Annotated in this window: 48 protein-coding genes and 1 pseudogene (2 of these 49 cut by a window edge); 25 read left to right on the top strand and 24 right to left on the bottom strand. The window is 68.5% G+C overall.

The genetic code is table 11. The features are described 5' to 3' along the window. A protein-coding gene (locus tag L8H00_RS10235) for a TonB-dependent receptor (protein ID WP_242097203.1) crosses the window boundary here: on the top strand, window positions 1-1,715 show its 3' portion. It extends 670 nt beyond the left edge of the window; 1,715 of the gene's 2,385 nt are visible here — the last part of the coding sequence; its start codon lies beyond the left edge, outside the window; the stop codon is at window positions 1,713-1,715. A 4-nt stretch (window positions 1,716-1,719) separates the two neighbouring features. Here the strand turns inward: L8H00_RS10235 and L8H00_RS10230 are convergent, their stop codons facing one another. The 7 genes from L8H00_RS10230 to L8H00_RS10200 form a co-directional block, all read right to left on the bottom strand. Continuing rightward, window positions 1,720-2,277 (bottom strand): DUF4337 family protein, encoded by a 558-nt coding sequence (locus tag L8H00_RS10230; RefSeq protein ID WP_242097202.1) that lies wholly within the window; start codon window positions 2,275-2,277, stop codon window positions 1,720-1,722. Window positions 2,278-2,347: 70 nt separating this feature from the next. Beyond that, window positions 2,348-4,678, bottom strand: a complete 2,331-nt coding sequence (locus L8H00_RS10225) for a xanthine dehydrogenase family protein molybdopterin-binding subunit (RefSeq protein WP_242097201.1) — start codon at window positions 4,676-4,678, stop codon at window positions 2,348-2,350. After that, the gene (locus tag L8H00_RS10220) at window positions 4,675-5,661 is read right to left on the bottom strand and encodes a xanthine dehydrogenase family protein subunit M (protein ID WP_242097200.1); all 987 of its coding nucleotides are present in this window, start codon (window positions 5,659-5,661) and stop codon (window positions 4,675-4,677) included. The genes L8H00_RS10225 and L8H00_RS10220 overlap by 4 nt, the downstream gene beginning before the upstream one ends. Next, window positions 5,658-6,164, bottom strand: a complete 507-nt coding sequence (locus L8H00_RS10215; RefSeq protein WP_242097199.1) for a 2Fe-2S iron-sulfur cluster-binding protein — start codon at window positions 6,162-6,164, stop codon at window positions 5,658-5,660. Before L8H00_RS10215 ends, L8H00_RS10220 begins: the two co-directional genes overlap by 4 nt. Before the next feature lie 86 nt (window positions 6,165-6,250). Further along, window positions 6,251-7,438, bottom strand: a complete 1,188-nt coding sequence (locus tag L8H00_RS10210) for a cation:proton antiporter (protein WP_242097272.1) — start codon at window positions 7,436-7,438, stop codon at window positions 6,251-6,253. 66 nt (window positions 7,439-7,504) lie between these two features. Beyond that, a complete protein-coding gene (locus tag L8H00_RS10205) occupies window positions 7,505-8,848 on the bottom strand; it encodes an ATP-binding protein (RefSeq protein WP_242097198.1) in 1,344 nt (447 codons plus the stop codon). Next, entirely contained in the window at window positions 8,845-9,522 is a 678-nt protein-coding gene (locus L8H00_RS10200) for a response regulator transcription factor (protein WP_242097197.1), read from the bottom strand. Before L8H00_RS10200 ends, L8H00_RS10205 begins: the two co-directional genes overlap by 4 nt. Window positions 9,523-9,616: 94 nt before the next feature. Between L8H00_RS10200 and L8H00_RS10195 the strand changes: the two genes are divergently transcribed. The 5 genes from L8H00_RS10195 (at window position 9,617) to L8H00_RS10180 (ending at window position 16,002) form a co-directional block, all read left to right on the top strand. Continuing rightward, a complete protein-coding gene (locus L8H00_RS10195; protein WP_242097196.1) occupies window positions 9,617-10,855 on the top strand; it encodes an efflux RND transporter periplasmic adaptor subunit in 1,239 nt (412 codons plus the stop codon). Then, entirely contained in the window at window positions 10,852-14,043 is a 3,192-nt protein-coding gene (locus tag L8H00_RS10190) for a CusA/CzcA family heavy metal efflux RND transporter (RefSeq protein ID WP_242097195.1), read from the top strand. The genes L8H00_RS10195 and L8H00_RS10190 overlap by 4 nt, the downstream gene beginning before the upstream one ends. Then, complete coding sequence (locus L8H00_RS10185) at window positions 14,040-15,488, top strand: efflux transporter outer membrane subunit (protein WP_242097194.1); 1,449 nt, start codon at window positions 14,040-14,042, stop codon at window positions 15,486-15,488. The genes L8H00_RS10190 and L8H00_RS10185 overlap by 4 nt, the downstream gene beginning before the upstream one ends. A gap of 79 nt (window positions 15,489-15,567) precedes the next feature. After that, on the top strand, window positions 15,568-15,702 hold the full coding sequence (locus L8H00_RS18845; RefSeq protein ID WP_277924367.1) for a hypothetical protein: 135 nt from the start codon (window positions 15,568-15,570) through the stop codon (window positions 15,700-15,702). A 96-nt stretch (window positions 15,703-15,798) separates the two neighbouring features. After that, the gene (locus L8H00_RS10180; protein WP_242097193.1) at window positions 15,799-16,002 is read left to right on the top strand and encodes a helix-hairpin-helix domain-containing protein; all 204 of its coding nucleotides are present in this window, start codon (window positions 15,799-15,801) and stop codon (window positions 16,000-16,002) included. A gap of 3 nt (window positions 16,003-16,005) precedes the next feature. On the opposite strand, the gene L8H00_RS10175 is transcribed toward L8H00_RS10180, so the two are convergent. The 3 genes from L8H00_RS10175 to L8H00_RS10165 all read right to left on the bottom strand — a co-directional run bounded on the left by L8H00_RS10175 (window position 16,006) and on the right by L8H00_RS10165 (window position 17,334). After that, window positions 16,006-16,146: a hypothetical protein gene (locus L8H00_RS10175; RefSeq protein WP_242097192.1), complete on the bottom strand. Its 141-nt coding sequence runs from the start codon at window positions 16,144-16,146 to the stop codon at window positions 16,006-16,008. Window positions 16,147-16,183: 37 nt separating this feature from the next. Beyond that, the gene (locus L8H00_RS10170) at window positions 16,184-16,570 is read right to left on the bottom strand and encodes a hypothetical protein (RefSeq protein WP_242097191.1); all 387 of its coding nucleotides are present in this window, start codon (window positions 16,568-16,570) and stop codon (window positions 16,184-16,186) included. A gap of 149 nt (window positions 16,571-16,719) precedes the next feature. Then, on the bottom strand, window positions 16,720-17,334 hold the full coding sequence (locus L8H00_RS10165; protein WP_242097271.1) for a TetR/AcrR family transcriptional regulator: 615 nt from the start codon (window positions 17,332-17,334) through the stop codon (window positions 16,720-16,722). Between the two features lie 91 nt (window positions 17,335-17,425). Here L8H00_RS10165 and L8H00_RS10160 point away from each other — a divergent pair, with 91 nt between their 5' ends. The 5 genes from L8H00_RS10160 to L8H00_RS10140 are packed head-to-tail and all read left to right on the top strand — an operon-like array spanning window position 17,426 to window position 21,431. Beyond that, a complete protein-coding gene (locus tag L8H00_RS10160) occupies window positions 17,426-17,656 on the top strand; it encodes a twin transmembrane helix small protein (RefSeq protein ID WP_242097190.1) in 231 nt (76 codons plus the stop codon). A 2-nt stretch (window positions 17,657-17,658) separates the two neighbouring features. After that, window positions 17,659-18,237 (top strand): cob(I)yrinic acid a,c-diamide adenosyltransferase, encoded by a 579-nt coding sequence (locus L8H00_RS10155; RefSeq protein WP_242097189.1) that lies wholly within the window; start codon window positions 17,659-17,661, stop codon window positions 18,235-18,237. Between the two features lie 37 nt (window positions 18,238-18,274). Beyond that, window positions 18,275-19,528: an ergothioneine biosynthesis protein EgtB gene (gene egtB, locus L8H00_RS10150; protein ID WP_242097188.1), complete on the top strand. Its 1,254-nt coding sequence runs from the start codon at window positions 18,275-18,277 to the stop codon at window positions 19,526-19,528. Beyond that, entirely contained in the window at window positions 19,528-20,505 is a 978-nt protein-coding gene (gene egtD / locus L8H00_RS10145) for an L-histidine N(alpha)-methyltransferase (protein ID WP_242097187.1), read from the top strand. The genes egtB and egtD overlap by 1 nt, the downstream gene beginning before the upstream one ends. 56 nt (window positions 20,506-20,561) lie before the next feature. Continuing rightward, complete coding sequence (locus L8H00_RS10140; RefSeq protein ID WP_242097186.1) at window positions 20,562-21,431, top strand: 3-hydroxyacyl-CoA dehydrogenase NAD-binding domain-containing protein; 870 nt, start codon at window positions 20,562-20,564, stop codon at window positions 21,429-21,431. On the opposite strand, the gene L8H00_RS10135 is transcribed toward L8H00_RS10140, so the two are convergent. Continuing rightward, window positions 21,398-22,000, bottom strand: coding sequence for a DedA family protein (locus L8H00_RS10135; protein WP_242097185.1), 603 nt, complete (start codon window positions 21,998-22,000; stop codon window positions 21,398-21,400). The genes L8H00_RS10140 and L8H00_RS10135 overlap by 34 nt on opposite strands. Before the next feature lie 115 nt (window positions 22,001-22,115). On the opposite strand from L8H00_RS10135, the gene L8H00_RS10130 reads away from it, so the two are divergent. The 7 genes from L8H00_RS10130 (at window position 22,116) to phoU (ending at window position 30,610) form a co-directional block, all read left to right on the top strand. Then, a complete protein-coding gene (locus L8H00_RS10130; RefSeq protein WP_242097184.1) occupies window positions 22,116-24,209 on the top strand; it encodes a M3 family metallopeptidase in 2,094 nt (697 codons plus the stop codon). A gap of 80 nt (window positions 24,210-24,289) precedes the next feature. After that, on the top strand, window positions 24,290-25,987 hold the full coding sequence (locus L8H00_RS10125; RefSeq protein ID WP_242097183.1) for a hypothetical protein: 1,698 nt from the start codon (window positions 24,290-24,292) through the stop codon (window positions 25,985-25,987). 145 nt (window positions 25,988-26,132) lie between these two features. After that, entirely contained in the window at window positions 26,133-27,167 is a 1,035-nt protein-coding gene (pstS, locus tag L8H00_RS10120) for a phosphate ABC transporter substrate-binding protein PstS (protein WP_242097182.1), read from the top strand. A 63-nt stretch (window positions 27,168-27,230) separates the two neighbouring features. Beyond that, window positions 27,231-28,187, top strand: coding sequence for a phosphate ABC transporter permease subunit PstC (pstC, locus tag L8H00_RS10115; RefSeq protein WP_242097181.1), 957 nt, complete (start codon window positions 27,231-27,233; stop codon window positions 28,185-28,187). Window positions 28,188-28,192: 5 nt separating this feature from the next. Further along, window positions 28,193-29,035, top strand: coding sequence for a phosphate ABC transporter permease PstA (pstA, locus tag L8H00_RS10110; protein WP_242097180.1), 843 nt, complete (start codon window positions 28,193-28,195; stop codon window positions 29,033-29,035). Beyond that, the gene (locus tag L8H00_RS10105) at window positions 29,032-29,904 is read left to right on the top strand and encodes a phosphate ABC transporter ATP-binding protein (RefSeq protein WP_242097179.1); all 873 of its coding nucleotides are present in this window, start codon (window positions 29,032-29,034) and stop codon (window positions 29,902-29,904) included. The genes pstA and L8H00_RS10105 overlap by 4 nt, the downstream gene beginning before the upstream one ends. Window positions 29,905-29,920: 16 nt before the next feature. Then, window positions 29,921-30,610: a phosphate signaling complex protein PhoU gene (gene phoU / locus L8H00_RS10100; RefSeq protein WP_242097178.1), complete on the top strand. Its 690-nt coding sequence runs from the start codon at window positions 29,921-29,923 to the stop codon at window positions 30,608-30,610. Between the two features lie 20 nt (window positions 30,611-30,630). Here the strand turns inward: phoU and L8H00_RS10095 are convergent, their stop codons facing one another. Both L8H00_RS10095 and L8H00_RS10090 read right to left on the bottom strand, forming a co-directional pair. Further along, window positions 30,631-31,623 (bottom strand): inorganic phosphate transporter, encoded by a 993-nt coding sequence (locus L8H00_RS10095; protein ID WP_242097177.1) that lies wholly within the window; start codon window positions 31,621-31,623, stop codon window positions 30,631-30,633. 6 nt (window positions 31,624-31,629) lie between these two features. Continuing rightward, a complete protein-coding gene (locus L8H00_RS10090) occupies window positions 31,630-32,745 on the bottom strand; it encodes a DUF47 family protein (RefSeq protein WP_242097270.1) in 1,116 nt (371 codons plus the stop codon). A 146-nt stretch (window positions 32,746-32,891) separates the two neighbouring features. Between L8H00_RS10090 and L8H00_RS10085 the strand changes: the two genes are divergently transcribed. After that, window positions 32,892-33,281, top strand: coding sequence for a four-helix bundle copper-binding protein (locus L8H00_RS10085; protein ID WP_242097176.1), 390 nt, complete (start codon window positions 32,892-32,894; stop codon window positions 33,279-33,281). A 28-nt stretch (window positions 33,282-33,309) separates the two neighbouring features. Here the strand turns inward: L8H00_RS10085 and L8H00_RS10080 are convergent, their stop codons facing one another. The 7 genes from L8H00_RS10080 to hppD all read right to left on the bottom strand — a co-directional run bounded on the left by L8H00_RS10080 (window position 33,310) and on the right by hppD (window position 41,450). Further along, entirely contained in the window at window positions 33,310-34,743 is a 1,434-nt protein-coding gene (locus L8H00_RS10080; RefSeq protein WP_242097175.1) for an efflux transporter outer membrane subunit, read from the bottom strand. After that, complete coding sequence (locus L8H00_RS10075; protein WP_242097174.1) at window positions 34,740-35,912, bottom strand: HlyD family secretion protein; 1,173 nt, start codon at window positions 35,910-35,912, stop codon at window positions 34,740-34,742. Before L8H00_RS10075 ends, L8H00_RS10080 begins: the two co-directional genes overlap by 4 nt. 12 nt (window positions 35,913-35,924) lie before the next feature. After that, a complete protein-coding gene (locus tag L8H00_RS10070; RefSeq protein ID WP_242097173.1) occupies window positions 35,925-37,454 on the bottom strand; it encodes an MFS transporter in 1,530 nt (509 codons plus the stop codon). A 96-nt stretch (window positions 37,455-37,550) separates the two neighbouring features. Next, window positions 37,551-38,426: an MBL fold metallo-hydrolase gene (locus L8H00_RS10065; protein WP_242097172.1), complete on the bottom strand. Its 876-nt coding sequence runs from the start codon at window positions 38,424-38,426 to the stop codon at window positions 37,551-37,553. A gap of 73 nt (window positions 38,427-38,499) precedes the next feature. Then, window positions 38,500-38,877 (bottom strand): Rieske (2Fe-2S) protein, encoded by a 378-nt coding sequence (locus L8H00_RS10060; RefSeq protein WP_242097171.1) that lies wholly within the window; start codon window positions 38,875-38,877, stop codon window positions 38,500-38,502. Further along, entirely contained in the window at window positions 38,874-40,199 is a 1,326-nt protein-coding gene (hmgA, locus tag L8H00_RS10055; RefSeq protein WP_242097170.1) for a homogentisate 1,2-dioxygenase, read from the bottom strand. Before hmgA ends, L8H00_RS10060 begins: the two co-directional genes overlap by 4 nt. A 186-nt stretch (window positions 40,200-40,385) precedes the next feature. Then, window positions 40,386-41,450, bottom strand: coding sequence for a 4-hydroxyphenylpyruvate dioxygenase (gene hppD, locus L8H00_RS10050; protein WP_242097169.1), 1,065 nt, complete (start codon window positions 41,448-41,450; stop codon window positions 40,386-40,388). An 82-nt stretch (window positions 41,451-41,532) separates the two neighbouring features. Between hppD and L8H00_RS10045 the strand changes: the two genes are divergently transcribed. Both L8H00_RS10045 and L8H00_RS10040 read left to right on the top strand, forming a co-directional pair. Next, window positions 41,533-41,991 carry a MarR family transcriptional regulator gene (locus L8H00_RS10045; RefSeq protein ID WP_242097168.1) on the top strand — a complete coding sequence of 153 codons (459 nt, stop codon included), beginning with the start codon at window positions 41,533-41,535 and terminating at the stop codon, window positions 41,989-41,991. Window positions 41,992-42,007: 16 nt separating this feature from the next. Beyond that, window positions 42,008-42,478, top strand: a pseudogene (locus tag L8H00_RS10040) (MaoC family dehydratase); the annotation flags it as partial. Here the strand turns inward: L8H00_RS10040 and L8H00_RS10035 are convergent. Continuing rightward, complete coding sequence (locus L8H00_RS10035; RefSeq protein ID WP_242097269.1) at window positions 42,463-43,161, bottom strand: alpha/beta fold hydrolase; 699 nt, start codon at window positions 43,159-43,161, stop codon at window positions 42,463-42,465. The pseudogene L8H00_RS10040 and the gene L8H00_RS10035 overlap by 16 nt on opposite strands. A 203-nt stretch (window positions 43,162-43,364) precedes the next feature. Continuing rightward, window positions 43,365-45,572: a TonB-dependent receptor gene (locus L8H00_RS10030; protein ID WP_242097166.1), complete on the bottom strand. Its 2,208-nt coding sequence runs from the start codon at window positions 45,570-45,572 to the stop codon at window positions 43,365-43,367. 300 nt (window positions 45,573-45,872) lie between these two features. On the opposite strand from L8H00_RS10030, the gene L8H00_RS10025 reads away from it, so the two are divergent. From L8H00_RS10025 to L8H00_RS10010, 4 genes are all read left to right on the top strand, one after another. Further along, a complete protein-coding gene (locus L8H00_RS10025) occupies window positions 45,873-48,350 on the top strand; it encodes a TonB-dependent receptor (protein ID WP_242097165.1) in 2,478 nt (825 codons plus the stop codon). A gap of 166 nt (window positions 48,351-48,516) precedes the next feature. Beyond that, window positions 48,517-51,489: a TonB-dependent receptor gene (locus tag L8H00_RS10020; protein WP_242097164.1), complete on the top strand. Its 2,973-nt coding sequence runs from the start codon at window positions 48,517-48,519 to the stop codon at window positions 51,487-51,489. Next, window positions 51,489-53,954, top strand: a complete 2,466-nt coding sequence (galA, locus tag L8H00_RS10015) for a beta-galactosidase GalA (protein ID WP_242097163.1) — start codon at window positions 51,489-51,491, stop codon at window positions 53,952-53,954. The genes L8H00_RS10020 and galA overlap by 1 nt, the downstream gene beginning before the upstream one ends. A gap of 24 nt (window positions 53,955-53,978) precedes the next feature. After that, window positions 53,979-55,745, top strand: a complete 1,767-nt coding sequence (locus tag L8H00_RS10010) for a DUF885 family protein (RefSeq protein ID WP_242097162.1) — start codon at window positions 53,979-53,981, stop codon at window positions 55,743-55,745. A 57-nt stretch (window positions 55,746-55,802) separates the two neighbouring features. Here the strand turns inward: L8H00_RS10010 and L8H00_RS10005 are convergent, their stop codons facing one another. Both L8H00_RS10005 and L8H00_RS10000 read right to left on the bottom strand, forming a co-directional pair. Further along, window positions 55,803-56,996, bottom strand: coding sequence for a Xaa-Pro peptidase family protein (locus L8H00_RS10005; protein ID WP_242097161.1), 1,194 nt, complete (start codon window positions 56,994-56,996; stop codon window positions 55,803-55,805). Next, window positions 56,993-57,671 carry the 3' portion of an FAD-dependent oxidoreductase gene (locus L8H00_RS10000; protein WP_242097160.1) on the bottom strand. The gene runs 566 nt beyond the window's last position, so the window shows 679 of its 1,245 coding nt (coding positions 567-1,245); its start codon lies off the right edge, out of view; it ends in the stop codon at window positions 56,993-56,995. Before L8H00_RS10000 ends, L8H00_RS10005 begins: the two co-directional genes overlap by 4 nt.

Below are 57,671 nucleotides of genomic sequence, written 5' to 3'. Positions count from 1 at the left end.
GCCTGAAGCTCTACGACATGCAGGACGTCGAGGTGATGGAGGGTCCGCAGGGCACGCTCTACGGATCGGGATCGATCGGCGGCATCGTCCGCCTCACGCCCAATCCGGTCGATCTCACGGGGATCCACGGCGCGGTGTCGGCGGGGGTGTCCGCCACGACGCAGGGCGAGCCCGGCTATGACGCCAGCGCGGTGCTGAACCTGCCGATCGTCGACGACCGGCTGGGGCTGCGGGTGGTCGGCTATCACGATAGCGACGGCGGCTTCATCGACGATCCCCACCGTGGGCTTCGCAATATCGACGGCGTGGACACCAGCGGCGGCCGTGCCGCGCTTCGCGCCGAGCCGGGGGATGGCTGGCGCGTCGATCTGGGCGGCGTCTACCAGCGCATTTCCGCCGATGACGCCCAATATGCCGACGGCGCGGACGGCGGCCTCATGCGGCGCAGCACGTTCGCCCAGCCCTTCGCCAACACGGTCGTGCTTGGCAGCGTGGTGGTCACCAAGGATTGGTCGAGCGGGCTGCAACTGCTTTCGGCGACGAGCGTGGCGGGCTATCACGCGGTCGACGCGTTCGACGCCACGCCGCCGCCCATCTTCGGGCGGTTGCAACCGACGATCTACACCACCGACGAAGCCAAGCTGCTGATCGCGACCGAGGCGCGGCTGTCGCGTTCGCTGCCGAGCGGCAACAGCTGGGTGGTCGGCTTCACGCTGCTGCGCGACCGCGATGCCCAGTCGCGTGCGCTGGGCCCGGTCAACAACCCGCCCGACATCATCGGTGTCACCAACGTGACGCGCAGCGCGTCGGTCTTCGCCGAAGCGACCGCCGCGGCGACGCGCAATCTGGCTTTGACGGTGGGCGCGCGTTTCACGCTGGCGCGCACCGATGGCGAGCCCTCGTTTCGCCCGCGCATTCCCGATTTCGTTGAGGGCCGCTCTACCCGCCGGATCGATCCGACCGCGGCGCTGTCATGGAAGCTCGCGCCGGGGCTCGCGCTGTTTGGCCGGGCGCAGTCGGGTTACCGCACGGGCGGCCTCGCCGTCGCGCGCGGCGTGGGCCGGGTGGCCGATTTCCAGTCCGATTCGATCCGTGTCGCCGAGGCGGGCCTGCGCAAGATCCGCACCGGGCCGACCGGGCTGGCGCTGTCGGCCGCCTATTCGATCGCGCGCTGGCAGGACATCCAGGCCGATCTCGTCAACCGTCGCGGCCTGCCCTACACCGCGAACATCGGCAACGCGCGCATCCAGGCGATCGAGGCGACCGCCGACTGGATCCCGTTCGCCGGCCTCAGCGCGACGGCCGCGGTGCTCTACACCTATAACCGCGTGACGGGGCCACTCGCCGACCTGGCGACCCCGGCGCACCGGCGCCTTCCCGAAACGCCGCCGTTCGCGGCAAAGGCGGACCTCGCCTATCGCTGGCGGATCGGCGCCGTGAGCATGCTGAACATCGGCGGATCGGCGGTCTACATCGGGCGCTCGGTGCTGGGCACGGGCGATCTGCTCGACATCAGCCAGGGCCGCTACGCCGTGCTGGGCGCCCGCGCCGGATGGGCGCACAAGCGCGTGGCGCTGACGCTGATCGCCGACAACCTGACCGACAGGCGCGCCAACCGTTTCGCGCTTGGCAACCCCTTTGCGCTGGCGGCGCGCGATCAATCGACGCCGCTGCGCCCGTTCAACGCCCGGCTCGGCGGCTCCTTCGCCTGGTGACCGCTCAGGTCCAGGCCAGCGCGACCGTCGCGATGCCGATCGCGGCGAAGGCGACGCCGCCCCAGAGCAGCCAGCTGCGATGCGTCAGCGCCGCGATCGAGGCGAGCGCGATCGCCACCTGAATCGCGGTCATCGCCATGGCGAGCTTGGTGTGCGGGGCGAGCGCATGGACCGATTCGGCGTTCGCCTCCTCGGACTGGACATCCAGCCGCTCGGCGTCGCGGCGCAGGTCCTGTGCACGGGTGCGATACCGCGCGATATCGGCGCGGTCGGCATCGGTCGGGCCGCTGCGCGTCGTCGCCTCGACCAGATGCGCCTTGATGTCCTCGGCCTGGTAATAGGCCCAATCGTCCGACGCGCGAGCCTTCAGCAGCACCGCCTCGTTCTTGTAATAAAGCGCCTCGTTCTGCGTGTGGCCGCCGAGAAAGCTGACCACCGCGCCCAGGGTCGCCAGCACGGCCGAGAACAGCGCGATGCGCTGCGCCATGGGCCGCGCCTCTTCGATCTCGCGTTCCAGCACGTCCTCGTGCGCGCCGCGAATCTCGAATTCCTCTTCCGCCATCACGCCCTCGCCGAACCACCCGGAGGCCCGTGCCTACACGCCGTTCACCCCTCGCGCGAGCGCGATCCGCTCACAACAGCTTGTCGAGCGTGATCGGCAGATCCCGGATGCGCTTGCCCGTGGCGTTGTAGACCGCGTTGGCCACCGCCGCCGCCACGCCGGTGATGCCGATCTCGCCGATGCCGTGTGCGCCCATCGGGGTGTGGGGATCGGCGATATCGGTCCACATCACGTCGATCTCGGGCACGTCCATGTGCACCGGCACATGATATTCGGCGAGGCTGGGATTCATGATCCGGCCGCTGCGCTCGTCGAACTGGGTTTCCTCCATCAGCGCCATGCCCAGCCCCATGATGATGCCGCCGCGGAACTGGCTCCGCGCGGTCTTGGCGTTCAGGATCCGCCCGCAATCGAACGATCCGAGCACGCGGCCGACGCGCGTCTCGCCGGTGATGGCGTTCACGCGCACCTCGCAGAAGATCGCGCTGTGCGAGTGCATCGACCAGTGCATCAGTTCGAGCGACGGGCTCGCCTCCTCCGCCACCGTCACGCTGTCGCGGTGCGCGCGCTCGAGGATCGAGACATAGGTTTCGCGGCGGGCGGGATCGTCGCGCATGACCAGACCGCCGTCCTCGCTGCCCACCTGATCGGCGGAGAGGCCGGCGAGCGGGGAATCGTTACCCGCCAGCTTCAGCAGTTCGGCGACCAGCGCGTTGTGCGCCGCGATCACCGCCGCGCCGATCGCGGCGGTCTGCTGCGATCCGCCGGCCATGATCGCGCCGGGGATGATCGTGTCGGCATAGCGCACCGCGACCGCGTCGATCGGCAGCCCCAGCCGTTCGGCGGCGACCAACGCGGTGGTGGTCGACGTGCCCATGCCCATCTCGTGCGCCGCCACCTCGACCAGCGCCTTGCCCGCGCGATCGATCGTGAGCCGCGCGGCGGCGCCGGGCATCCGATAATAGGGATAGGTGCCGGTCGCGCAGCCCATTCCGATCAGCCACTCGCCCTCGCGCCGCGTGCCCGGCGCCGCGCGATCGGCCCAGCCGAACCGCTCCGCCCCCGCGCGCCACGCCTCGACGATGTGGCGCGACGAGAAGGGCAACCCCGATGTCGGATCGACCTCGGGCTCGTTGCGGATGCGCAGCTCGACGGGATCCATGTCCAGCGCCACCGCCAGTTCGTCGATCGCGGATTCGAGCGCGAAGGTGCCGACCGATTCGCCGGGCGCGCGCATGAAGGTGTTCGCCAGCATGTTGAGCGTGACCGCCTCGACCGACAGCCGGATGTTCTGCGCGGCATAGGCCGCCCGCGTGCCCAGGATGAACGGTTCGGGCATGTTGTTGTGCGGCGACATCGCGACGGTGCCGCTGTGGATCAGCGCGTCGAAACGGCCGTCCGCCTGCGCGCCGATCGCGACGCGCTGTTCGGTCAGCGTGCGGCCGCCCACCACGCGGTAGACGCCTTCGCGCGTCAAGGCGATCCGCACCGGGCGCCCGGCGAGACGCGCCGCCCCCGCGGCGAGGATCTGGTGATCCCACAGGCCCTTGGCGCCGAAACCGCCGCCGACATAGGGCGACGTGATACGCACGTGATCGGCCGGCACGCCGAAGACGTCGGCGATGGTCGCCGCGGTCGCGGTCACCATCTGGCTGGCGTCGTGGATCGTCAGCCGGTCGCCCTCCCACATCAGCGTCGCGGCATGCGGCTCGATCGCATTGTGGTTGTGGCGCGGCGTGCGATAGACCTGGTCGACACGGACGGGCGCCGCCGCCAGCGCGGCATCGGCATCGCCGATCTCGTTCAGCAGCGCCTGGCCCATGAACAGACCGGGCTTCGCGCCCTCCGCCTTGGCGTCCGCGAACGACGAGGTCGCCGGCTCGGCGTCATAGGTCGCGACGATCAGCGCGGCGGCATGGTCCGCCTGTTCCTGCGTGTCGGCGAGGACGAGTGCGATCGGCTGGCCGTTCCAGTGGATGCGATCGTCCTGCATGATCGGCAGGTCGCTGGGGCCGACCGCGGTGGGCGACGAGCCGAACACGGCGGGCGCCTTCATCCGCGGCGCGTTGCGGTGAGTCATCACCAGCGCGACGCCCGGCGCCTGTTCGGCGGCGGCGGTGTCGAGCGTGGCGATCCGCCCGCGCGCGATCCGGCCATAGACCAGCGCGGCATAGGCCATGGTGTCGAACCGGAACTCGGCCGCGAACCGCGCCGCGCCCTGCACCTTGTCCGGCCCGTCGCGGCGCGAGACCTGCGTGCCGATCAGCCCGTGCTTGTGCGCGATCAGCGGATCGGGCACGCCGCCCGGGATCCAGCTGTCGGGCGCGAGCGGCACCAGCTTTTCCATCGCGCCCTTGGCGACGCCCTGCGCCGCATTCTTGACCGTTTCGACGATGTTCATGCGCCCGCCTCCATCACGTCGCCCAGCGTCGCGACGATCGTCCGCTTCGCCAGCTCGATCTTGAACCCGTTGTCGCGAAGCGCGGCGGCATCCGCCAGCTCCGCCTCGGCCGCCGCGCGAAAGCTCGCCTCGGTCGCGGGCCGGCCGCGCAGCGCGGCCTCCGCCTTGGCCGCACGCCAGGGCCGATGCGCCACGCCGCCCAGCGCCAGCCGCACGTCGCGGATCGTGCCGCCGTCGACATCGAGCGCCGCCGCCACCGACACCAGCGCGAAGGCATAGCTCGCGCGGTCGCGCACCTTGCGATAGGCCGAACGCGCGGCAAACGGCAGCGCCGGCAGCTCGACCGCCGCGATCAGCTCGTTCGGGCGCAGCACCGTGTCGATCTCGGGCGTGTCGCCCGGCAGCCGGTGGAGATCGGCGAGCGGAATGCTGCGCGCGCCCATCGGGCCGTCGAGATGGACGATCGCGTCCAGCGCCAGCATCGCCACGCACATGTCCGATGGATGAGTCGCCACGCAGGCGGGCGACGCGCCGAGGATCGCGTGGATACGGTTGAAGCCGCCGATCGCGTCGCAGCCGGTGCCGGGCGCGCGCTTGTTGCAGCGCGCGGCGTCGTCGTAGAAATAGGTGCAGCGCGTACGCTGGAGGATGTTGCCGCCGACGGTCGCCATGTTGCGGATCTGGCCGCTCGCCCCCGCCAGGATGGCGCGCGACAAGGCCGGATAGCGCGTGCGGATCGTGCGATCGGCGGCCAGCGTGGTGTTCTTCACCGCCGCGCCGATCCACACGCCGCCATCGTCGCGCGGCTCGATGCCGCTCGGCAGGCCGGTCACGTCGATCAGCGCCGCAGGGGCCTCGATCCCCTCGCGCATCAGGTCGATCAGGTTGGTGCCGCCGCCCAGATAGCGCGAATCGGCGTGCGCCCCGGTGAGCGCGATCGCGCCGGCCGCGTCCTCGGCACGGGCATAGGTGAAGGGCGTCATGCGTGCGCCTCCGCAAAGGTTTCGGCGATCGCTTCGACGATGCCGTTATACGCGCCGCAGCGGCACAGATTGCCGCTCATCCGTTCGCGCAGTTCGTCATGCGTCAGCATCATCGTCTCGGCGGACAGGTCGGCGGTCACCACGCTCGGCACGCCGCGCGCGACCTCGCCCGCCATGGCGATCGCCGAGCAGAGCTGGCCGGGCGTGCAATAGCCACACTGGAACCCGTCATGCTCGACGAACGCGCGCTGGAGCGGATGCAGCCCCCCGGCGTCCGCCAATCCCTCGACCGTGGTGATCGCCCGCCCCTCATATTGCACCGCGAGCGCGAGGCAGGAATTGATCCGCTCGCCGTCCGCCAGCACGGTGCAGGCGCCGCACGCGCCCTGGTTGCAGCCCTTCTTCGTGCCCGGCAGCCCCAGATGCTCGCGCAGGAGATCGAGCAGCGACGTGCGCACATCGGCCTCCACCTCGATCGGGCGGTCGTTGATCGTGAATCGCATGACGGTCTCCTGCTCGCAACCTTCTGCAAAGATTGTCGATCGCTGCCGCCGGAATCGGCGCTTCCGCCGCTGCCGTCAATGGAGCTTCAGCGCAATCCCGCCCGTTTCAGGCGCGGCGCGACGATCGGGGTCGTCAGCATCGTGCTGGCCACCGCCATCAGCAGCAAGGCGGTGAAGGTCGCGCTGCTGACGATATGCTTGTCGAGCAGGATGCCGACGAAGATAATCATGATGAGCGCCTTGGTCTGGAGCAGCCAGCCGATCGTCGTGGCCTCGCCCCGGCCCCAGCGCAGCAGGCGCCCGGCGAGATGGACGCCGGCGAGCTTGCCGCCGACCGAGGCGACCAGCAGCAGCGCGGCCGCGCCGAACACCGCCGCGCCGCCGACGCTCCAGCTGGTGCGCAGCCCCGTGCTGAGGAAGAACACCGGCATGACCGCGAGCAGCAGCATGTCGCGAAACCGGTCGAGCGCGGTGCGATCGAACCAGCCGGTGTCGAGCACCGCACCGGCGAGGAACGCGCCGACCATGAAGTGCAGCCCCGTCCAGTCCGCCGCGAATCCGCAGGCGGCGAGCCAGATCAGCGACACCGGCCAGCGATCCGCCGCCGACAGCCGCGCCATCAGCCAGCGCATGCCGGCGGCGGCGACCGCGAAGACGAGAACGAAGCCGATCTGCAACCCCACGCGGTGCCAATCGAGCAGGATCAGCGCGAGCACGCCCCAGATCGCCACGTCGTCGATGCTGGCATAGCCCAGGATGCGCTGTCCGAAGGGCTGGTGCAGGATACCCAGCCGCTCCATCAGCAGCACGAGGATGGGCAGCGCCGTCACCGCGCACGCCATGCCGATCCCCAGCACCACCTGCCACGGCGCCCCCGCCGGACCCATCCAGCCGCCACTCGTGCGCAGCAGGACGAGCGCCGCGAGGCTGCCGAACGCGAGCGGCACGAGCAGCGCGCAGGCCGCGGTGATCCCGGTATCGCGGCGACGCGCCCAGGCGCCGCCCAGATCGAGCTCGATCCCCGCCACCCACACGAACAGCATCACGCCCCACCAGGAGAGGCCGTTGAGCGCGGTGACCACGTCGGGCTTGAAGATCGTCGCGTAATAGACGGGAAACACCGCGCCGAGCACGCCGGGGCCGAGCAGGACGCCGACGACGATCTGCACCACGACGAGCGGCGCGTGATGATCGGCGTGCAACAGGCGCCAGACGAGATAGGGCACGCTGAAGATCACCAGCATCGCGACGAGGAACGTCTCCGACAGGTTCATCGCATGCACGCCCGTCTCCCCCGTCCGATCTTCAGCGGCGCACACAGACGGCGCGCCGCGCCGCTGTCAAGCATCCGCCGGCGGAAAGACGAGCCGCGCGTGCGTGCCGCCATGGGGCCCGCTGCCGATCTCCAGACGGCCGCGATGCACCGCCATCACGCGCCCGACGATGGCGAGGCCCAGCCCCGCGCTGTCCGTCCGGCTGTGATCGGCGCGCCAGAAGCGGCGGGTCGGCTCGCCGCCGGCGACGATCCCCGGGCCGTCGTCCTCAACCGCGATCCGCGCGTCGCCCCCCCCCTGCACGACGACGCGGATCGCGGTGCCCGCGGGCGTATGGCGCACCGCATTGGCGATCAGGTTCGACAGCGCGAGGCGGACGAGCACGACATTGGCGACGATCGCCACCTCCCTGTCGCCGCCGGTCAGTGCGATCCGGTGATCCGCGGCGAACACCGATGGTGCCATTTCGGCGACGGTCTCGGCCGCCAGCGCGGCAAGGTCGACCCGTTCGGTGGCGAGCGTCGCCGCATCCTCCAGCGCGGCGAGATCGCGCAGTTGCGAGACGACATGCGACAGCCGTTCGACCTGTCGCTCCAGCGGCGCGCGCGCGGCGGGATCGCCGACGCCTTCGAGGCTGACCATCAGCGTGGACAGCGGCGTGCGCAGCTCGTGCACCACGTTCGCGACGAATTCGGCCTGCTGGTTGAACCCCTGTTCGAGCCGGGCGACCAGCCGGTTGGTCGCGGCGACCAGCGGCATGATCTCGGCGGGCAGCCCCTCGTCCTCCAGTCGGATGGCGAGCGTCATCGGCCCGATCTCGGCGGCGCGCGCCGAGGTCCGCCGGACCGCGAGCACGATCCGCCGGATCAGCAGCGCGTTCACCAACGGCAGCAGCAACAGCACGGGAAGCAGGATCAGCAGATAGCGCGCGAGAAAGGCGCGCATCACGTCGTCCAGGATCACGCCCGGCCGCGTTTCGTCCTGCGACACCAGGATGCGCAGCGGCAGCCCGGCGGCGATGACGGGCACGCTGGCCAGGCGGAACGGCGCGATCCGCACGAAATCGGGCGCGGTGGTGCGCGGCACGCGCGTCCATGGCACCGCGCCGGCATGCGAACTCGCCGCGCGCACGGCGCCGCCGGGATCGGTCACGACGAAGGCGCGGCCGTCATAGGTGTCGCCGTACCGCAGCACCGTCGCACGGTCGGCGATCACGCGGCCATGCTCCACGCGCAGCCCGGCGGCAATCGCCTGCGCCTGACCGAGCAGCGCCACGTTCTCGGAAGCCGCCGCCGTCCCGTGCAGCACCGACACCAGCAGCAGCGGCAGCAGGATCGCGACCACCAGGATCGCCGCCACCTCCGCCAGCATGATGCGCAGCGTCAAGGTGCGCGGCCGGCGCAGCCTCATGGGGCCGCGACGCGCATCATATAGCCGACGCCGCGGATCGTCTCGATCTTCACGCCCGCGCCGGCTTGTTCGATCTTGCGCCGCAGCCGGTGGATATAGACCTCCACCGCGTTCGATCCGAGCGAGTCCGTCAGGCCGAAGAGCTGGTCCTCCACCAGACGCTTGCCGACGACATGCCCCGCGCGGCGCACCAGCAGCTCGGCCAATTCGGTCTCGCGCGCGGAGAGCGGCACCAGCGCATCGCCGACGCGCAGCTCGCGCGAGGCGGCGTCGTAGCGCAGATCGCCGAGCGCCAGCGTCGCGCCCTGAAACGGCACCCGCCGCCGCAGCACCGCGCGCAGCCGCGCAAGCAGCTCGTCCACCGCGAACGGCTTGACCAGATAATCGTCGGCGCCCGCATCCAGCCCCGAGATCCGGTCGCCCACCCCGCTGCGCGCGGTCGTCACGATCACCGGCACCGGGTTCGCACCCTGACGTAGCGCGCGCAGCACCGCGAACCCGTCTTCGCCCGGCAGGCCAAGATCGAGCAGGACGGCGGCATAATGCACCGCGTTCAGCATCAGCAGCGCATCTTCGGCGGTGCGGGCATGATCGCTCGAATGGCCGTGCCGGCCGAGCGCGGCGCCAAGGGCTGCGGCAAGCTCGGGATCGTCCTCCACCAGCAAGAGCCGCACCGCATCGTCCCCGGCTGTAAGTTGCCTGTAATTCTTCCCGGCTAATGCCCCGCCCTAATCTATGCTGCAAGTGCGCAAAGGGCCGGATCCGGGCATGTCAGAATTCCACCACCCACGGCCCCTGCCGGCCGCGGCACCCCTGGACCGCTCGCGCCAGTTGCGCTGGATCGGCATCGCGGCGGTCGCGCTGCTGGCGCTGTGGGCGATCGTCGCGGGCATCCGCCACCTGACCACGCCCGTCGAACAGACGCCGGTGGCACCGCCGCCGGGCACGTTCCGCGCGACGCCCGCCCAGCTCGCGCAAATGAAGATCGAGGCGGTGCGCGACGGATCGGCGGCCGGCACCATCCAGGCGACGGGCACGATCTCGGTGGACGAGGATCACAGCACGCCCGTGGTGCTGCCCTTCTCGGGCCAGATCGCCGACGTGATGGTGCAGGCGGGGCAGACGGTCCATCGCGGCCAGCCGCTGCTGCGCGTCGCGTCCAACGATTTCGTCGACGCGCGCGCCGCGCTCGTCACCGCGACCGCGCAGGCGGCCACCGCGCAGGCGCAGCTTCGCACCGCGCAGGACAATGCCCGGCGTCAGGAGGCGATCTACCAGACCGCAGGCGGTGCGCTGAAGGACTACCGCCAAGCGCAAAGCGACCTGCTCGCCGCGCAGGCGAGCGCCGCCAGCGCCAGCGGCGCGGTGGCCGCCGCGCGCGGGCGGCTCGGCACGCTGAGCGGCGCGGCGCGGCAGACCGGATCGGGCGCGCAGGCGGTCTATGCCGCGCCGGTTTCGGGCGTGATCGTCTCGCGCGACGTGGCGCCGGGCCAATATATCGGCGCGGGCGGCGACAAGCCGCTGATGACAATCGCGAGTCTCGCCGACGTGTGGCTGGTGGCGCAGCTCGCCGAAAGCGACGCCGCGAGCGTCAAGGTGGGCGATGCGGTGAGCGTCACCACCCCGGCCTATCCCGGCCGCACGTTCCGCGCCGTCGTCAACAACGTCGCCGCCGCGCTCGATCCCGCGACCCACCGGCTGCCGGTGCGCGCGTCGGTCGCCAATCCCGACGGCGCCTTGAAGCCGCAGATGTTCGCCAGCTTCGCGATCCAGCGTGCCGGCCACGCGCTGAACGGCGTGCAGGTGCCGTCGCAGGCGGTGATCCACGAAGGGGACGGCACGCGGGTGTGGATCGTCGCCGGCCCCGGCGGCCTGCTCCGCGCGCAGACGGTGACGGTCGGCGACAGCGCGGGCGGGTTCGACACGATCACCGCCGGCCTCAAACCCGGCGACCGGGTGGTGACGGCGGGCGCGCTGTTCGTGAACGAGGCGGGCATCGGCGGATGAACCGGCTCGTCGAATTCGCGCTGCGCCAGCGCATGCTCATGCTCGTGCTGCTGGTCGGCATGATTATGGCGGGCGCGGTCGCCTTCGCCAATCTCAACATCGAGGCCTATCCCGATCCGGTGCCGCCGATGGTCGAGGTGCTGACCCAGTCCAACGGCATTTCGGCCGAGGAGATGGAACGCGGCGTCACCATCCCGATCGAGCAGGCAGTGGCGGGCATCCCCAACATCACCGCGGTGCGAACGATCTCGCTCTTCGGCCTCAGCGACGTGAAGATCCAGTTCACCTATGACGTGGGCTTCCGCGAGGCGGAACAGCGCGTGCTCGGCCGGCTGTCGCAGCTCGGCAACCTGCCGGGCGGTGCGCAGCCGCAGATCTCGCCCACCAGCCCGATCGGCGAGATCTTCCGCTACCAGATCGTCGCGCCCGCCGGCTATTCGGTCATGGACCTGAAGACGCTGCAGGACTGGGTGCTGCAACGCCGCTTCAAGGGCATTCCGGGCGTCGCGGACGTCACCGGCTGGGGCGGCAAGCTGCGCACCTATGAGGTGGTGGTCGACAACGACCGGCTCGTCGCGCACGGGGTGACGATCGCGCAGGTGCTGGGCGCGATCGGCAAGAGCGACGGCAATGTCGGCGCGCAGACGGTGAATTTCGGCACACAGGCGGCGATCGTGCGCGGCGTGGGCCTCATCAATTCGGCCGACGCGATCCGCGGCGTGATGGTCGCGAACAACGCGGGCGTGCCGGTGCTGCTGTCCGACGTGGCAACGCTGCGCATCGGCAACGCGCCGCGCCTCGGCATCGCGGGCGTCGGGCCCGACGACGACATCGTAATGGGCATCGTGCTGATGCAGCGCGGCGCGCAGTCGATGCCGACGATCGCGCGGGTGAAGGCCGAGGTCGACACGATCAACGCCGGCGGCGTGCTGCCGCCGGGCGTGCAGCTCAAGCCGATCTACGACCGTTCGACGCTGATCGACCTGACGACGCACACCGTGCTGCACAACCTGATCGAGGGCGTCGTCCTGATCTTCGTGCTGCAATGGCTGTTCCTCGGCAATCTGCGCTCGGCGATCATCGTCGCGCTGACCATCCCGTTCGCACTCGCCTTTGCGGTGCTGATCCTGACCATCCAGGGCGAATCCGCGAACCTGCTCTCGGTCGGTGCGCTCGATTTCGGGCTGGTGGTGGATGCCAGCGTCATCATGGTGGAGAATATCTTCCGCCACATGGTCGAACGCTCGCGGACGATCGAGGCCGGCCATGGCCATGCCACGCGCGCATCGCGATTCTCCGCGATCCTGCACGGCAGCCACGAGGTAAGCCGCGGCATCTTCTTCGCCGCGGCGATCATCATCGCCAGCTTCCTGCCGCTCTTCACGCTGTCGGGCGTGGAGGGGCATATCTTCGGGCCGATGGCCAAGACCTATGCCTATGCGATCGCAGGCGGGCTGATCGCCACCTTCACCGTCTCGCCGGTGCTCGCCGCGATGCTGCTGCCCGATCGGCTGGACGAGGTGGAGACGTGGATCGTGCGCAAGCTGCGCCGCGCCTATGAACCCGCCGCCGCCTTCGCGCTCGCCAACCGCGTGCTGACGCTCGGCATGGCGGCGCTTCTCGTGCTCGTGTCGTTCGTCGCGGTGCGCCAGCTCGGCGTCGAGTTCCTGCCGCATCTGGAGGAGGGCAACCTCTATATCCGCGCGACGCTGCCTGCCTCGATCTCGCTGGAGGGCGGTCAGCCCGCGGTCAACGGCATCCGCAAGATCATCGCCGAATATCCCGAGGTGGAGCGCGTGATCTCCACCCATGGCCGCCCCGATGACGGCACCGACGCCACCGGCTTCTTCAACGCCGAATATTACACGCCGCTCAAACCGGCCGACCAGTGGCCCGCGGGCGTGACCAAGGACAGCCTGACCGCCGAGATCCAGGGTCGGCTGAAGGCGCGTTATCCCGGCGTCGATTTCGAATTCTCGCAATATATCGAGGACAATGTCGAGGAGGCGTCGTCGGGCGTGAAGGGCGCCAATTCGGTGAAGGTCTTCGGCCCCGATCTCGCCACGCTCCAGCAGATCGCGAGCAGGATCCAGGACGAGATGGGCAAGGTGCGCGGCATCGCCGATCTGGGCATCGCCAATTCGCTCGGCCAGCCGACCGTGCGGATCGACGTGAACCGCGCCGCCGCCGCGCGCTACGGCCTGACGCCCGACGACATCAACACCACCGTCTCGGCGGCGATCGGCGGTCAGAGCCCCGGCGACCTGTACGAGGCGGGCACCGATCGCCACTTCCCGATCGTCGTGCGGCTGCGGCCGGGCGAACGCGGCAGCCTGGACGCGATCCGCCGGATCACGGTCGGCGCGCCCGCGCCGAACGGCGGCAGCGGCATGATCCAGGTGCCGCTCTCCGAAGTCGCGACCGTCCGCCTCACCTCGGGCGCATCGTTCATCTACCGCGAGCATCAGGAGCGTTACGTGCCGATCAAGTTCGGCGTGCGCGACCGCGATCTGGGCGGCGCGGTGAACGAGGCGCAGGCGCGGATCGCGAAGAACGTGCCCCTGCCCGCCGGCTATCATCTGGAATGGGCGGGCGAGCTCGGCAATCTGACGAGCGCGGTGAACCGGCTGGAGGTGGTGGTGCCGATCAGCCTCGGGCTGATCCTGATCCTGCTCTACGCCAATTTCTCGTCGCTCACCGATTCGCTGCTGGCGTTCAGCGTGATCCCGATGGCGGTCGTGGGCGGCGTGCTGGCACTGGCGCTGACCGGCACCGCGTTCAGCATCTCGGCGGCGATCGGCTTCGTCGCGCTGTTCGGCATCGCGGTGATGGACGGGATCCTGATGGTGACGGCCTTCAACCAGGCGATCGACGAGGGGCTGCCGCGTCCCGATGCGCTCGCGACCGTCGTGCAGACGTCGCTGCGGCCCGTCGTGATGACGTGCCTGGCCGCCGCGATCGGCCTCTTGCCCGCCGCGCTGTCGGGCGGAATCGGCAGCCAGGTGCAAAAGCCGCTCGCGCTCGTCGTGGTCGGCGGCATGACGCTGGCGCCGCTGCTGATCCTGCTGGTGCTGCCGACGCTGATCGATCGCTTCTCGCGGCACGTCGATCCCGAGGATCGCGGCGCCCATGGCCGCGATGTGGGGCATCATCCGCACGGCCCCGCCGCCGGGGAGCAGCCCGCATGAAGCGCCTGTCTTTCCTGTCGCTGGTGGCGCTGACGGGCTGCACGCTTGGCCCCCGCGACGTCACGACGACGCTGTCGCAATCGCCCGCGGTCGCGCCGCAGACGATCGCGTCCGCCGCAGGCCCGGCGCAGACAATCGTGCCCGGCGCGCCCGTGCCGCCGGCCTGGTGGACCGAATTCCGCAGCGCATCGCTCGACGCGCTGGTGGCGCAGGCGCTGTCGGCCAACACCGATATCGCGAGCGCCGAGGCGACGCTGCGGCAGGTGCGCGCGCAGACCCGCATCGCACAGGCGGCGGGGTTGCCGCAGGCGGACGCGTCCTACCAATATGACCGCGCGCATGTTTCCAACGCGCTGTCGTCGCCGCTCGCCGATACCAACGACACGCTCTATTCGCTGCACACCGCGCAGCTGTCGGTCACCTACCCGCTCGACCTGTTCGGCGCGCAGCGTGCGCGGGTCCGTTCGGCGCGCGCCGCGGCCGAAGTCGCGCAGGACCGGCTGTTGGCGGCGCGCACCACGGTGGTCGCCAATCTGGTGCTGGCGGTGATCCAGCACGCCGCGCTGGTCGACGAAGTGGCGGCGACGCAGTCGAGCATCGACAGCAACCGCCGGATCGTCGGGCTGCTCCAGCGGCGCCAGCAACTGGGCGATATCGGGCTGGTGGATGTCGGCGCGCAACAGACCGTGCTCGCCAATGCCGAGGCCGCGCTGCCGCCGCTGCAGCGCCAGCTCGCGCATCAGGCGGGGCTGATCGCGACGCTGACGGGCCATGCGCCGGGCAGCGTCGCGCCCGACCTGCCGACGCTCGCCGCGCTGCGCCTGCCCGACCAACTGCCCGTCGCGCTTCCCGCGCAGATCGTGGCGGGCCGCCCCGACGTGCGCGCGGCAGAGGCAGTGATGCGCGGTGCCGGCGCGGACGTGAACGCCGCGATCGCCGCCCGGCTGCCGAGCATCACGCTCAGCGGCAATGCGGGCGGATCGTCCACGCGCTTCACCGACATGTTCGCCAGCGGCAATCCCTTCTACACGCTGATCGGCGGCATCACCCAGCCGCTCTTTCGTGCCGGCGCGCTGAAGGGCGCGCAGCGCGTGGCGGAGGCCGCGCTCGAAGGCGCCAAGGCCGTCTATCGCGGCGCCGCGCTGCAAGCGTTTCTCGACGTGGACGACGCGCTGTCGGGGTTGCGCAGCGATGCCGTGGCGCTCGACGCCGCGGCGCGCGCCGAGCAGGCGGCATCGCAGACGCTCATGTTCACGCGGCGCCAGCTCGAATTGGGCGGCGTCGGCACGCTGCAGTTGCTCAACGCGAGCGCGGCCAGCGCGCAGGCGTCGTCGGCGCTGGTGCAGGCGCGCGCCGCCCGCCTGACGGATACGGTCGCGCTGTATCAGGCCACCGGCGGCGGCGTCACGATCCCGCCATCGCCGGGCGAGACGCCCCGCCCTTGAACACGTCGTTGAAAAGACCGGACTTGATCCGGCGCCGGGGCGCCATATCTCCGCCATCGCAACTGGAAGGAACATGACCATGCCACGTATTGCCACGCTGCTCGCCGCCACCGCGCTTCTCGCCTCGGGGACGCCCGTGCTGGCCAAGGGCTGCCTGAAGGGCGCCGCGGTCGGCGGCGTCGCCGGCCATTATGTCGCCATGGCCATGCCGTGATGGGCGCCGCCGCGGGCTGCTGGTACGGCCATCACCGCGCCGCCAAGGCCGCGCGCGAGCAGCGCGCACAGGCCCACGCCCAGGGCCGCTGATCCGGTGGGCGATCGCATCGACGTCAATCGGGCGACCGCCGCCGAACTCGACGCCGTGCCGGGGCTGACCGGGCACGGTTTCGAGATCGCGCGCTACCGCGAGGAGCGTGGGCGGTTCACCGATCTGCGCCAGCTCGACGAGGTGCCCGGCCTGTCGGGCAAGGTGGACGACGTTACCCGCGCCCGGTTGGATGCGGGTGCCCCCTGACCGTTACTCCCCGCCCTGGACCGTCAAGTCCTCGGCGGGGGTATCGTCGGTGCCTTCGTCATCGTCTTTCGTTACCGGCGGCTGCATCGCCTCGGCGTGCGGGATATCGGTGAAGGCGTCGGCGATTTCCTGATGCTCGGGCATGGCTCGGTCCTTTTTTCGTGTCCGAGCCCAACGCCCGTCAGCGCGCGGCGATCCGCCCGCCGACGTGAAGGCCGGTCACGCTTTCGACCAGCGTCTCCATCTGCGCCTCGTTGAAGCCCGCCGAGAGGAAGCGGTCGATCTCGGTGAGCGGCACGGCGAAGCCGCGACGCCATGCGAGCACCGCCATGCGGCGCAGCGCCTCCAGCCGGGGATCCGCGAGAGCGGAGCGCGTGCCGAGACCGAACAGGCTGCCCATCGCACGCGACACGCGGCTGGGCTTGCCCAGACTGCGCAGCGGATCACGGCGGGCGAGCGCGATGACGCTCCATTCGAGCGGCGAGAAACCGGCCTGAACCGGGATCGCCGCCGCGGAACGGCTGCCCGAGGGACTCGCGAACAGATTGTCGAGATCGAGATAGGCCATGAGCGAGTCCTCCTTCCGTCGGTCGGCAGGAAAGCCGGCTGGCGCGGTGATGGAAAGAGCGGGTCGCCATCGCGTCCGCCGCTTCCTTACCGATCGGTATATTAACCGCTCATGATTCCGTCAACGGCTTTTTGTACCGCGCGGAATATTTATCGCGTCGGCCACATCGCCATGGCCGTGTCGACAAGCGTGTCGAGCTGCGAACAGCTCGCCCCCGCCCCCGCCTGGATCGTCAGGCCGGCAAGCAGCGCGAAGAGATATTGCGCCAGCGCATCGGGCGTCATGCCCTCGGGCAGTTCCCCGGCCGCTTCCGCCTCGGCGAACCGGCGCAGCAACGCCGCCTGCGACGAGGCGCGCCGGGCGATCACCTCGGCCTTGATCGATTCGGCCTCCGCGCCGCACGACACCGTGGCGATCACACCCAGGCAACCCTTGGGATTGCCCGCGCAGGTCTGGAGTTCGAGCGCGCCGCGCAACAGCCGCTCGGCGACGCCGCGCGCGGTGGGCGCTTCCAGCGCGGTGGAGATATAGGCCAGCTTCTCGCGCTCGTAGAGGTCCATCGCCTTGTGGAACAAGGCTTCCTTGTTGCCGAACGCCGCATAGAGGCTGGGTTTGGTGATCCCCATCGCCGCGGTCAGCTCGGCCATCGACGCGCTTTCATAGCCATGCTGCCAGAACACGCGCAGCGCCGCGGCCAGCGCATCATCCAGATCGAACGCGCGTGGGCGGCCCTTGAGGGCGGCCGAAGGACAAAGGCTTACCATACCGAACGGTACATAGGGTGGCACGGCGGCGGCGTCCAGTGGCGTGGCGTATGGATTGCGGGGACGGTCGCCAGCGCCTACATCCGGTGTCATGAACACCTTTCTCGTGATCCTGCTCGTGGCCGCGATGATCGCGACCGTCGTCGCGCTGGTGCGCGGCATCGTGTCGTTCCTTCAGGAATCGACCGCGCAAGTGAAGGGTGGCGAAGGGCCAAGTCAGGCGGCGCTGAAATCCAACCGGATGATGCAGCAGCGCATCTTCTTCCAGGCGCTGGCGATCCTGATCGTCGTCGTCATCCTGTTCGCCGCCGGGCGCACCTGAGCTTGGTCAAGCTCAATCGGATCTACACGCGCACGGGCGATACCGGCACCACCGGGCTGGTCGACGGATCGCGCCGCTCCAAGGCGGATGCGCTGTTCACGGCGATCGGCGATGTGGACGAGGCGAACAGCGCGATCGGCGTCGCGATCCTCGCGGTGGAGGATCCCGATCTGCGCGCGGGGCTGGCGCGGATCCAGAACGACCTGTTCGATCTGGGTGCCGATCTGGCGACGCCGGGCGAGGATTTCACCGCCGACGCCAGCGCGCTGCACATCGTTGCCGCACAGCCCGAGCGGCTGGAGGCGGAGATCGACGCGATCAACGCGCATCTGGCGCCGCTGCGCAGCTTCGTCCTGCCGGGCGGCAGCGCCGCCGCCGCGCATTTGCACGTCGCACGCGCGATCGTGCGCCGTGCCGAACGCGCCGCGGTCGCGTTGTCGGGCCCGGTGAACCCGCTGGCGATAACCTATTTGAATCGATTGTCCGATTTGCTGTTCGTCGCGGCCCGCGCGGTGAACCAAAACGGGGTTGGCGACGTTCTGTGGGTTCCGGGAGCGCAACGCGCGCCCGACAAGGCTTAGCCGTTCCGCGCGTTCGGCCTCGCGACGAGGGGTGAACATGCTCAAACCGGCCGAACTGTCCCGCTCCACGCTGGAAGCACGCTACGCCGCGGTACGCGCCCTGTCGCTTGCGCTCGTTGCGCCCTTGTCGGATGCGGACGCCACGGTTCAGTCGATGCCCGACGCATCGCCGACCAAATGGCATCTCGCCCATACCACTTGGTTCTTCGAGACGTTCGTGCTGCGCGATCACGTGCCCGGCTACACGCTGCACGACGCGCGCTTCCCGTTCCTGTTCAACAGCTATTACGAGGCCGAGGGGCGCCGCCATGCGCGCGACCGGCGCGGCATGGTCACGCGGCCAACGCTGGACGAGGTGCGCGCCTATCGCGCCGCGGTCGACGGCGCGCTGATGGCCGCGCTGCCGACGCTCCCCGAGGCGGCGCGCGCGCTGGTGGAACTGGGTTGCCATCACGAGGAGCAGCATCAGGAACTGCTCGTCACCGACATCCTCCATCTGTTTTCCGAAAACCCGCTCGAGCCGGCGGTGTGGCCTGCGGCGCGCAAGGTGCCGGTCGCCATGCCCGGGCCGATCCGCTGGATCGCGCGCGACGCCGGGATCGTGCGCATCGGCCATGACGGCGACGGCTTCGCCTTCGACAGCGAAGGCCCCGCGCACGACGCGCTGCTCGCACCACACGCCATCGCCGACCGCACCGTGACCAATGGCGAATGGGCCGCGTTCATCGCCGATGGCGGCTATGCCGAACCGCGCCACTGGCTGGCGGACGGCTGGGCATGGGTGAAGGCGCAGGATGTCGCGGCACCGATGTATTGGGAACGGCAGGATGGCGGCTGGACGCGCTTCGGCCTCGACGGCCGCCGCCCGATCGATCCCGCCGCGCCGGTCACGCATGTCAGCCTGTTCGAGGCGGATGCCTATGCGAGCTGGGCGGGCGCCCGCCTGCCGACCGAGTTCGAGTGGGAGGCCGCCGCCTGTGCCTTCGATCCCGCCGGCGGCAACCAGATGGACGATGCCGGCCCGGTGGAGCCCCGTCCCGCGCAGCAGGCGCCGGGCTTTTTCGGCGACGTGTGGGAATGGACCGGCAGCGCCTATCGCCCCTTTCCGGGTTTCCGCGCGGTCGAGGGTGCGGTCGGCGAATATAATGGCAAGTTCATGAGCGGCCAGTTCGTCCTGCGCGGCGGCTCCTGCGCCACGCCCCGCGGCCATGTGCGCGCGAGCTACCGCAATTTCTTCTATCCCCATCAGCGCTGGCAGTTCACCGGCGTTCGGCTCGCCAAGGATCTTTGATGCTCAAGCAGGAAATCGAAGACGGTACGGTGAGCTTCGCCGATCCCGCGTTCCGCGCCGATGTGCTGGCCGGCTTCGAACGCCGTCCGCGCGCCATCCCGGCGCGCTGGTTCTACGACCGGCGCGGTTCCGAACTGTTCGAGGCGATCACCGGGCTTCCCGAATATTATCCCACGCGAACCGAAACCGCGATCCTGTCGGCGATCGGCGCCGACCTGGCCGCGCGGGTGGGCGAGGGTCGCGCGGTGGTCGAGTTCGGATCGGGTTCCTCGACCAAGACGCCGCTGCTGCTCGAGGCGATCGCGCCCTCCGCCTATGTGCCGATCGACATCTCGGGCGATTTCCTGCGCGAATCCTCGCGGGTGCTGTCGGCGCGCTTTCCGGATCTGCTGGTGCTGCCGTTCGAGGCCGATTTCATGCGGCTGATGACGCTGCCGCGCACGATCGCGGACGCGCCCAAGCTCGGCTTCTTCCCCGGTTCGACGATCGGCAACATGACGCCGCTCGCCGCCGTCGACCTGCTGCGCGCGATGCGGGCGTCGCTGGGCGAAGGTGCGATGCTGGTCATCGGGATGGATCGGATCAAGGCGCCCGACATTCTGGTGCCCGCCTATGACGATGCGGCGGGCGTGACCGCGGCGTTCAACCTCAACCTGCTCGAGCGAATCGATCGCGAGCTGGACGGGACGATTCCGGTCGACGCGTTCCGCCACCGCGCGATCTGGAACGACGATCGCGCGCGGATCGAGATGCATCTGGAGGCCACCCGCGACGCCGAGTTCACGATCGACGGCCGGCCGTTCGCCATGGCGGCAGGCGAGACGATCCACACCGAGAACAGCCACAAATATGGCGCGCGCGACGCCCGCATCCTGCTGCGTTCCGGCGGCTGGACGCCGATTGCGGAATGGACCGATCCCGAGGATCGCTTCGCCATCTATCTTGCCGAAGCCCAGGCCGAACGCCCGGCACCCTGACCACTGGCGGATCGCCGCCCGGCGCCATACAGCGCATCCAGATCAGGAGAGATGCGATGCAATCAGTGGGTGTGATCGGCGCGGGGCAGATGGGCGCGGGGATCGCGCAGGTGTCGGCGGCAGCGGGCTACCATGTGCTGCTGTCCGACGTGTCGCGCGAGCGGGCGGAGGTGGGGAAAGCGGGAATCGCCAAGGCGCTGGCCCGGCTGGTCGAAAAGGAAAAGATCGACACCGCCGCACGCGATGCGACGCTCGCCAACATCGAACCCGTCGAGAGCGTCGCGGCGATGGGCGAATGCCATCTGGTGATCGAGGCGGCGACCGAACGCGAGAGCGTGAAGCGCGCGATCTTCGCCGATGTGGGCGCGGTGATAGGCGCCGATGCGATCCTCGCCTCCAACACCTCGTCGATCCCGATCACGCGGCTGGCGCAGGCGGCGCCCGATCCGGCGCGGTTCATGGGGGTGCATTTCTTCAACCCCGTGCCCGTGATGGGGCTGATCGAACTGATCCGCGGGCTGGCCACCGCCGATTCCACCGTGGCGGCGGTCGAGCATTATGCCACCAATCTGGGCAAGCAGGTGGTGCGCGCGAACGATGCGCCGGGCTTCATCGTCAACCGCGTGCTGATGCCGATGCTGAACGAGGCGTGCTTCGCGCTCGGCGAGGGCGTGTCGACGATGCAGGACATCGATCTCGCCTGCCAATTGGGGCTCAACCATCCGATGGGGCCGCTGACGCTCGCCGATTTCATCGGGCTGGACACCTGCCTCGAGATCACGCGCGTGCTGTTCGAGGGCACCGGCGATCCCAAGTTCCGCCCCGCGCCGCTGCTGGTGAAATATGTCGAGGCCGGCTGGTATGGCCGCAAGACCAAGCGCGGCTTCTACGATTATTCGGGCGCGGTGCCCGTGCCGACGCGGTAGCCTTTGTCGCGGCGGTGGCGCAGCAGACGGCTGACCGCGAACGCCACCGCCGCGATGACGATAATCGCGCCGCCGAGCAGCACGAAGCGGTGATGCGGCAGGATCCGCCCGAGCAGTCGCTCGAACCCGTTGCCGAACACATAGCCGATCGCGGTGAACGCCGCGCCCCAGACGATCGCCGAGATCGCGTTCAGCGGCACGAAGGTGGCGGTCGGCACCTTGGACGTGCCGATCGCGATCGGGCTGATCGTGCGCAGCCCGTAGATGAAGCGGAAGCCGAGAATGAAGGCGATTGGATGGCGTTCGAGCGCCTCCAGCGCGCGGCCGAACGCCGGCCGTTCGCGCGCGCGCCGCACGCGCGCGCTGTTCCGGAAGCGGCGGCCGATGAGGAAGAAGAGCTGGTCGGCGGTGAACGAACCCGTGATCGCGGCCAGCCCTGCGCCGATGGGCGACACCAGCCCGTGATGCGCGATCAGCCCGCCGGTGACGACCGCCGTCTCGCCCTCGAGCCCCGCGCCCAGGAAGATGGCGGCCAGGCCGTATCGGGCGATCAGCGCTGCGATGGTCATGCGCGCGCCTTGCCGTACGCGATCGCGAATGGCCAGCCGCTTCACCCCACCCCTTGATCCGGCGCGCCCGATCCGTCACGCTCGATCCATAGCTCCTTTAGCGAACTGGACCTTCATGCGCTCGATCCTGCTCGGCACCGTCGCCCTTCTCGCCTGTGCGCCCGCTGCCGCGCAGACACCGCGCGCCAATCCGCTGATGGTGCAAAGCGATCTTCCGTTCCACGCGCCGCGCTTCGACGCGATCCGCGACACCGATTACCAGCCCGCGATCGAGGCGGGCATGGCCGCGCAGATCGCCGAGATGCAGCGCATCGCGAACGATCCCGCCGCACCCAGCTTCACCAACACGATCGAGGCGATGGAGCGTTCGGGCCGGCTGCTCGATCGCGCCTCGACGATCTTCTTCGGCGTGGTGCAGGCCAACACCAACGACACGCTCGACAGGGTGCAGGCGGCCGAGGCGCCGCGCCTCGCGCAGCATCAGGACGCCATCTTTCTCGATCCCAAACTCTTCGCGCGCGTGAAGGCGGTGTATGACGCGCGCGCCACCGCGGGGCTCAGCGCCGAACAGCTTCAGGTGCTGACGCTCTATTACGGCAATTTCGTCCATGCCGGCGCGAACCTGTCCGATCCCGACAAGGCTAAGCTGCGCGCGCTCAACACCGAGTTGTCGACGCTGGAGACGGGATTCCAGCAGAAGCTGCTCGCCGCCGCCAAGGCGGGGGCGCTGGTGGTGGACGACAAGGCCAAGCTCGCCGGGCTCGACGCGGGGCAGATCGCCGCCGCGGCCAAGGACGGCAAATATGTGATCCCGCTCCAGAACACCACGCAGCAGCCTGCGCTCCAGCCGCTGGAGGATCGCGCGACGCGCGAGCGGCTGTTCGACCAGAGCTGGACGCGCGCGGAAAAGGGCGACGCCAACGACACGCGCGCGACGATCGCGCAGATCGCGGTGCTGCGCGCGCAAAAGGCGCAGTTGCTCGGCTATCCCAACTATGCCGCCTATACGCTCTACGACCAGATGGCGAAGACGCCCGAGGCCGCGTCCGACTTCATGAAGCAGCTCGTCCCCGCCACCGCGGCCGAACAGAAGCGCGAGGCCGCCGAGATCCAGAAGGTGATCGCGGCGAGCGGCCAGTCGTTCCAGCTCAAGCCTTGGGACTGGGAGCATTATGCCGAGATGGTGCGCAAGGCGAAATACGATCTCGACCAGAACCAGGTGAAGCCCTATTTCGAGCTGAACCGCGTGCTGACCGACGGCGTCTTCTATGCCGCCAACCAGCTCTATGGCCTGACGTTCAAGCAGCGCACCGACATCCCCGTCTATCAGAGCGACGTTAAGGTCTACCAGGTCTATGACAAGGATGGTTCCGAACTGGCACTGATGTATTTCGACTATTTCAAGCGCGACAACAAGAATGGCGGCGCGTGGATGTCGAACTGGGTCGGCCAGTCGAAGCTGCTCGGCACCAAGCCGGTCATCTACAACATCGCCAATTTCACCAAGCCTGCCGCCGGCCAGCCCGCGCTCATCAGCTTCGACGACGTGACGACCATGTTCCACGAATTCGGCCATGCGCTGCACGGCATGTTCGCCAACCAGACCTATCCGATCGTTTCGGGCACCAACACCGCGCGCGACTTCGTAGAGTTCCCGTCGCAGTTCAACGAACATTGGGCGCTCGACCCGAAGGTCTTCGCCAACTACGCGAAAAACTACAAGACGGGCGCGTCGATGCCGCAACCACTGGTCGCCAAGATCAAGAATTCGGCGAAGTTCAACCAGGGTTATGCGCTGGGCGAGATCGTCGCCGCCGCCACGCTCGATCTCGACTGGCACTCGCTGCCCGCGAGCGCACCCAAGCAGGATGTGGATGCGTTCGAGGCGAAGGCGCTCGCGTCGATGGGGCTCGACACCGCCGACGTGCCGCCGCGCTACCGCTCCAGCTATTTTCTCCATATCTGGGCCAATGGCTATGCGGCGGGCTATTACGCCTATCTGTGGACCGAGATGCTCGACGATGATTCGTTCGCCTGGTTTCGCGCGCATGGCGGCCTGACGCGCGCGAACGGCCAGCGCTTCCGCGACCTGATCCTGTCGCAGGGCCATACCCAGGATTACGCCACGATGTTCCGCGCCTTCTACGGCAAGGACCCCGAGATCGGCCCGATGCTCGTCCATCGCGGCCTTGCTGCAGGCGCGGAATAAGGCCCGGATCGACCGTCACAAACCTGTCATCGAACTGTCCTAGGCCGAGTCGGCCGGGAGCCAGTAACTGGGGCAATGACATGACGATTCGATCCATTCTGCTGGCGACGGCTGCCGTCGCCGGTTCCGCCGTGCCGGCCTTCGCCGCGCCGCAGCATCACCGTGCGCATCCGCACGCCGCACCCTCCGCCACCAAGGCGGAGATCGACGAACTGCGTTCCGAAATCGCGGACCTGCGCCAGCGCTTGTCCGAACAGACCGCGACCCAGAGCCAGGTCCAGGCGCAGGTCGCCACCGCCCAGGCACAGGCCGCGACCACCGAGACCGAGGTGGCCGCCATCTCCGCCAAGCAGGGCAGCGACACCGGAACCTCGCAGCTCGCCGCTGCGCAGGACGAGCTTCGCCGCCGCGTCGAGAAGGACGAGCATCCCGACCATATCGGCTACAAGGGCATCCAGCTGACGCCCGGCGGCTTCGTGGAACTGGCCGGCGTCTACCGCGACCACAACCAGGAAAGCGACATCGCCACCGGCTTCAACGCGATCCCGTTCGCGAACAGCCGCCTCGGCCATACCAGCGAAACGCGCTTCACCGCGCGCCAGAGCCGCGTGTCACTGCTCGCCGAGGGCAATGCGTCCAAGACCGTCCGCCTGTCGATGTACGGCGAGTTCGATTTCCAGGGCGCGGCACAGACCGCGAACTCGAACGAGAGCAACTCGTACAATCCGCGCATCCGCAACCTGTACGGCACGATCGACTGGGCGCTCGCGGGCGGCAGCGATCTGCACCTGCTCGCCGGTCAGAACTGGTCGCTGGTGACGATGAACGCAAAGGGCATCAGCCCGCGCAACGAAGTGCTGCCGCTGGGTATCGACGCGCAGTACGTGCCCGGCTTCGCCTGGACGCGCACGCCGCAGGTCCGCGTGACCGGCGACTTCATGGACAAGCATCTGTGGCTGGCGCTGTCGGCCGAAAACCCGCAGACCACCTTCTACACCACCGGCACGCCGGCCGGCACGACCGCGGGCTCCGTGGGCACTGCGGCCTCCCTGCCGGGCACCTTGGTGTACAACGGCACCGGGGCGTCGGGCTTCAACTCGGCCAACTCGCTGTCGATCAACCACATCCCGGACATCGTCGCCAAGGCGGCCTATGAGACCAAGATCGGCAAGCGCACGCTGCACGTCGAGGGCTTCGGCCTCTATCGCGAGTTCAGCGACCGGGTCACCGGCGGCAACTACAACACGTCCGGCTTCTCGGGCGGCGGCAGCATCGCGATGCAGATCGTGCCCGGCGCGATCGACGCGCAATTCTCGGGCATGGCCGGCAAGGGCATCGGCCGCTACGGCAGCTCGCAGCTGCCCGACGTGACGTTCCGTCCCGACGGTTCGATCGCGCCGCTCGACGAATATATGCTGCTCGCCGGCATCATCACCCATCCGACCAAGAAGCTCGACGTGTTCGGCTTCGCGGGCGAAGAGGTCACGAGCCAGCGTTCGTACACGACGGCGGCCGGTCTGGCTTACGGCTATGGCAACCCGCTCTACACCAACACGGGCTGCCTGACCGAAGGTTCGAGCGTCTGCAACGGCAACACCCGCTCGATCCGCCAGGTCGAGGTCGGCTTCTGGCAGCGTCTCTATCAGGGTTCGTGGGGCCGTGCGCAGGTCGGCGCGCAGTATAGCCACACTTCGCGCCACACCTTCGCCGGCGTCGGCGGAGCGCCCGAGGCGGAGCAGGATATCGGCTTCCTCAGCTTCCGCTATTACCCGTTCTGATCGCATCGGGGCCGCTCTTCAGAGCGGCCCCTTTTTTTCAGGCTTCGGACGGCTGCCGCAAAAATCCGCTGTCTTAAAAGCGTAATCAAAGTGTCGCATTGCAGACCATCGCGCGATGTAGAGGTCGCCTCAAGGAGATAAAACAATGTTCAAGACCATCACCCTCGCGGTCGGCGGCCTCGCGCTGGCCGGCACCGCAATCGCCGCCGACCTGTCGGGCGCCGGCGCCACCTTCCCCGCGCCGCTCTATGCGCGCTGGGCGGAAATGTACGGCAAGATGGGCGGCGGTCGCCTCAACTATCAGGCGATCGGCTCGGGCGGCGGCATCAAGCAGATCAAGGCCAAGACGGTCGATTTCGGCGCTTCGGACAAGCCGCTGAAGCCCGCCGAACTCCAGTCGGCCGGCCTCTACCAGTTTCCGACGGTGGTCGGCGGCGTCGTGCCGATCATCAACCTGCCCGGCCTGCGCGCCGGCCGCCTGCGCCTGACCGGCGAGATCCTGGGCGACATGTATCTGGGCAAGGTGACGCGCTGGAACGATCCGCGCATCGTCAAGCTCAACCCGCAGCTCGGCATGCCTAACGTGCCCGTCACCGTCGTCCACCGTTCGGACGGGTCAGGCACCTCGTTCCTCTTCACCAGCTATCTGTCGATGAAGAACGGCGAGTTCGCCAGCAAGGTGGGCGCGAGCGACTCCGTGCAGTGGCCGACCGGCCTCGGCGGCAAGGGCAATGACGGCGTCTCGGCGTTCGTGAAGCAGACGGTCGGTTCGATCGGCTATGTCGAATATGCCTATGCCAAGCAGAACAACGCCTCCTACGCGCTGGTCGCGAACAAGGCGAACCGCTTCCCCGCCCCCGTCGCCGCCAGCTTCGGCGCGGCCGCCGCGGGCGCCAAATGGGCGCAGGCGCCGGGCAATTATCTGCTGCTGCTCGATCAGCCGGGTGCGAACGCCTGGCCGATCACCGGCGCGACGTTCATCCTGCTCTATCGCAACCAGACCGATCCGGCGAAGGGCGCCGCGGTGCTGAAGTTCTTCGACTGGGCCTATAAGTCGGGCGACCAGGCCGCGGCCTCGCTCGATTACGTGCCGCTGCCTGCCGCCGTGAAGGCGCAGATGCGCAAACAGTGGGTGACCTCGGTCACCGCGGACGGCAAGCCGGTCTACACCGCCAACTAAGGCGACCGGCATCGGGCGGGAACGCGTCGTTCCCGCCCGGGCCTCTTGAAGGATGATTTGAACGTGACGTCGACGATGGCCACCCGCCGCGCCTCCAGCGCTGCGACCAGCGAAAGTGCGGATGCCCTGTTCCGCTGGCTGTGCGCGGCGGCCGCCACGCTGCTGCTGTGCACGCTGACCGGCGTCGTCATCAGCCTTGCGATCGGCGGCTGGCCCGCGCTCAAGACGTTCGGCTTCGGCTTTCTCACGCACAGCGAATGGAACCCGGTCGACGAGATCTATGGCGCCGCCGGCCCGATCGTCGGCACGCTCGTGACGGCGATGCTCAGCCTCGCCATGGCGCTGCCGCTGGCGCTCGGCGTCGCGATCTTCCTCGTCGAATTTTGCCCGCCGCGGCTCGCACGGCCGATCGCGATCGCGGTCGAGCTGCTCGCGGGCATCCCCTCGATCGTCTATGGCATGTGGGGGCTGTTCGTCTTCGCACCCTGGTTCGCCGCGCATGTGCAGACGCCGCTGATGATGTCCGCCGCGCCCGGATCCTGGATCGAAAAGCTGGTGCAGGGCGTGCCCAACGGCGCCAACATCTTCACCGCCTCGGCGATCCTGGCGATCATGATCCTGCCCTATATGGCAGCGGTGTTCCGCGAGCTGATGCTCACCGTGCCGCCGGGCGTGCGCGAGGCGGGCTATGGCCTTGGCAGCACCTCGTTCGAGGTGATGAAGTCGATCACCGTGCCCTATGTCGGCCAGGGCATGATCGGCGTCATCATGCTGGGTCTCGGCCGCGCGCTGGGCGAGACGATGGCGGTGACGTTCATCATCGGCAATTCGCACGGCTTCCCGCATTCGCTCTTCGACAGCGGATCGACGATCGCTTCCACCATCGCCAACGAATTCGCCGAAGCGACCAGCGACATGCACACCTCCGCGCTGATCGCGATGGGACTGGTGCTGTTCTTTATCACCTTCGCGGTGCTCGCCACCGCCCGGGCGCTCCTCGCCCGCGCGCAGAGGATCTGACCGCCATGTCGCGCTTCTTCTGGCGTCGGTTCGTCAACGGCCTGTTCGTCGTGCTGTGCGGCGCGGCGACGCTCGTCGCGCTCACCGGCCTCGCGCTCATTCTGTGGTCGCTCACCACGCAGGGCATCGGCGGGATCAGCCTCCACCTCTTCACCATGGACCAGCCGTCGCCGGGGATGCCCGGCGGCCTGCGCAACGCGATCACCGGATCGATCGTCATGTGCCTGATGGCGATGGTGATCGCGGTGATCGTCGGCGTGATGGCGGGCACCTGGCTCGCCGAATATGGCGGCAAGACGCGCTATGGCTATGTCGTGCGCTTCATGAACGACGTGCTGCTGTCGGCGCCGTCGATCCTCGTCGGCCTGTTCGTCTACGAACTGCTCGTGCGCAACACACTGCACCATTTCTCCGGCATCGCCGGCGCCGTCGCCCTCGCGATCCTCGCCGTGCCCGTGGTCACGCGCACCACCGAAGACATCCTGCTGCTCCAGCCGAGCGCATTGCGCGAGGCGGGGATGGCGCTCGGCGCCACCCGCGCGTTCGTCACCCGGCGGATCGTGTGGCGCGCCGCGCGCGCCGGCCTGCTGACCGCGGCGCTGCTCGGCTTCGCGCGCATCTCGGGCGAGACCGCGCCGCTGCTCTTCACGTCGCTCGGCAACAATTTCTTCTCGCTCGACGTGACGCAGCCCATGGGCAGCCTGCCGACCACGATCTTCCAGTTCGCGCTGTCCGCCTATGACGACTGGCGCCAGCTCGGTTGGGCCGGCGCGCTGCTGATCGCAGCCGCCGTCCTCCTCATCAACATCGTCGGGCGTGTCCTCGCCCGGGAGAAGACCCGCGCATGACCGATACGCTCGCACCCTCGTCCGAAGAGGCGAGCATCACGCAGCCGCCCGCCGACCGGCTGGTGCTGGAAACGCGCAACCTCGATTTCTTCTACGGCAAGACGCAGTCGCTGTTCGGGATCAACCTGGCGGTCGAGAAGAACCGGATCACCGCGCTGATCGGCCCCTCGGGCTGCGGCAAGTCGACGCTGCTGCGCTCGCTCAACCGCGTGTACGAACTCTATCCGAACCAGCACGCGGTCGGGCGGATCCTGCTTGCCGGCCAAGACGTGCTCGCCGACCGGGCGTCGATCGCACGGCTGAAGACGCGCGACGGCGACGAGGCCGGCATCGCCAGCGCCGCGATCGATCTCGCGCAATTGCGCGCGCGCGTCGGCATGGTGTTCCAGAAGCCCACGCCCTTCCCGATGTCGATCTACGACAATGTGGCGTTCGGCGTGCGGCTCCACCAGCGCACCTCGCGCACCGACATGGACGGCATCGTCGAGCGCGCGCTGAAACGCGCCGCGCTCTGGGACGAGGTGAAGGACAAGCTGACCGCTTCGGGACTCAGCCTGTCGGGCGGGCAGCAGCAGCGGCTGTGCGTCGCGCGCGGCATCGCGGTCGAGCCCGAGGTGCTGCTGCTGGACGAGCCGGCCTCCGCGCTCGATCCGATCTCCACCGCGCGGCTGGAGGAGACGTTGCTCGAGCTGAAGAACGACCTGACGATCGTGATCGTCACGCACAATCTCCAGCAGGCGGCGCGTCTGTCCGACCACACGGGGTTCATGTTCCTCGGCAAGATGGTCGAATTCGGACCCACCGCGGACATTTTCGCGCGGCCGCAGTTGAAGCGCACCCGCGACTATATCACCGGCCGCTTCGGCTGAGCGAGGATCATTTGCAATGACCGGCAACGATTTCACCGATCGGCACACCGTTTCGGCCTTCGACGACGAGCTGCGCGAGCTGCGCGGCCTGATCGCCGAGATGGGTGGCCTCGCCGAGGCTGCGCTCGCGCACGCGCTCGATGCGCTGGCCAAGGGTGACGTCGCGCTGGCCGAACAGGTCGTCGCCGACGATCGGGCGATCGACGCGCTGGAGGCGCGGGTCGGCCAGCAGGTCGTGACGCTGATCGCCAAACGTGCGCCGCTGGCCGACGATCTGCGCGAGATCCTGGCCGCCTATCGCATCGCCGGCATCGTCGAGCGCACCGGCGATTACGCCAAGACCATCGCCAAGCGGATCCCGGCGATCGACCGCGCCGATGTCGGCGAGCCGATGCGCCTGCTCGCCGAATTGGGCCGCGCGGTGCTCGACATGATGCGCCAGGCGCTCAACGCCTTCGCCGCGCGCGACATCGAGGCTGCCCGTGCGGTCGGCGCGCGCGACCGGGAAGCGGACGATCTCTACAACCGTCTGTTCCTCGCCCTGCTGGCCGCGATGATGCAGGATCCCGCGATCATCCGCCCGTCGACGCATCTGCTGTTCGTCGGCAAGAGCCTGGAGCGCGTCGGCGATCAGGCGACGAACCTGGCGGAACTGGTCTATTTCGCGGCCACCGGCGAGGAACTGGCCGACCGCCACGCGGAATAGGCGCCGCCCTTCCCCGCCGTTCAAAGCCACTCCGCCAGCCACCAGGTGGCGGCGCCGATCGCGGCGGCGGCGGGCAAGGTGAGCGTCCAGGCGACGAGGATCCCGCTCGCCACGTTCCAGCGCACCGCCGACAATCGCCGCGCCGACCCGACGCCGACGATCGCGCCGGTGATGGTGTGGGTCGACGACACCGGAATGCCGAAATGCGTGGCTGCGAACAGCGCGATCGCGCCGCCCGTCTCCGCGCAGAAGCCCTGGGGCGGCGTCAGCCGCGTGATCTTCGATCCCATGGTGTGGACGATGCGCCACCCGCCCGAGAGCGTGCCGAGCGCCATCGCCGCCTGGCAGGCGAGCACCACCCAGAGCGGCACATGGAAGGCGCCGTGCAGCATTCCCTGCGAATAGAGAAGGATGGCGATCACCCCCATCGTCTTTTGCGCATCGTTGCCGCCATGCCCCAGCGAATAGAGCGCGGCCGAGACGAGCTGGAGCCGGCGGAACCGCCGGTCTACCGCGAGCGGCGTCATCCGGATGCAGGCCCAGGCCACCGCAAGCACGAGGACCAAAGCGAGCGCCAGCCCCACCGCGGGCGAGACGATGATCGCGAGCATCGTCGGGATCACCCCGCCCCACATCACCGCGGCGAACCCCGCCTTGGCGACGCCTGCGCCGATCAGGCCGCCGATCAGCGCATGGCTGCTGCTGGAGGGGATGCCGAGTACCCAGGTGACGAGATTCCAGAGGATCGCACCCATCAGCGCGGCGAAGATCACCTGCGGATCGACCAGATCGGCGGCGATGATCCCGGTGCCGAGCGTCTGCGCGACCTTCAGCTTGAACACCGCGAAGGCGATGAAGTTGAAGAACGCCGCCCACAACACCGCATGATGCGGCTTCAGCACGCGCGTCGACACCACGGTGGCGATCGAATTGGCGGCATCGTGCATGCCGTTCAGGAAATCGAACAACAGCGCCACGCCGATCAGCGCGACGAGCAGCGGCCACGCGATCATGGCCGATCACGCATGATCGATGACGAGCCCCTGGATCGCGTTGGCGATGTCCTCGAACCGGTCGATCGTCTTTTCGAGGCTGGCATAGATTTCGCGCCCGACGAGGAAGTCCATCGGATCGCCGCCGCGCGACTGGCGGAACAGCGCCTTCATGCCCGCATCGTGGATGTCGTCGGCATCGCCCTCGATCCGGATCAGCCGCGCGGTCAGATCGTGCAACCGCGCCGCATTGGGCCCGAGCGAGCGGAGCAGCGGGATCGCCTCGGCGGTGATCCGCGCCGCCTCCACCACGATCGCGGCCATGTCGCGCATCTGCGGCGTGAATTCCGTCACCTCATAGAGCGCCACCGCGTTGGCGGTGCCGTTCATCTGATCGATCGCATCGTCCATCACCCCGATCAGGTCGGTGATCGCGCTGCGGTCGAACGGCGTCACGAAGATGCGGCGCACGTCCTGGAGCACGTCGCGGGTGATGTCGTCGGCGGCATGTTCCTGCGCGACGATCGCGGCGATCTGCGTGGCGATCTCGCCCTCGCCATGGATCAGCCGGGCGAGCGCGGCGGCACCCGCCACCAGCGTCGCGGCATGCGCGTCGAACAGTTCGAAAAACCGCCCCTGTTTGGGCATCAACGCCTGAAACCAACCCAGCAACGGCACCCTCCTCGTCGCCTCCGTCCGTACCGCGGGAAGCACGCGCTCAGCCAGCGAAACAGGCATCGGCGGTTCGCGAAAGCCGGCGATCAGCCGCTTCAGATCGGGTTCGTCCACCGCATCGGCTGCATCCGGCAGCGAAAACCAGCGCGTCACGCGCTGGGCGCGCTCGGGCCAATCCGCCAGTTGCTCGACAAAGGCAAAGGGATAGACGGCAACGACAAGATCGCGGTCGCCCCGCGTGCGTCGTCGCTTCACATAGGTATATTCGCCGATCGCGGTCGGGCACGGAATGCCGCGGACTCCGGCCTCCTCATACGCCTCCTGCGCCGCCGCCTCGTGGGGCGCCAGACCGGCGATCGGATTACCCTTGGGAAGCACCCACCGCCCCGTATCGCGCGAGGTGATGAGCATCACCTCGGCGCGGCCCTCCGCGTCAACCCGATAGGGTAAGGCACCGATTTGTCCTATGATTCTCGCTCCCGTCCGCCCGAACCTAGGTGCCGGGCGGACGCGCGTGAAGAGGATATACGCAATATCGGCGCATCGCGCGGCGCCGCGCGCAACCACGCCACGCCCCGGCCGTTCGGTCTGGGACGCAACGAGGAACAGCGACGATGTCGATCAAGAAGATGATGGCGCTCCATCCGAATGCCGGCGACGCGCCGGACGAAACCCGCGCCAAGGCGGCTAAGCATGCATTTTATTGCGCGCTGATGTGCACGTCGTGCGCGGACGCCTGCCTCGCCGAGCCGATGGACATGACGCAGTGCATCCGCACCTGCCTGGACTGCGCCGATATGTGCACCGCGACCGCGCGGCTGGTGGTGCGGCAGACCGGGCAGGACGTCGATATGCTGCGGGCGGCGCTCGAGGCCTGTATCCGCGCCTGCCATCTCTGCGCCGCCGAATGCAGCCAGCACGATCACCCGCATTGCAAACTCTGCGCCGAGATGTGCGCCGAATGCGCGGACGACTGCAAGGCGGCGCTCGCCGCCCTCGGCTGAGCGCGGAGTTCGGTCGGAGGGTGACCGGTCAGCGGGTGGTTGGGTCGGGAACCGCCTGCCACCCGCCGCCCAGCGCGCGGTAGAGGTCGATCAGGCGAAGCGCCATCTGCGCCTGCGCTTGCGCGACCGAATCCTCGCTGCGCAATACTCCTTCCTGCGCGGTGATCACATCCAGCAGCGTGGTGACGCCGTCGCGGTAGCGCTGATCCGCTGCCGCCAGCGCACGGGCATTGGCCTGCGAAGTGGCGACCGCGGCGGCGCGGCTGTGCTGCGCCTCGGCATAGGCGGTCAGCGCATTGTCCACGTCGTGCCAGGCCTGGAGCACGGTCTTGCGGAACTGGATCGCCGCCTCGCGCTGCTGCGACTGGCGGATACGCAGCGTGCCCTTCAGGCGGCCACCTTCGAAGATCGGCAGGTCGATCGACGGCCCGGCCATGAAGGCACGCGAATCGGCATCGAACAGCGATCCGAGATGCAGGCTCTCGAAGCCGAAATTGCCGGCCAGGCTGATGTCGGGATAGAAGGACGCGACCGCGACGCCGGTCTGCGCGGTGGCGGCGTGCAGCCGCGCCTCCGCCTCGCGGACATCGGGCCGACGGCGGGCGAGATCGGCGGGCAGCCCCACCGGAACGCTGGGCGGTACGAGCGGCTGCATCGCCGGTGCGTTCAGCTCGGCGGCCAGCGTGCGCGGCGGTTCGGCGAGCAAGAGTCCGATCGCGTTCACCAGCCGCGCCTGTTGCGCGTGAAGCGTGGGCAGATCCTGCGCGATCGCGAGACCCTGCGCATCGACCTGCGCCACCTCCAGCGTGGTCGCCACACCGTCCGCGAACCGGCGCCGCACCAGCGCGCGCCGCTGGTCGGCGAGCGCGAGGTTGCGGTGCAGGATCCCCTCTTCCACCTGAAGCTGGCGGAGCTGGCAATAGGTCTGCGCCAGATCGGCGATGGCGGAAAGCGCAAGGCCATGGCGTGCCTCGACCGCCGCTTCGGTGTCGGCGCGCGCCGCCTCCACCGCGCGGCGGACGCGGCCGAACAGGTCCAGCTCCCACGCCGCGCTCAGCATCGTGCGGAACAGGTTGAACTCGAGCGGGGCGCCGGGCGCGGGCTCGGTCAGCGAGGCGGTGCCGTTGGGGCTGATCCGCTCGCGCTGATATTGGCCCTGCCCGTTCAGCCGCGGCAGCCCCTGCGACGCGGCGATGTCGCGCTCTCCGCGGGCCTGCGCGATCCGTTCGGCCGCCGCCTGGAGATCGAGATTCTGCTTGCCGAGCCGATCGACCAGGCTGCTCAGTTCGGGATCGCGGAACGAGTCCCACCAGCGTATGTCCACCGTGCCCGCCACGGTGCGGCTCGCCACGTCGGCCGCGGTCGTGCCGAACGCCGCGGGCGCGTCCACCTGGGGTCGCGTGAAGTTCGGCCCGACGGTGCAGCCGCCGAGCAGCAGCGCCGCCGCGATCCAGCGCCTCATGGCGCGGTCACCCGACCGGCCTGGTGCCGCTGCGCCGCGACGACGTCGTCGAGATTGGTGTCGACCCACACCTCGACCGACATGCCCGCGCGCAGCAGCCGGGCGAGCGGCTGGCCGCGGTCCACCACGATCTTCACCGGCAGACGCTGGACGATCTTGGTGAAATTGCCCGTCGAATTGCTCGGCGGCAGCGGCGAGAAGGTCGCGCCCGATGCGGCGGGCAGGCTGGCCACATGGCCGCGCAGATCGATGTCATACGCATCGACATGGATTCGGGCATATTGGCCGGGCCGCATGTGGCGCAACTCCAGCTCGCGATAATTGGCCATGACATACACGTCGCTGAGCGGCACCAGCATCAGGATCGGCGCACCGGGCGCCACGAAATTGCCGACCTGCACCGTGCGTTCCGACACGGTGCCCGTGATCGGCGCGACGATCCGCGTATAGCCGAGGTTGAGCTTGGCTTGGCGGAGCGACGCCAGATCCTGCTTCACGCGCGCCTCGGCCGCCGAACGATCCGCCACCAGCGCGTCGAGCGTATGGCGTTGCGCGTCGAGCCCGGCGCGCGCCTGTTCGAGCGACGCGCGCTGCTGCACCACATCGGTATCGGCCTGCTGGTGCTGCTGGAAGGTGCCCGCGCCGGTGCGCGCCAGATCGGCATAGCGCGCCGCATCCGCATCAGACAGGCCGAGCCGCGCGCCGTTGCTCGCCACCTGCGCGCGCGCCTGGCGGATCTGCGAGGGCTGGCGCGCGACCTGCGCCTCGGCCTGCGCCACGCGCGCGCGGTCCGCGGCGAGGTTCGCCGTGGCCTGATCGAGCGTGGTGCGCAGGTCGCGGTCGTCGATCGTCGCGAGCAACTGGCCCGCGCGGACCGGCTGGTTGTCGTCCACGTCGACGGTCGCGATCTGACCGCCGACGCGCGGCGCCACCATCGCGTAATGGCCCGTCACATAGGCGTCGTCGGTCTTCACATTCTCGTGCGGCAACAGGATGATGAGCAGCACGACGACGACGAAGACCGCGACGACGACGGCCGCCACGATCCACGGCCAGCGCGCCTTGGGCTTGGCCTCGTCCTTCTTGTCCTGACCTTCGGAGGAATCGTCCTGCTGGTCGTCATCCGACTTCGCGTCGGGCTTGTCGTCGTCGGGCCGTTCGTCAGCCATGCCTGTTCACCGTCATTGCTTGGCCAGCGCGATGCGCGGCGGATAGGTGCGGGTGGGGATCACCGCCAGCGCGATCATCAGCGCGATCGCGAGCAGGCCCATGATCGCATAGGTGTCGATCGTGGTCAGCGTCGTCACTTGGCGTTCGAGTTCACGGTCGAGCGCCGCATAGACCGTGCGCGCCGCCGGCCCTTGCGTGTCGCGGGGCAGGACGCCCAGCTGTTCGAGCACGAGCCGGTTCTGTCCGAGCAGGTCGGTCAGCCGCACCCGGTGCAGTTCGCCGCGCCACCGCCCGATCAAAGCAATCGCCCATACCCCGATCGCCTCCGCCACCGCGCGCGGCGTGTTGACCAGCGCGGAGCCGTAAGGCCCCTCCTCCGGCTTGATCGTGTTGGTGGCGATCATCAGCAGCGGCATCACGACGAAGGCAAAGCCCAAGGCCTGGAACGCCTCGCCCAGGATGAACTGCTGCGGGCCCCAGGCGCTCGTCACATGCGCATCGAGATAGCAGGCGAACAGGATGGAGGCGAAGCCCACCGCGTTGACCCAGCGCGCATCGACATGGCGGTGATCGAGCAGCACCGCGGTGAGCGGCAGCAGCACGATCTGCGACGCGGCGACGCCCAGGCTCAGCTGGTGGATCTGCACCGGCCGCAGCCCGCGCACCTGCTCGAGGAACGTCAGCGGCACCTGGCTCGCCGACAGCGACACGATCAGGAACACGATCAGCACGATCACCGGATAGGCGAAATTGCGCCGCGCCAGCAGATCGAAGCGCATCAGTGGCAGCGGGGCATAGCGTTCGACGATCACCAGCAGCGGCAGGCTGACGACGCTGACGAGCGCGAGGATGGCGATCAGCGGCGAATTGAACCAGTCGAACCGATCGCCCTGTTCCAGCACGATCGTCAGGCTGCCGAAGCCCGCCGCGACCAGCGCCACGCCCGTCCAGTCGAACCGGCGCAGCCGGTCATATTGCGGCGGCTCCTGCTCCATGCCCCACCAGACGCACGCCGCCGCCAGCGTGCAGAAGGGCAGCGGCTGGAGGAAGATCCAGTGATAGTCGCGCAGCCCGTCGACCCACAGGGCGGCGAAGCTGGTCGCCAGATTGGGCGTCAGCGTCGCGGTCATCGCATAGACCGCCAGGCCGTAGAGCCGCACCTCGGGCCCAAGCACGCGAAGCGCCACCGTCATCAGCAGCGGGATCGTGAAGCCCGACGCGAGCCCCTGGATCAGCCGCAGGATCAGCACCGGCGCCACCCCGCCGCCCAGTGCCATCAGCAGCGTCGGCACCAGGTTCATGAGAATCGCGAACAGCGCGAAGCGGCGAAAGGAAAAGGCGATGCCAAGGGAGGGCGCCATGCACATGCCGACCACCTGCCCGGTGACGAACAGCGTGCGCAGCCAGCTCGCCTGATCCATGCTGAGGCCCATGCCGCCCGCCACATCGGGCAGCGCGATCGAAAGGACCTGATCGTTCAGCTGCGCGGCGATCGCGGCGAGCACGATGCCGAGCAGCCCGATCCCTTGCCTGAAATCCATGTCGGGGTTCCGCCGCGGACGGAGCCCATCGCGCCTGCCCTGCCGCTGTGCCTGCCCCGCGGCCTTCGCACTTGCAACAGGAAGTGTCGGTTTTTGCTAGACTTCGGGCGTCCACACATAAGCAGACCCGCGCTTTTCGATGCGGCCGATGCCGGGAAAGGGAAAATGCGGCGCAAAGACGCGCTCGTGGCTGGCGGCCAGCGTGGCGAGCGTCGTCTCGCGCCGGTCGCGGCCGGCGATCGGATCATTGTCGTAGCCGATGATCCAGCCGGGCTCGGCGAGCGACACGATCGCGCTGTGCGCGGTATCGCCGATGTCGATCAGCCGCTCCTTCCCCGAGCTGATCTCATAGCCGACATGACCCGGCGTATGCCCCGCCAGCGGCACGGTGCGGATGCCGGGCACGACGACCGCGCCGGGTTTGAAGGTGCGCACGCGCGGGCCGATCGCGGCGGCGAGCGCGGCGTTCTCGGGCTTGCTGCGCAGCCATTCCCATTCGGCGGCGGCCATGTGGATCGTTGCACCCGCAAAGGCGGGCCGGCCATCGGCGGCGAGCAGGCCGCCGACATGGTCGCCGTGCGAATGGGTGATGAGCACGTCGGTCACGCGCGCGGGCGCAACGCCGGCCAGTGCCAGGCTGCGCGGCAACGCCCCGCCCACCTTGGGCCCCAGGCCGGTATCGATCAGCACGATGCGCCCCGGCATCTCGACCAGCAGCGCATCCACGCCCAGCGGCAGCGTGGCGGTGTCGGCGCCCGCTGCGCCCAGCACCTTGGCCACCGCCTGCGGACCGACATTCTTGCCGAACACGCTGCCGTCGTTCGGCACCGCATTCACCATGTCGCGCAGCGCCACGAGCTTGACCGCGCCCAGCGCGAACGACTTGGCGGCGGGGCCGGCGGGCACGGGCCCGGCGATCGCGGCGCCGCCGATCAGGAGCGCGAGTGCGAAATGGGGGCGAAAACGGGGCATCGGACATCCTCGATACGGAATGGATTGTCGCAGCCTTAATCCGGCCCGCGCCGGATCGCCAGCATGCCCCGCTTCATCCCTGGGTGACGATCATCCCGTCCACGATCCCCACTGGCCAGGACGCCAGCCGCTGCCCGCTGCACGGGCCGCCGACGCAGAGCCCGTCATCGATGCGGAACAGCGCCGAATGCCAGCTGCACGCGATCAGGCCGCCATCGGGCGTCAGATAGCCGTCCAGCGCTTGCGCGAGCGGCACGCCCATATGCGGGCAGCGATCGACATAGCCGACGACCGTGTCGCCGCGCCGCACGACGAAACCGTGGAACCGCCCGGCGCGCATCTGGAGCACGAAATTGCGCGCGGCGCCGTCCGCGATCAGCGCGAGCGGCCCGAGCGTGACGCCGGCGGGCGTCGCCGCCAGCCGCGCGCCGGCCGCCTGCGGATCGCTCACCGCGGCAGCCGCGCCTTGGGGAAATCGGCCCAGACCGCATCATAGTCGAGCTGCGCATGGTCCAGCGCATAGGCCGTCGGCTTGTACGGCCAGCAGCTCTCCAGCATGAACGCCATCGTGCCGTCGATCTTGTGCGGCTTCAGCTCGGCCGCGCTCGCGCCCTGCCAGCTCGCCACGTCGGGGCCGTGACCCGACATCAGATTGTGCAGCGAGATGCCGCCCGGCCGGAACCCCTCGGCCTTGGCATCATAGGCGCCGGTGATGAGGCCCATCGCCTCGCTCATCACGTTGCGGTGGAACCAGGGCGGCCGGAACGTGTCCTCCGCCACCATCCAGCGCGGCGGAAAGACGACGAAATCGGCATTGGCGCGGCCCGGCACGTCGCTGGGCGAGGTCAGCAGCGTGAAGATCGAGGGATCGGGATGATCGAAGCTGACGCTGCCGATCGTGTTGAACCGCGCCAGATCATAGCGCCACGGCGCCAGATTGCCGTGCCACGCCACCGCGTCGAGCGGGCTGTGATCGAGCGTGGTGGTCCATAGCGAGCCCATGAATTTCTGCACGACCTCGGTCGGTTCGTCGCGATCCTCGAACCAGGCGACCGGCGTCTCGAAATCGCGCGGATTGGCAAGGCCGTTGGCGCCGATCGGGCCGAGATCGGGCAGGCGGAAGAGGCTGCCGTGATTTTCCGCGACATAGCCCGTCGCCGCGCCATCGGGCAGCAGCGCGCGGAACCGCACGCCGCGTGGGACCAGCGCGATCTGGCCGGGCGATACCATCATCCGCCCGAGTTCGGTCCGCAATTCCAGCCGCCCCGCCTGAGGCACGAACAGCAACTCACCATCCGCGTTCATGAACACGCGCGCCGCCATATCGGCGTTCGCCGCATAGACGTGCAGCGCCACCCCCTCCAGATCGGCGGGATCGCGGTTGGCGAGCATCGTCGTCATGCCGTCGATCAGATCGGTGCCGGGCGCCGCCGCGGCGACCGGATCCCAGCGCAGCCGGTTGGGCGCCAGCGGCGCGTCGGTCGTGCCGGGGGCGAACCGCTGAGCGCCGTCGTAGCGGACGAACGGCGGATGCTCGGCGGTGGGGCGCATGCGATACAGCCAGGACCGGCGGTTTTCGTGACGCGGCGCGGTGAAGGCGGTGCCCGAGAGCTGCTCGGTGTACAGGCCGAACGCGGGCCGCTGCGGGCTGTTGCGGCCGATCGGCAACGCGCCGGCCACCGCCTCGGTCGACACATGGTTGCCGAAGCCGGGAATATACCCGCCCGGGCCGGCGGTCTCCTGCGTGGCGGCGATCGTCTGGTGATTGGTCATGACATCCTCTTGCCCCACCTTGTCCGATCCCGGCCAGCGACCGCCGGCCCTTCGAAACTCTTCCCGGCGTCGCACCGCCATCGTCACAGCCCCATCGGTCGCGGCCAAGCCGCGCCCTATGGGGCGGCGGCGGGGCCACGCCGGCCGGGCTCGCTCGGGCGCCTGCGCGCCCGCATCGTCCGACGCTTACGCGTCGACCGTGATGACGCCGCGCCGGATCTGGTCCAGCTCGATCGATTCGTACAGCGCCTGGAAATTGCCGTTGCCGAAGCCTTCGTTGCCCTTGCGCTGGATGATCTCGAAGAAGATCGGCCCGAACATGTTCTCGGTGAAGATCTGGAGCAGCAGCCCCTCCTCGCCGACATTGCCGTCGATCAGGATACGGTTGCGGCGCAGGCGCTCCAGATCATGGCCATGGTTCGGCACGCGCTTGTCGACCAGCTCGTAATAGGTCTCGATCGTGTCTTGCAGCTTCACGCCGCGCGCGCGCAGCTTCTCGACCGTCTCGAAGATGTCGTCGGTGGTCAACGCCAGATGCTGGATGCCCTCGCCGTTGTAATCCTTGATGAATTCCTCGATCTGGCTCTTGTCGTCCTGGCTCTCGTTCAGCGGGATGCGGATCGCGCGGTCGGGCGCGATCATCGCCTGGCTGAAGAGGCCGGTCGCCTTGCCTTTGATGTCGAAATATTTCTGCTCTTCGAAGCCGAAGATCTGGCCGTAGAATTCGGCCCAGGTGCGCATCTGCCCGCGCTTCACGTTGTGCGTGAGGTGATCGAGCAGGTCGAGCCCGACGTTGTTCGCGGCCTCCGCCTCGGCGGCGCCGGGCACCGCGTTCCAGTCGTCGTAGAGCGAGCCGGCCGCACCGTGGCGATCGACCAGATAGAGGATCGATCCGCCGATCCCCTCGAGCGCGGGAATGCCGTCGAGCGCGGCGCCGGCGGGTGCCGGCCGGGCGCCGCGCGCGATCGCCGCGTCATAGGCGGCCTGCGCATCCTGCACCCGGAACGCCATCGCGCTGGCGGACGGCCCGTGCGCCGCGTGGAACGCCGCGGCATGGCCGCCCGGCTCGCGGTTGAGCAGCAGGTTGATCCGGCCCTGCTTGTAGCGGGTGACCGCCCTGGTCGGATGGGTGGAGGCGGCGACGAAGCCGAATTGTTCGAGCTGGGCGGTCATCCGATCGGGATCGGGCGAGGTGAATTCGCAGAATTCGAAGCCGTCCAGCCCCATCGGGTTCACGTCCATATGGTCCATCGCGCTGCCCGTCCGTGATTTGGTATCGAATGATACGAACCTGCGCCTTTGCGGTGATCGTGTCAACGGTTACTATCGCCGCATGACCGAACTCGTGCTCGACGATTTCCTGCCCTATCGCCTCTCGATCACCTCCAATCTGGTGAGCGATGCGATCGCGCGCGCCTATGACGTGCTGTTCCGGCTTTCGATCACCGAGTGGCGGCTCGTGGCGGTGGTCGCGGAGACGGGCGGGATCACCCAGGGCGACATCGGCCAGCGCACCCGGATGGACAAGGTGACGGTCAGCCGCGCCGCGATCGCGCTGGTCGAGCGCGGGCTGCTCGCGCGCGAGGCGAACCCCAGCGATCGCCGGTCGCACCGGCTGGTGCTGACCGACGCCGGGCGCACGCTCTACGCCGCGATCGCGCCCAAGGCGATCGAGCTGGAGCGGCGCATCTTCGCCAGCTTCAGCCCCGACGAGCTGGCGGGCTTCACCGCGATGCTCCACCGGATCGAGGCGGTGACGCTCGCGCTGGAGCCGCCCGTCCACCCGCGCTAGGAGCCGGCGAAAGGAGAGCGTGATGGCCGGTTTGTGGTTCGAGGAATTCGCGGTCGGGCAGCGCTTCGTGCACGAGATCCGCCGCACCGTGACGGAGGGCGACAACATGCTGTTCTCCGCGATGACGTATAATCCGGCGCCGATCCATATCGATCACGCCTATGCCGCGACCACCGAGTTCGGCCGGCCGCTCGTCAATTCGCTCTTCACGCTGGGGCTGGTGATCGGGCTGAGCGTCCAAGATACGACCTTCGGCACGACCGTCGCCAATCTGGGGATGCGCGAGACGGTCTTTCCCCATCCCGTGTTCGCGGGCGACACGATCCGCGTGGAAACCATGGTGGCGGCGCTGCGCGAATCGTCGTCGCGGCCGGGCCAGGGGATCGTCACCTTCGTCCATACCGGGCTGAACCAGCAGGACGCGGTGGTGTGCCGCACCGAGCGCGCCGCGCTGATGATGGCCAGGCCCGCTCAGGCGGCGGGATAGACCGACCGGCGCCAGCCCGACCGGTCGAACCGCGTCCACCGATCCTCGGGCAGCGCGAGCCGGTCCGCCACCGCGAACCAGACGGCGGGGTTGAACGGCAGGCCGACATGGCTGCCGCGCACGCGGATATTGTCGGTGGTGGCGGAGACCGGCTCGACGCAGTTGCGCCACGCCACGATCCCGTCGCCATGGCTGTAGATCGCGGTGGAGGGCACGGGCGGCGGCGTGCGGCTTTCGGCCAGCATCGCGGCGACGAAGACGTCGTCGATCCGGTCGCCCGACACGCGTTCGTAGAGCCGCGCGATCGAGCTGGCATAGGGGTTGCCGGTGAAGGGCGATCCCAGGGTCACGATCTGCCGCACCGCATCGGGTACCGCGCGCGCGAGCTGGCGCGCCATCACGCCGCCCAGACTCCAGCCGACCAGGCTCACCGGCCGCCCGGTCGCCGCGCGCAGCGCCTCCAGCCGTTCGAGCAGCCGTTCCGATTCGAGGCCGATCGAACGCCGACCGAAATTGCGGCCGAGCTCCCAGCCGCGCGCGTCATGGCCGAGCGCACGCAGATAGCGGCGGAGCGCCGCGGTCGCATTGTCGTTCGCGACGAACCCCGGCAGCACGAGTACGCCGTGGCCGTCGCCCCGCGGCGCGAGCGCCAGCCAGGGCGCCGCCATCGGCAGCGCGGCCATCTCGGCCAAGGCGCGCGGTCCTTCCGCCAGCGTGAGCCAGCGCGGCGGGGGTCCGATGGCGACGGGAGCGTGGAGCAGCGAAACGATATCCGGTGTAAAGCCAGGGCCGGCGGACGGCGGGCGACCATAACGGAAACGGTCGATCTGCGAAACCGCTCCCGAACCGCCCGCCGTTCGCCGCCGTGCCGCGCGACCCTGCGGCCTCACAGATCCTTGGTCAGCCCCACGAAGAAGCCGCGTCGCGCGCCATATTGCGGGGCGCCCACGCCGACGCCCGATCCGTCGCGGATCTCGTAGACGTGATCGCCGACATTGGCGACGTCGAACCGGATTGCGATCCCCGGCCGATCGAGCCGATAGCTGGTCGACAGGTTCACCACCGCATAGCCCGGCAGCGACCGGCCATTGGGCACGTCGCCATCGGCGCGCAGCCCCGAACCGTAGAGTGCGTCCGCGCCAAAGCGCAGCCCACGCAGCGCCCCGCCCTGGACCTTGTACGAAAAGCCGCCCGACGCGGTGTAGGTCTGGTCGTGATCGAGATAGATATAATGGTTGCGGATATAGTCGAGATCGTCCTGCGAGAAGCTGAACTGGCTCGACACGATGTCCTTGCCCTGGGCCTTGGCATAGGCGAAATTGGCATAGGCGAGCAGCCCGTGCGCGGTGTAGCTCGCATTGGCCTCGACGCCGTGGATCCGGCCGCGATTATAGTTGAACGGCGTCAGCACGATCGGCGCGCCGAACTGGCCCTCGTCGATCAGATAGTGCGAATAGCGCAGATAACCGTCGACACCGAACGAGAAGGCGCCTCCCAGCTTCTGCTGGAAGCCGAGATCGATATAATGCTGGCGCTCGGCGAACGGCGTGGTGTCGGTCAGCGAATTGGCCTGCGCGCTGGTGCCCTGGAAGCTGGCGACCGACGTCGTCGCGACCAGCTCGAACGGGGGCGGCGAGAAATAACGCGCATAGCCCAGATGCACCGTCGTCCCCGCCTGGCTGTAGACCAGATTGGCGCGCGGGCTGAACTGCTGCTCGCAGCGATAGCCGCAATAATGGTCGAACCGGCCGCCGAAATTGAACGTCAGCACGGGCAGGATCTTCAATTCGTCCTGAAGATAGACGCTTTCCGTCCACGAGGTCTGGCCGCCATCGTCGGCGAGCGCGAAGGGCTGGCCGGCCTGCGTGCCGTCATTGGCCACCGGGAACACCAAGGTGCTGGTGCGGCTGCTGCCGCGATCGCGGGTGACGACCGCGCCGCCGCGTACCGTGTTCGTGTCGTTCAGCTTATAGGCCGCATCCACCTGGCCGCCGATCGCGAAATCGGTCTTGTACGCCTGCTGCGCCTGGCCGTTGAACAGCAGTTCGCCCAGATCGTCGGGGCGGTAGCGCAGCGAGGAATAGCGCGCGAAGGCGGAGAGCTGATAGGTCAGCCGCTCGTGATCGTGGAGCAGCGCAATCTGGCCGAACGCAGTCTTCTCGATCTGGCGCTCGTTCAGCGAGTCGCTCGGATAGTCGCGGGTGCCGCCCACCGCGTAGGGCGGCGTGGTGGAGCCGGCAAAACCATCGTTCAGCGCCGTCAGCCCGCGCGGGTTCGGGATCTGGAAATATTGGTTCGAATAGCCGCCCACGAAGGAGATCCGGTGGCTGTCGTCGATCGTGTGGTCGATATAGGTGAAGGCCTGGAACTGGTCGGTCTGGTCGTGCAGCGGGGTGCGGCTGTCGTCCACGCCTTCGATGCCGCGGTCGCTGTGGCGATAATCGCCCGAGACGAAGAAATTGGTGTTGCCGCTATGGCCGCCATATTCGACGCTCGGCTGGATCGTGCCGTTCGATCCGCCATAAATCGACGCCGATCCGCCATCGGCGAACAGCCCGCTCTTCGTCGTGATGTCGATGATCCCCGCGGTGCGCAGGCCATATTGCGCCGGCAGCGCGCCGGTCAGCAGGTTGAACCGGTCGATGATCCGCGGGCTCAGCGTCTGGCCGAACACCGCGATGCCCTCGGGCAGGATCGTACCGTTGATTCGATATTGCAGATTGTTGTGATCGTCGCGCACGTGGAACTGGCCGAAGCCGTCCTGCACGACGCCGGGCAATTGCAGGATGATCTGGTTGAAGGGCTGGTTGTCGCCCCCGGGCAGCGCCTGGATCGTGTCGTTGGTGATCGTGTAGCTCGTGGCGCCCAGCGACGGCTGGATCGCGGCGCGCGCCTCGTCCAGCCGGCGTGCGGTGACGACGATGTCCGACGGCGCGTTCGGCGCGGCCCGGCCGGCCGTTCCATCGACGCGCCCCTGCCCCGATACCGCGCCGGTCTGCGCGGTCGCCGGGTCCGCGGTGGTGCTGACCTGGGCCGAAGCCGCGGCGGCGGACATGGCGAGCAGGCTTGCCGTCATGAAGAGGATCGGGCGCATGGCAACTCCTGTCGATGGAAGCCATGCCGTTAGATGCGATATTGTATCATCACCAGCGCGAACGCATCGTCGCCATCGGATTGGATCGGGCTGTCGCAACAATGTCACATCGTATGACGGAATCGACATGCGTGCCCGGCAGCCCGGCGCGGGCGATGCCCGATCCCGCTCTCGCCGGGCCGGCACATCGGTCCATCAAAGTTATAGTGCCGTCACACTAGTTTCATCCGGTTGTCATGATCGCTGCCTACCGAGCCGGAGCGCGAGCGAAACCGCCGTGCAGACCCGGGGGGACCAATCATGACCATTCGCGCTTCGGCGATCTCGATCGCCGCACTCACACTCGCGCTCGCCGCGCAGGCGCACGCCGATCCGATCGCCGCGCCCGCACGGGCCGCCGCCGCCGATCCGCAGACCGCCGTCTCGACCTTGGTCGCCGAACCGACCGCCGAGGATCAGGGCCTTGGCGACATCGTCGTCACCGCCACCAAGCGCGAGACGAACCTGCAAAAGACGCCGATCGCGATCGCGGTGCTGAGCAGCCAGGCGCTGGCGGACCGGCACGTCCAGAGCCTCTACGACCTCGCCGACGGCGCGGTGCCGTCGCTGCGCGTCGCGACGTTCGAGGCGCGCCAGACCGCGCTCACCGTCGGCATCCGCGGCATCGTGCCGCTCGACGCCAACCAGCCCGCGCGCGAACAGGGCGTCGGCATCTATATCGACGGCGTCTATCTCGGCCGTCAGCACGGCCTGAACGCCGCCCTGTTCGACGTCGACCGCATCGAGGTGTTGAAGGGCCCGCAGGGCACGTTGTTCGGCCGCAACACCGAAGGCGGCGCGCTCAGCATCGTGACCAAGGCGCCGTCGGGCGTGTTCGACCTGCGCGCGACCGGCGGGATCAGCAATTACGGCGGCTATAACGGCGATCTGCACATCGATCTGCCGGAAAAGAACAATATCAGCATCAAGGTGGACGGCGTCGTTCAATATCAGGGCCCGACCACGAAGAACCCGCTCGCGGGGCAGACCGGCTGGAATTACTTCGATCGCCGCGGCGGCCGCGTCGCGGTGCGCTGGAAGCCGATCGACCATTTCACCGCCGATTTCGCGTTCGACGCGGGTTATGACGCGAACAGCGCCTTCTACAGCCAGCTCCTGAACTACAACCCCAATGGCTGCGCCGCCGGCGCCGCTGCGGCCACCCCCAATTGCGTGCTGCCCGGCACGTCGCCCACCGCCTTCACCGGCACCGTCAAGACGCTGTCGCCGCTGATCCAGGTGAACGGCACGTCGCGCATGGACGTTGCCGATATCGGCGTTCCGCAGCAGCCGAGCGTCGACAAGACCCGCGGCGTTTCGCTTCATCTGAGCTATCAGGCGGCGCCCTGGATCGAATTCCGCTCGATCACCGCCTATCGCACCGTCAGCTCGGTCCAGTACGACAACAGCGGCGGCGCGCATCGTCCGCCGGTCGTCGCCGCCAACTGCACGGGCACGGGCTGCAACTTCAGCCGCTACAGCCTGGCCGATCTCTACCAGCATCAGTTCAGCCAGGAATTCCAGGCGGTCGGCAGCGTGCCGCAGTTCGATTATGCCGCGGGCCTCTATTATTTCCAGGAACGCGCCAGCGACGATGCCGCGACGCCCAATTCCAACGCGTTCGATGCCACGCGCACGCTCGTCACCGTGCTCGATCCGTGCCGCGGCTCGGCCGGCTTCGGATCGCAGCCCGGCTGTCGCTCGATCGACCGCGCCAGCACCGCCGGCTCGCGCAGCTATGCCGCCTTCGGCCAGGGCACCTATACGCCCGGCGTGCTCGACGATGCGCTGCACGTGACGGTCGGCGGCCGCTTCACGCATGACGACAAGAACGGCAGCCTCTACATCGTCAACAACATCGCCCGCCCCTACACCTATGCGGAAAAGACCAGCCGTTTCGATCCGCTGGCGATCGTCGCGTTCGACGCCGCGCCGGGGATCAATCTCTACGGCAAATATTCGACCGGTTACCGCGCCGGCGGCGCCAGCTCGCGGTCGGTGACGTACCGCCAGTTCGGCCCGGAAACGGTGAAGGCCTATGAGATCGGCGCGAAGACCGAATTTCTCGATCATCACGTCCGCCTGAACCTTGCGGGCTACATCATGGACCGCAAGGGCAGCCAGGTCGATTTCAGTTCGGTGTCGTTCGATGCGATCACCGGATCGAACCGCAACACGATCGAGACGATCAATGCCCCCGGCATCACCAAGATCCGCGGCGTCGAGGCCGATCTGACCGTCAACCCGGTCGAGGGCCTGACGCTGACCGGCTCCTATGCCTATACCTACACGAAGATCCCGCCGGTGCTGAACCCGTTCACCGGCTATGTGCAGAACGTCTATATCGTGTTCACCCCGCGCAACGCGGCCAGCGCGGCGCTCGACTATACGCGGCCGTTCGACGGCTTCGACCTGAAGCTGCACCTGGATGCGAATTACAGCCAGTCGACCCAGGCGTTCGACCAGTTCGCGACGCACAACGACGCATCGACGCTGGTGAACGGGCGCCTGTCCATCGCCAATTTCGATCTCGGCCGCGCAGGCGCCAAGCTGACCGTGTCGCTCTGGACGCGCAACATCTTCGACGAGCAGCACGTCTATCGCCGCGACCCGTCGAACAGCCTGGGCGCCCTGCCCGCCGCCGGCACCACGACCAGCAGCGTGAACAACATCCTCGGCGATTACGGCAATTTCAATGCGCCGCGCACCTTCGGCCTCGAGGCGACGGTGAAGATGTAAAAAGGTTGGGAGCGGACGGCGCACAGGCGTCGTCCGCCACCCCATCCGGCGCGGATGTCACACGCCCGCAACCAATCGATCATACATCGTATATTATATTTGACATTTCATGTCCCAGGTGCTGCTTTGTCCGACAGAAAATGGGCATAAGCCAAAGGGGGACTGAATGAACAATGCGATCGCCATGCGTGCGCGTACGACCACCGCCATCGGTGCCGCCGTCGCTGCGCTGCTCTCGTCCGCGGCCTATGCGCAGGACACGCCGCCGACGCTGCCCGTCGACCAGACCCAGGCGACCGCGCCCGCCGACGACGTGGTGGTGACCGGCACGCGCATCCGCCGCCCCGATCTCGCCAGCAACAGCCCGCTGACCGCAGTGAGCGCCGCCGAGATCAAACTGCAGGGCGCGACCACCGTCGAAAGCGTGCTGAACCGGCTGCCGCAGTTCACCGCCGATGCGAACGAAAACGTCTCGAACGGTTCGGACGGCACCGCCAACGTCAATCTGCGCAATCTCGGCTCCAACCGCGTGCTGACGCTCATCAACGGCCAGCGCATGCTGCCGCAGCAGGCTGTGGACATCAACTTCGTGCCTTCGGCACTGATCGAGCGGATCGACGTCGTCACCGGGGGCGCCTCGGCGGTCTATGGCTCCGACGCCTTGTCGGGCGTGGTCAACTTCGTGCTTCGCGACAATCTCGATGGCCTGCGCCTCGACGTTCAGAACAGCATCGACGATCACACCAACGGCAACAGCTACATCCGCAACATCATCTCGCAGCGCGGGTTCGCCAATGCGGCCAGCCACACGGTCGACGGCGGCAAGCTCGACGTGAACATCGCAGGCGGGAAGAATTTCGCCGATGGCCGCGGCAACATCACCGCCTATGCCGGCTACCGGCATTTCAATCCGATCCTCCAGTCCGATCGCGACGTGTCGGCCTGCGCGCTCCAGAATGCCGACGATGCGGCAACCAACCTGTCCTGCGGCGGTTCGAGCAACACGCCTTACGGTACGTTCAACCTGCGCACCGGGCCGAACGCCGGCACCCGCGTGACGAACACGATGGACGGGACGAAGACATGGGTGCCCTACAACGCCAGCCAGTTCGCGTATAACTACTCGCCGACCAACTATTTCCAGCGTTCCGACCAGCGCATCACCGCCGGCGCCTTCGCCAAGTTCCAGATCGCGCCCATCGCCGAGGCTTATGGAAGCTTCATGTACATGCGCGATCACAGCTTCTCGCAGGTCGCACCGTCCGCGCTGTTTCTCGGCACGCAATTCCAGATCGGGTGCAACAACCCGCTGCTGAGTGCGAGCCAGGCGACCACGCTGTGCGGCGCCAACGCGGGCACGGCGACGCAGTCGACCGTCGAGATCGGTTACCGGCTTTCGGGCAACGGGATCCCGCCGCGCCGCGATTATCTGCGCCACAACGACTTCCGTTACACCGCCGGCGTCCGCGGCGATCTGGGCAGCGGCTTTTCCTACGACGTCAGCTATCTCTATTCGCTCGTCCGCTACGACGAAACCTATCTCAACAACGTCGACAATGTGAAGGCGCAGAAGGCGCTGAACGTCGTCAATGTGAACGGCGTGCCTACCTGCCAATCGGTGGTGGACGGCAGCGATCCGGCATGCGTGCCCGCCAACGTATTCCAATATGGCGGATTGTCGGCGGCAGCGGCGCAATATCTGTTCTCGCCGAGCAACACGATGGGGCGCAATTCGCAGCAGGTGATCGCCGGGACGCTCAGCGGGGATCTGGGCAAGCTCGGGATCACCAGCCCCTGGGCCACGCAGGGCCTGGGCATCGCGATCGGCGCCGAGCGACGCCGCGAGACGCTGCTGTTCACCGGTGATGCGATCGCGATCCAGAACGGCACCACCAACGCCGATGGCATCATCGCCGCGACCGAGGGTTACGGCGAACTCGAGGTGCCGATCGTTCAGGACAAGCCGTTCTTCAAGGCGCTGACGATCAACGGCGGCGTACGCTATTCGACCTATGACAACCGGCAGAACTCGACGGGCCTCCATTCCTCGTACGACGCCTTCACCTACAAGGGCGAGCTGAGCTGGCAGCCGGTCAGCGATATCCGGCTCCGCGCCAGCTACAACCGCGCCTTCCGCGCGCCGCAGGTCGGCGAATTGTTCGGATCGCAGAGCGTCGGCAACGTCTCGGCGCAGGATCCGTGCGCGGGCAATAGCGCCAAGCGGCCCTCGCTGGCCGCGTGTCAGGCGAGCGGCGTGACCGCAGCGCAGTATAACGCCGGATCGATCTTCGATTGCCCGGCCGATACGTGCAGCGCGCTTTACGGGGGCAACATCAACGTGAAGCCCGAAAAGGCCGACACCTACACGGCCGGCATCGTGCTCACGCCGCGGATGGTCCGCAACTTCACCCTCACGGTGGATTATTTCAACATCAAGGTGAACGGCTATATCAGCTCGGTGCCGGCCGATCTCATCATCAGCCAGTGCCTGACAGGAGGCGTCGCCTATTATTGCAGCCTGTTCCACCGCGATCCGCAGAACGGCCAGCTCTACGGCGCGAACGGCTATGTCGTTTCCACGACGTTCAACACCGGCTACCTCCAGACATCGGGCATCGACGTCAACGCCGACTATACGGTGGGGATCGGCAATCTGGGCAAGGTGAACCTCAACATGGTCGGCACCTGGCTCGCCAGTTCGGTGTCAGAACCGCTGCCGGGCCAGGGTTCCTATGACTGCAAGGGGCTTTACGGCTTCAGCTGCGGCCAGCCGAACCCGATCTGGCGTCACGTCGCCCGTGCGACATGGCTGGCGCCCAATGGCATCACCGCATCGCTGTCGTGGCGGCACTTCGGTGCGGCGGGGCTGTCGAGCCTGTCGTCGCAGGCCCAGCTCAACGACGGTTCGCAGAACACGATCAACGCCCGAATCCCGACCTATGATTATTTCGATCTGGCGGGGACGATCGCGGTGGGCAAGCGGCTGTCGCTGCATGCGGGCATGAACAACATGCTCGACAAGGATCCTCCCGCGATCGCGGCCGGCTCGCTCGCATCGTTCGGCAACGGCAACACCTATCCGGGCGTGTACGACGTCGTCGGCCGGTATCTGTTCATCGGCGGAACGCTGAGCTTCTGATGCGGCACGGGATCGGGCGCCGCGGTCTGTTGAAGGGCGCGGCGCTGGCATCCTGTGGCGCTGCGCTCGGCAGCGGCGAAGGGGCGGCGGGGGCGACGGTGCCTCGCGCCGCCCCATCGCCCCGGACGATCGTGCCGCTCGATCGCGGATGGCGCTTCCATCTCGGCCATGCCTGCGATCCGGCGCAGGATTTCGGCTTCGGCGCCAGCCACGACACCTATGGCAAATCGGGCGATGTCGGCACGCCCGCGGCCACGATCGGCTTCGACGATGCCGGCTGGCAGGCGGTGGACCTGCCGCACGACTGGGCGGTCGATCTGCCCTTCGCCCGCTCGGGAGCCCCCGGCAGCGACGCGGACAAGGCCGGTGCCGCGCAGGGGTATAAGCCGCTCGGCCGGCTCTGGCCCGCCACCAGCGTCGGCTGGTATCGCCGGCCGATCGCGATCGAGGCGGCCGATGCCGGGCGGCGGCTGTCGCTCGAATTCGACGGCGTCTCGCGCGATTGCCTGGTGATGCTGAACGGCTTCGTCGTGGGATCGAACGAGAGCGGCTATGCGCCGTTCCGCATCGACATCACCGATTTCGCCAAGCCCGGCGAACCCAATATCCTCGTCCTGCGCTGCGACATGAGCCTGGGCGAGGCCTGGTCGTACGAGGGCGCCGGTCTCTACCGTCATGTCCGCCTTGTGAAGACCGCGCCCACGCATGTCCGCCAATGGGGTGCGGCGGTGCGCACCACGGTGACGCCCGCCGGCGCGCAGATCCGCATCGCGACCGAGATCGACAATGACGGTCCGGCCGCGACGGCGGCGCTCCGCTCGATCCTGCTCGGCCCCGATGGCGTGGAACGGGCGCGGTGCGTCGATCCGGTGGCGCTGCCCGCCTGGGGTGCGGCGACCGTCGCACAGACCACGCTTCTCGCGGAGCCCGCTTTGTGGTCGCTCGAAACGCCGCATTGCCACCGGCTCGTCAGCGAGATCCTGATCGGCGGCCGCGTGGTCGACCGCGACGAGACGGTGTTCGGCATCCGCACGATCGTCTTCGATCCCGATCGCGGGCTGTTCCTCAACGGCGTCCACACCGTCGTCAAGGGAACGTGCAACCATCAGGATCATGCCGGCGTCGGCTTCGCGGTGCCCGACAGCCTGCACGTCTGGCGGCTGGAGCGATTGAAGGCGATGGGATCGAACGCCTATCGTTCGACGCATCATCCGCCCGCCCCCGCCATTCTCGACGCCTGCGACCGGATGGGCATCCTCGTCCTCGACGAGACCCGGCAGATGTCGAGCGATGCGGAGGGAATGAGTCAGCTGGAACGCATGGTGCGGCGCGACCGCAACCATCCATGCGTGTTCCTGTGGAGCATCGGCAACGAGGAGATTCACCGCGGCACGCCCACCGGCGCGCGCATCGCCACCACGATGAAGCGCCGGGTGAACACACTCGACGGCACACGGCTGGTGACCGAAGCGATGAACGGACAGTTCGGCAAGGGTGCAAGCGACGTGCTCGATGTCGTCGGCTTCAACTATTATCTGGGCGAGATCGACGCCTTCCACGCGTCGCACCCCCGCCAGCCGACGATCGGCACCGAGACCGCCAGCACGGTGATGACGCGCGGCGCCTATGCGCGCGACGATGCGGCGCAGCTCGTTCCCGCCTATGACGCCGAATTCCCGCGCTGGGCGAGCACCGCCGAACGCTGGTGGACCTTCTATGCCGAACGGCCGTTCATCGCCGGCGGGTTCGTCTGGACCGGCTTCGATTACAAGGGCGAGCCGACGCCGTTCGACCGCTGGCCGAGCAACGCATCCAATTTCGGCCAGCTGGACAGCTGCGGCTTTCCCAAGGACGATTACTGGTATTACCGCGCCTGGTGGGGCGACGCGCCGGTGCTTCACCTCTTCCCGCACTGGAACTGGGCGGGGCGCGAGGGCAAACCCGTATCGGTGTGGGTGCACAGCAACCTGGAGGCGGTCGAGCTGCTGGTGAACGGCGTCAGCGTCGGCCGCAAGCCGGTGGTGCGCAACCGCCATCTCGAATGGTCCGTCCCCTATGCGCCCGGCGCGATCGAGGCCCGCGGCTTCCAGGACGGCCGCCATGTGACAACCGCGCGCCGCGAGACGACCGGGCCGGCGCATGCGGTGGCGGTGTCGAGCGACCGGCGCGTGCTCGCGCCCGGCGACGTCGCCGTGGTGCGCACCGCGATCGTCGATGCACAGGGCCGCGAAGTTCCGACCGCATCGAACCGGGTCCGCTTCGCGCTATCGGGCGACGCGCGGCTGCTGGGCGTCGGCAATGGCGATCCGCGCAGCCTCGAACCCGATCATGCGACCGCACGATCCGCGTTCAACGGGCTGTGCATGGCGCTCGTCCAGGCGGGCGACCATGGCGGTACGATCCGGCTGGTGGCACAAGCCGACGGGCTGGTGCCGGCGATGCTGCCGCTGGCGACACGAACCTGACGAACCGACCCATGAGGAACCGCCATGCGCCGATCGACCCCCGGATTGCTGCTCACGCTCGCCCTGGCCGGGCTGTCGATCGGGTCCGCGCCCGCCCGCGCCGCCGAGACCGATGCCAATCGGCGATTCCGCGCGATCTACACCAAGGAATGGGCCTGGCGGAAACGCCAGATGGCCGACAACGAGGATAGCGGCGACCATGTCGCGGCGCATCTGCCCGACGAAGGTCCCGCGGCGCAGGCCGAACGGCTGAAGACCTGGGCCGAGGTCGACGCCCAGCTCGCCCGGATCGCGCCCGCCGATCTGTCGCCGGCCGCACGCGACGATCTGGTCGTCTATCGCAACCAGATCGCCACGCTGCTCGCCGCGCAGCGGTTCCGCGATTACGAAAAGCCGCTGAACGCCGACAGCAGCTTCTGGAGCGACGTGGCGGAAAGCGCGCGCGGGCGGCTGCGCACCGAGCAGGATTATCGCAGCTATCTGTCGATGCTGCACGACATGCCGCGCTATTTCGCGCAGCAGATCGCCAATATGCGCGCCGGGCTCGCACGCGGTTTCACCCCGCCGCGCGTGACGCTCACGGGCCGCGACGCGGGCGTGGCGGCGATGGTCGATGCGCCCACGATCGAGGCGAACCCCTATTATGCGCCGTTCGTGACCATGCCCGCCGCGATCCCCGCCGCCACACAGGCCGAGTTGCGCGCCGCAGGCAAGGCCGCGATCGCGAACGACGTGATCCCGGCGCACCGGCCGCTGCTCGCCTTCCTGCGCACCGAGTATATCCCGCACGCGACCGTGGCGCTGGGCGCCGACGCGCTGCCCGACGGCCGCGCCTATTACCAGTCCAAGATCGCCGAATTCGCCACGGTGGATCTCACCCCGGCGCAGATCCACGCGATCGGCCTCAGCGAAGTCGCGCATCTCCACGACGAGATGCTCGCGGTGATGCGCGCGGTGCGGTTCGAAGGCGACCTGCCCGCGTTCCTTACCTATCTGCGCACCGACCCGCGCTTCTATGCCACCAGCCCGCAGGATCTGCTCAACCGCGCCGCCTGGATCGCCAAGACGTTCGACGGCAAGGCCAAGGACTGGTTCGGCCACCTGCCGCGCAGCCGCTTCGCGATCAAGCCGGTGCCCGCCGAGATCGCGCCTTTCTACACCAGCGGGCGCGGGGGGCCCGGCATCTATCTGGTCAACACCTATGATCTGAAATCGCGCGCGCTCTATGCGCTGCCCGCGCTGACGCTGCACGAAAGCGCGCCCGGTCACGCCTTCCAGATGCCGCTGGCCGCCGAGAACAAGGATCTGCCCGCGTTCCGGCAGGACAGCTATATCTCGGCCTATGGCGAAGGTTGGGCGCTCTATTGCGAACGGCTGGGCGACCAGATGGGCATGTACGAGACGCCCTATGACCGGTTCGGCATGCTGAGCTATCAGGCGTGGCGCGCGGCGCGGCTGGTGGTCGATACCGGCATCCACACCATGGGCTGGACGCGCGCCCAGGCGCAGGCCTATCTCCACGACAACACCGCGCTCGCCGATCACGAGATCGAGACCGAGGTGGATCGCTACATCGCGTGGCCGGGTCAGGCGCTCAGCTATTATCTGGGCGAGATGGCGATCGTGCAGGCGCGCGCGAAGGCGGAAAAGGCGCTGGGCGCGAAGTTCAACATCCGGGCCTTTCACGATACCGTGCTGCAACTCGGCTCGGTGCCGCTGCCGCTCGTCACTGCGCGGATCGACCGCTTCATCGCCGAGGGCGGCAAGGGCCCCTATCCCGACGAGGAGTGACGAGCCCCAGGGTTTGATGACGTTACCCCGATCCGGTCAAGCTAACGTCATCAGGCCCTAGCCGAACGGCCGGTCCATCGCGGGCTGCGGCTCGGTGAACCAGACGGGGCCGTCCGCGGTCATGTGGAAATGATCCTCCAGCCGCACGCCGAACCGATCGGGCACGACGATCATCGGCTCGTTCGAAAAGCACATGCCAGTCTCGAGAGGCGTAGTATCGCCGCGCACCAGATAGGCGGGTTCGTGGATCGATAGCCCGATCCCGTGGCCGGTCCGGTGCGGCAGCCCGGGCAGGCGGTAATCCGGGCCGAGGCCCGCCTCCACCAGCACCGCACGCGCCGCGGCATCCACCGCCTCGCACGGCACGCCCGGCCGTGCGGCCGCGAACGCGGCGGCTTGCGCAGCCTTTTCCCGCGCCCAGATCGCGTGCACCTCGGGTTCGACCGTGCCGAACGCATAGGTGCGCGTGATGTCCGAATGATAGCCTTCGACCAGGCAGCCGGTATCGACGAGCACCAGCTCGCCCTCCGCCAGATATTGTTCGCCGGGCAGGCCGTGCGGAAACGCCGTCGCGCGGCCGAACTGGACGATGCAGAAGCTCGAGCCCGCCGCGCCCAGCGCTCGGTGCGCGGCATCGATGAAGCGCACCACGTCGCTCGCGGCGATGCCCGGCGCCATGATCCGCGCGGCGCGGCGCTGCACCTCCAGCGTCATCGCCTTGGCCTGCGCGAGCAGCGCGATCTCGGCGGGCGACTTGCGCATCCGGCAGCCGTCGATCACCCGCGCGCCGTCGCGCAGTTCGACGCCCGAGGCCGCCGCGCGCAGCCGCTCGCCGGCCTGGAACGACAGCGCGGGATCGACCGCGAGCCGGCGCACACCCCATCTCGCCAGCGCATCGGCCACCAGGGCATGGGGATCCGCGTCCTCCTGCCACAGCCGCAGGTCCGCCGCGATCGCCAGATCCGCCTCCAGCGTGCCGCGTTCGAACGCGGGGCAGACCAGCACGGGATCGCCGGTGGGCGGCAACAGCATCGCGACCAGCCGCTCGCTCGCCCCCCATGGCACGCCGGTGAAATAGCGCAGGCTGGCCCCTGCCCCGACGATCAGCGCCTCCACCCCGGCGTCCGCCATCAGGGCACGCGCGCGCGCGATACGGGCGTCATATTCCGCGCGCGCGATCGGCGGCGCCCGGTGGGTCCAGGGCGACAGCGCCGCCAGTTCCGCCTCTGCGGTCGATCCCCCGATGGTCATGCGCGATCTCCTCTGGCAAAACGCTCCACGTCGAACGCGGCGAGCGGGATGGTCGGCCGGCCGGCCATGAGCGCCGCGACGATCTGCGCGGTGGTGGGGGCGAGCGTCAGTCCCAGATGCTGATGGCCGAAAGCATAAGCGAGGTTGCCCGCGCGGCGGCTGAGGCCGATCGCGGGGCGGTAATCGGGCAAGGTCGGCCGCGCGCCCATCCAGCGCGTGAACGGCGCGCGGATCGGCAGGCCGAGTTCGGCGATCCGCGCTTCGAGTCGTGCCCATTTCGCCGGATCGGGCGGCGCATCGGGATCGCCCGGCTCGACAAAACTCGCGACCTGCACGCAATCGTCGTAGCGTGTCACGATCAGCGACCGATCCTCGAACGCCACCGGCGGCAGCCCCGCGGGCCAATCGTGATCGGCGCTGCGCAGATGATAGCCGCGCTCCCCCACGATCGGCACGCGGTGGCCGATCGGCGCGAGCAGCCCGCCCGACCGGGCACCGCCCGCGACCAGCACGCGCTCGCTCTCGACCCGCTCGCCATCGACCGTCACGATCGCGCGTCCGTCCTCCAGCGCGAGCGAGGCCCGGCCGCCGGTGATCGTGCCCCCCGCCGCCACGATGCCAGCGCGCAACGCCGCGCGCAGGCGGCGGAGATCCGTGACCTGGGCGCTGTTCTCG

The organism is Sphingomonas sp. CROZ-RG-20F-R02-07 (assembly GCF_022662335.1).
GTDB lineage: Bacteria > Pseudomonadota > Alphaproteobacteria > Sphingomonadales > Sphingomonadaceae > Sphingomonas.
Note: the sequence above shows the minus strand (reverse complement) of the source record. Positions and strands in the feature narration are given on the sequence as shown.

Bases quoted from the DNA above. Each gene is read 5' to 3' on its own strand.
- L8H00_RS10085 (WP_242097176.1), top strand. From the start codon at position 32,892: ATGTCGATCAAGAAGATGATGGCGCTCCATCCGAATGCCGGCGACGCG.
- pstA (WP_242097180.1), top strand. From the start codon at position 28,193: ATGTCGCGCTTCTTCTGGCGTCGGTTCGTCAACGGCCTGTTCGTCGTG.
- L8H00_RS10140 (WP_242097186.1), top strand. From the start codon at position 20,562: ATGCAATCAGTGGGTGTGATCGGCGCGGGGCAGATGGGCGCGGGGATC.
- hmgA (WP_242097170.1), bottom strand. From the start codon at position 40,199: ATGACCAATCACCAGACGATCGCCGCCACGCAGGAGACCGCCGGCCCG.
- L8H00_RS10130 (WP_242097184.1), top strand. From the start codon at position 22,116: ATGCGCTCGATCCTGCTCGGCACCGTCGCCCTTCTCGCCTGTGCGCCC.
- L8H00_RS10105 (WP_242097179.1), top strand. From the start codon at position 29,032: ATGACCGATACGCTCGCACCCTCGTCCGAAGAGGCGAGCATCACGCAG.
- L8H00_RS10065 (WP_242097172.1), bottom strand. From the start codon at position 38,426: ATGCCCCGTTTTCGCCCCCATTTCGCACTCGCGCTCCTGATCGGCGGC.
- L8H00_RS10230 (WP_242097202.1), bottom strand. From the start codon at position 2,277: ATGGCGGAAGAGGAATTCGAGATTCGCGGCGCGCACGAGGACGTGCTG.
- L8H00_RS10010 (WP_242097162.1), top strand. From the start codon at position 53,979: ATGCGCCGATCGACCCCCGGATTGCTGCTCACGCTCGCCCTGGCCGGG.
- L8H00_RS10045 (WP_242097168.1), top strand. From the start codon at position 41,533: ATGACCGAACTCGTGCTCGACGATTTCCTGCCCTATCGCCTCTCGATC.
- L8H00_RS10190 (WP_242097195.1), top strand. From the start codon at position 10,852: ATGAACCGGCTCGTCGAATTCGCGCTGCGCCAGCGCATGCTCATGCTC.
- pstS (WP_242097182.1), top strand. From the start codon at position 26,133: ATGTTCAAGACCATCACCCTCGCGGTCGGCGGCCTCGCGCTGGCCGGC.
- L8H00_RS10185 (WP_242097194.1), top strand. From the start codon at position 14,040: ATGAAGCGCCTGTCTTTCCTGTCGCTGGTGGCGCTGACGGGCTGCACG.
- L8H00_RS10205 (WP_242097198.1), bottom strand. From the start codon at position 8,848: ATGAGGCTGCGCCGGCCGCGCACCTTGACGCTGCGCATCATGCTGGCG.
- L8H00_RS10025 (WP_242097165.1), top strand. From the start codon at position 45,873: ATGACCATTCGCGCTTCGGCGATCTCGATCGCCGCACTCACACTCGCG.
- L8H00_RS10220 (WP_242097200.1), bottom strand. From the start codon at position 5,661: ATGACGCCCTTCACCTATGCCCGTGCCGAGGACGCGGCCGGCGCGATC.
- L8H00_RS10020 (WP_242097164.1), top strand. From the start codon at position 48,517: ATGAACAATGCGATCGCCATGCGTGCGCGTACGACCACCGCCATCGGT.
- L8H00_RS10215 (WP_242097199.1), bottom strand. From the start codon at position 6,164: ATGCGATTCACGATCAACGACCGCCCGATCGAGGTGGAGGCCGATGTG.
- L8H00_RS10070 (WP_242097173.1), bottom strand. From the start codon at position 37,454: ATGGATTTCAGGCAAGGGATCGGGCTGCTCGGCATCGTGCTCGCCGCG.
- galA (WP_242097163.1), top strand. From the start codon at position 51,489: ATGCGGCACGGGATCGGGCGCCGCGGTCTGTTGAAGGGCGCGGCGCTG.
- L8H00_RS10135 (WP_242097185.1), bottom strand. From the start codon at position 22,000: ATGACCATCGCAGCGCTGATCGCCCGATACGGCCTGGCCGCCATCTTC.
- L8H00_RS10080 (WP_242097175.1), bottom strand. From the start codon at position 34,743: ATGAGGCGCTGGATCGCGGCGGCGCTGCTGCTCGGCGGCTGCACCGTC.
- L8H00_RS10175 (WP_242097192.1), bottom strand. From the start codon at position 16,146: ATGCCCGAGCATCAGGAAATCGCCGACGCCTTCACCGATATCCCGCAC.
- L8H00_RS10160 (WP_242097190.1), top strand. From the start codon at position 17,426: ATGAACACCTTTCTCGTGATCCTGCTCGTGGCCGCGATGATCGCGACC.
- L8H00_RS10075 (WP_242097174.1), bottom strand. From the start codon at position 35,912: ATGGCTGACGAACGGCCCGACGACGACAAGCCCGACGCGAAGTCGGAT.
- hppD (WP_242097169.1), bottom strand. From the start codon at position 41,450: ATGGACCATATGGACGTGAACCCGATGGGGCTGGACGGCTTCGAATTC.
- L8H00_RS10095 (WP_242097177.1), bottom strand. From the start codon at position 31,623: ATGATCGCGTGGCCGCTGCTCGTCGCGCTGATCGGCGTGGCGCTGTTG.
- egtB (WP_242097188.1), top strand. From the start codon at position 18,275: ATGCTCAAACCGGCCGAACTGTCCCGCTCCACGCTGGAAGCACGCTAC.
- L8H00_RS10035 (WP_242097269.1), bottom strand. From the start codon at position 43,161: ATGGCCGCGCTGCCGATGGCGGCGCCCTGGCTGGCGCTCGCGCCGCGG.
- egtD (WP_242097187.1), top strand. From the start codon at position 19,528: ATGCTCAAGCAGGAAATCGAAGACGGTACGGTGAGCTTCGCCGATCCC.
- L8H00_RS10165 (WP_242097271.1), bottom strand. From the start codon at position 17,334: ATGGTAAGCCTTTGTCCTTCGGCCGCCCTCAAGGGCCGCCCACGCGCG.
- L8H00_RS10195 (WP_242097196.1), top strand. From the start codon at position 9,617: ATGTCAGAATTCCACCACCCACGGCCCCTGCCGGCCGCGGCACCCCTG.
- L8H00_RS10005 (WP_242097161.1), bottom strand. From the start codon at position 56,996: ATGACCATCGGGGGATCGACCGCAGAGGCGGAACTGGCGGCGCTGTCG.
- L8H00_RS10170 (WP_242097191.1), bottom strand. From the start codon at position 16,570: ATGGCCTATCTCGATCTCGACAATCTGTTCGCGAGTCCCTCGGGCAGC.
- L8H00_RS10125 (WP_242097183.1), top strand. From the start codon at position 24,290: ATGACGATTCGATCCATTCTGCTGGCGACGGCTGCCGTCGCCGGTTCC.
- phoU (WP_242097178.1), top strand. From the start codon at position 29,921: ATGACCGGCAACGATTTCACCGATCGGCACACCGTTTCGGCCTTCGAC.
- L8H00_RS18845 (WP_277924367.1), top strand. From the start codon at position 15,568: ATGCCACGTATTGCCACGCTGCTCGCCGCCACCGCGCTTCTCGCCTCG.
- L8H00_RS10225 (WP_242097201.1), bottom strand. From the start codon at position 4,678: ATGAACATCGTCGAAACGGTCAAGAATGCGGCGCAGGGCGTCGCCAAG.
- L8H00_RS10030 (WP_242097166.1), bottom strand. From the start codon at position 45,572: ATGCGCCCGATCCTCTTCATGACGGCAAGCCTGCTCGCCATGTCCGCC.
- L8H00_RS10210 (WP_242097272.1), bottom strand. From the start codon at position 7,438: ATGAACCTGTCGGAGACGTTCCTCGTCGCGATGCTGGTGATCTTCAGC.